Below are 57671 nucleotides of genomic sequence, written 5' to 3'. Positions count from 1 at the left end.
TATCGGTTCTGTAATAGGTCTTATTGCTTTAGGAGGGGTATGGTATTATTTCACAAGTCAGATTGGCTCTGCTTTCGTACAGGACAACAACCAATACTTCTGGTTAGTTATCTTAGTACTTGGAGTTGGAATTTTTATTTCTGTCTTAAGTACAATTTTCGCGACATGGAGATTCTTAAAATCAAACGTTGACGATTTATATTACTCTTAACAATGAGCAAAAAAACAAATAAATTTTCCGCTTCAGACTTTGTACATGAAGCAGAAGTACCACAGGAAAGTGCTTTCTATTTCGGACAGCAGAATTTCAAATGGATGTTGATAGGATTAGCATTTATTGTAGTTGGGTTTCTACTGATGATGGGTCCCGATGCCAATACGGTAGATGGAAAGTTTGATCCGAACTCATGGAATGACGGTATCTTTTCTATCAGAAGAATCAGAATAGCACCTCTGTTTGTTGTTATAGGATTTGTCATAGAAGTGTACGCGATCTTAAAAAGAAAATAAATAAAATACACTTTATTTAAGGATTAAAAAATTTAAGAATTTAAAGATATGAAGCTAATAGGCCCATCTTTTTAAATTCTTAAATCTTTTAATCTTTTTAATTTTTTAAAAGAATATGGATTTAATCAAAGCAATTATTATTGCCATTATAGAAGGGTTGACAGAATATCTTCCGATTTCTTCTACAGCACATATGGGGTTTACTGCAAATCTTATGGGGCTGGAGGAAACAGAATTTTTAAAAATGTTTCAGGTGTCCATTCAGTTTGGAGCCATTTTATCTGTAGTAGTAGCATATTGGAAAAAGTTTTTTGATTTAAACAATATTCAGTTCTATTTCAAATTGGCTTTTGCGGTGGTTCCGGCTTTGGTGCTGGGATACTTATTCGATGATAAAATTGAAGCCATTCTTGGAAATCAGATTGCTATTTCTTCCGTATTGGTTTTAGGAGGTGTTATTTTGCTGTTTGCAGATAAATGGTTTAAGAATCCTAAGATTGATGATGAAAAAGGAATTACGATAAGAAATGCCGTTACCATCGGTTTTTGGCAATGTCTTGCGATGATGCCGGGAACAAGCCGTAGTGCGGCTTCCATCATTGGAGGAATGGCACAGGGACTTACCAGAAAAGCCGCCGCAGAATTCTCTTTCTTCCTTGCTGTACCTACCATGCTTGCTGTAACAGTATACTCAGTTTTTGTGAAAACCTGGGGAAAAGAAACAGCCCATCCACAGAAAGGATATGAAATGATCATGGCTTCACAGGATCACATTATGATCTTTGTAATCGGCAATATTGTAGCCTTTATTGTAGCACTTATTGCGATCAAAGCCTTTATTGGAGTGCTTAATAAATATGGATTCAAACCATGGGGCTGGTACCGTATTTTCGTTGGAATTGCTCTTTTGATCTATTTTTATTTCTTTAAATAGGAATTACATTATACCCATTCATGACTGCTGAAGAACTGAAATCAGGATACATATTTTTATTGGATAAGCCTTTGGACTGGACTTCCTTCCAGGCTGTCAATAAAATGAAATACAAACTTAAAAGGGAATTTGATCTTCCTAAAAAATTTAAAATCGGACATGCCGGAACTTTAGATCCCAGAGCAACCGGGCTTCTTATTGTCTGCTGTGGAAAATTTACAAAGAAGATTCCTGAAATTCAGGATGCTCCCAAAGAATACTGGACAGAGATTAAAATTGGAGTACAGACAGAATCTTATGATACCGAAAAACCTGAAATCCTTCATCATGACATCTCACATATTACTGAAGAACAGGTAAAAAACATCCTGGAAAAATTTGTTGGAGAAATCGAACAGAAACCACCGGTTTATTCGGCCATTAAGATTGATGGGGAAAGAGCCTATAACCTTGCAAGAGCTGGCGAAGAAGTGGAAATGAAGGCGAGGAAGACAACCATTCATTACATTCAGGATATTAAAATAGATTTCCCTTTGGTGAGCTTTATGGTAGGTTGTTCAAAAGGAACATATATCAGAAGTCTTGCTCATGATATCGGGCAGGAATTGGGGGTTGGAGCTTATCTGACACAATTAAGACGTACTAAAATCGGAGATTATGCCATTGAAGATGCTACCGATCAGTTTCTGAACAATGAATACAGGTTTGAGGGCCTATGAAAATAAAATTATCCCTTTTATTATTCATATTTGCTCTTGTTAAAGCATTTTCTCAGGATACGGAAACCGGAAAATCCAAAATGGACTTCTATTTCAATCCTTCTCTGAATATAGGGTTTAATATTAATAAGAAAAATCAACCTAACAATTCGCAGTATATCGACAACAGGTCTTCATTAGGAAATCTAACGTATGGTATTACTGCTGTAGGAGGTTACAATTTTCTTCCTAACTTTGCATTGGGAACAGGATTTAAATATAGCTTTATACAGGATAATGATCACCTGATTTATTGGGTTATCCAGCCAAAGATTATTTTTTCTCCTGGAGAAAGACTTTTTTATATAGATATTAATTACGGAAAACAGCTTAATCACTCTGCTATTTCAGATACCGAATTCTGGGGTGGAAGACTGGGAATGCAGGTTTCCTATTCAAAAAGATTGAGTCAGGAAGGAGGAATCGTTTTTGAATCACACAAACTTAAAGATGGAGCTGATGGTTTTTTTATAGGCCTAAGCTATGGAATTACCATTTTTAGTAATAAAAATTATACCGGCTACGGAAAAGACTAATGGAAAAAACGCGTATCAATAAATATTTATCAGAAGTTGGATACTGTTCGAGAAGAGCAGCAGATAAGCTTTTGGAAGAGGGAAGGATTACAATAAACGGGAAAATTCCTGAGTTGGGAACAAAAGTTTCTGACGAAGATCTGGTAGAGGTAGACGGAAAACCTATCAGAGAACCTCAGGAAAAACCTATATATATTGTTTTTAATAAACCGGTAGGGATTGTTTGTACCACAGATACAAAACGCGAAAAAAATAATATCGTAGACTATATCAACCATCCAAAAAGAATCTTTCCTATCGGAAGATTGGATAAACCAAGTGAAGGACTTATTCTCCTGACAAGTGACGGTGATATTGTCAATAAAATTCTGAGAGCGAGAAATAACCACGAGAAAGAATATATTGTTCGGGTGGATAAACCGCTCACTCCAAAGTTCCTGGAAAAAATGAGAAACGGAGTTCCCATCCTTGATACAGTGACCAAAAAATGTGAGGTAGAGAAGATTGATGATATGAATTTCAGAATTGTCCTTACTCAGGGACTGAACAGACAGATCCGAAGAATGTGCGAATACCTTGGATACGAAGTGAAAAAACTGAAAAGAATCCGTATCATGAATATCAAACTCGATTTACCCATTGGAAAATGGAGAGATATGACGGATGAAGAACTTAATACTCTAAACTCTTTGCTGACAGATTCCAGCAAAACATTTGATTAAAATATCTAATATACTTTAGCAATTTTATTTTTTCTGATATAAAACAATTTGAGGAGCAATTAATTATTTCTCACATATTAGTGTAATATGTTTTATATTTCATTGGAAATATATTATATTTATAATACTAATAACCATAATCAGAAAATCATGAAACTAAGATTAAATTCAGTTCTATTATTTGTTACTTTAGTAATATTTATGAGTTGTCAAAATGATAATCATAATCAGAATTACCCGCATGATTCTTCGTTTTACATTGATTACAGAAGTCTGAAAGGATTGCCAGATGGAATTGCCGTCATTGAACTCGATCCTGAAGCTCCTAATTTTGGAAATATCAGCAACAGACTTGAATTAGGTATAGGTGTATTGCCACACCATATCTATTACAATCAGAATGCAAAAAAAATGTACACAACTGCTTTAGGTGGCAGCTATCTTTATGAGATAAAAACGGGAGAAGATCAAAATGGACAACCCCAATTAATCAGTGCCACTCCTATTGATACCGGTGAGAATACAGTAGGCGAAAATTTATTTTTCACGAATGACGGCAGAAATTTTATGACCTTTATGGGGGGAGCAGGAGGTCCAAAAGATGGTAGTATTGGGGTCTTTAATGCCAGTAATAATCAGCTTATCAAAACGATTAAAGCTCCAATTCAAACTAATCCCAACCAATTTATAATGTATCCGCATGGTATTTCCATTAATGAAGAAAAGGGATTAATGATGGTATCGTCCACCATTCACCCTGATCTTACTACCGGAATGGGCAATACCTGTACTTTATTAGATCTGAATACCTATGAAATAAAGGAGACCTATCAGGTAGCAGACTCACCAACTGATATGTCCGCTCCTGTTGAAGTTTTACTGCTTCGTGGGAAATTTCCACAATATGCCCTTGCTACCACCATGCTTGGAGGGGATATCTGGATGGCTCCATACAATACTACGACCAAAAAATATGATGCTTTTACTAAGGTTTTTGATGGTAGTACAAAAGGATTAGGCTGGGCACTCGAAATGTATATTGATGATTCAAACAAACTCTATGTAAGTTTTGCAGAACCTGGAAAAGTACTCGTATTTGATATCAATAATCTTCCTCAATTAAAGCTTTTGAAGACTTTTGATGCGGATAAAGGAGCGCATCATATGGCTTTCTTTAAAACCAAATCAGGGAAAGAAGTTGTAGCAGTACAAAATAATTTATTGGATCTCCCTAACTTAAATTCAGGAACAATCAGTATCATTGATATTAATTCCGGAAAAAAATTAGGGACAGTAGATTTACGTAACCAATATGGAATGCTACCCGAATCCATTGAAGGAACCAATGGTCCCAGCAATTATATGCATCACTAAAATTTAAAAGAGTATGTAAGAGCGCAAACTCTTCCGGGATCGTATTTTTGGAAGAGTTTATGTCAGTTTTTTATTTGTCCACCTATTATTTTATATATAATTTCATTCTTTCCTCATATTCAGGTTTCAGTTTTAAAAGTTTCCATATTGTTTTATCATCAGGGTTACTGATTCGGTAGAAGAGTATTTTGTCTGCTGAATACTTGAAATAAGGATGATTTTTAAGCCATTCCTCCGGTGCATCTACTAATGAATACCGAGGTACTTTGGTGGTGCTCAATGGTGCTGTTGAAATCAGTTTTTGAACAAGATCCTGATCAATATTGTACGTACTTAAAATCTGTTGCTTATTCATAAAACCTCCCAGTTTTTTTCTGAAACCAATTATTGAACCTGCACTTTTTTCATCCAGTCCGAATTCTATAAGTTGTCTAAAAGTAATGGTATTGAGATCTGTTTTTGAAAAATCTGTTTTTTCCTGCTGCTTTTCCTGAAGTTTGATATAAGGTTTCATTTCCTGAAATTTCTCTGCAGAAATCACAAAACATTTCTGCAGATCATCCAGGTTTTTAAAACTTCCATGTAAATTTCTGTCCCGATAATTGATAATGGTGTTTGCTTGTTTTTCTGAGAATCCAAGAGCTATCCAACCTTCTAAGTCCAGCTGATTGGGATTAAACATATGATATTGAATCTTGGATTTTATAGGATTATTCTTTGCCATATTCCTGAAGTTTTCCGGGGTTTTTGTCGGCAGTAACAGATAAGGCTCAAGTTTGCTGTAATTTTCTGTAGAGATGATAAAGCATTCTTTAAACTTTTCTTTGCTGATAAAACTTCCTCCGAGATAATTTCGATATTTAATAATAGCCTCTGCCTGTCTTTCACTGAAGCCCATCTTAAGCCAGTCATTGGCAGAAAACTGATCAGGGTTGAATTTCCCTGATATCATAATTTCTTTCTTTCCAAAAGTTTTGAATCCTTTTGAATTTTCCTTTTTTGTCATTTCAGGAAGTAAAATGAAAGATGCTAACTCACTGAATTTCTCTTCGGAAATAGCATAACATTTTTTCAATTGTTCTTTTGAAGTAAATTTTCCGCCTACAATATCTTTATACTTAAGAATGGTAATAGTCTGTTTCTCTGAAAATCCAAGTTTCTGCCATTGATCTTTATCAAGCGTATTGGGATCAAAATCGGATAAATTTGCCGCTATTGAAGCATCTGCAATGAATGTAACCTTAGGGAAAGGTTCTTTTTCCCGGCTGGTATAGTTTTGATACGCAAATAAAACAGTCAGCAATGTGACCATAAATGCTAATTTCTGGTAATAGTTTTTTCTCATCATGGAGTAAACTTATACATAAAAATAAAACATGACAATAGCTGATCCTGAAATGGTTAAATATGATATAGAGAAAGTGTTTTATGATGTAAAAGCTAATAGGGATATTGTTTTTTATGCAATATAATTTCGTAATTGATACTGCATGTTCATATTAAATTATTGTTTTTTAATACGACAGGTTTTGTCGCTCCATATAAATAATTTTACATCAGAATAAGGCTGAATTTACTATAAATAAAGAAAAGTAAATAATAAATAGTATGATTTACAGGATACCACATTAAAGTAATTTTTGTGTCTTAAAAAGTATTAAATTCGCGAAGTTTTAAAAAACTAATTACTAACTCAAAAAACGACAACACGGGAATGAGAAAACTTTATCTCGGTGCATTCACTCTATGCACAATCCTGGGCGTATCTGCTCAGGAAGTGGTGTGGCAGAAAGACATCAAATCCTCTACCCAGGATTTCTTAAGCCAGATCACCACCACCATCGATCAGCAATATCTGATCACGGGAAGTTCTATTCAAAGCGATAAGCAGCAAGCTTTAGGCAGTAAGCAAAACAACGGTTACGATTTCCATCTGGTAAAACTCAACCAGCAGGGACAGGAAGTCTGGGAGAAATATTTTTCAGGATCCAATCATGATTATTTATCTGCAACCGTCACCACTCAGGATGGCGGATTTTTACTGGCTGGAACTTCTTATTCCGGTAAAGGATTAGATAAAAAAGAAGATTCCAAAGGAGGCTCCGATATCTGGCTGATCCGAATCAATGAATTTGGCGATGAATTATGGCAGAAAACTTTAGGAAGCACTTCCGATGAAGAAGCCAGAGCAGTCATTCAAACTACAGACCTAGGATTCTTTGTAGCCGGGAATGTACAGAGCTCATCAAAAGGCTACGGCTCCAAAGATGTCTGGATCACAAAATTGGATAAAAACGGAAAAGAATTATCCCAATTAATCTTAGGTGGAAAAGGCTTAGATGAAGTCGAAAAGATGATTCCCACGAAAGACGGCGGCGCATTGCTTGGAATTTATTCAAGAAGCACATCTGTTAAAACAAATAATCAGCAATCAACAACCAACACTAATATTCCGTCTGACAGAACTGCAACCCATAACCTGTTATCTGCAACCTCAAAGCAAAGCGACAACTTCGGTGAAGGCGATTACTGGATTGTCAAGTTAGACAAAAACGGAAAAGTAGAATGGGAAAAGAACTTTGGAGGCAAAGGTGATGACCACATCAGAACCCTGGCCTTAACTTCAACTGGCTTTATCATTGGTGGAGAATCCAGATCAGAAAGATCAGGCAATAAAACGGTAGGTCTGGAAGAAGGAACAGACCTTTGGCTGATTGCTTTAAATGAAAGAGGGGATGAACAGTGGCAGAAATCCTACAATTTCAAGAACCGGGATATTCTGATGGGTATGAGTGTGATTCAGAGCCAAGATACAAGAACCAAGAATCAAGACTTTACAAAAGGAATATTGTTGGGAGGTTATACCCAGGCTGAAGGAAGAATACAGACCGATGATGAAACCTTCTGGATGCTATACCTCGATCAGAACGGAAATGAGCAGTGGAGAAAACACGTGAAAGGAGAATCCAGACAAAAAGAGGAAAGGCTTTCCGACTTAAAACTGAACAGAGATGGCTCTATTATTTTGGCCGGAACCAGTGCAGAAGAATTGGGGAAAGAAAACTGGAAGATCGTAAAACTGGGTGATAGACAGGTGGATCAGCTCATTGAAAAATATGATATCAAAATCTATCCAAACCCTGTATCAGATTATGCCTACGTAGAAATTGGTTTTGATTTCAAGGAAGCTGATATTCTTTTATATGACATGAGTGGCAGACAACTTCAGAGTATAAAAACCAAGAACAGAGTAACGAAAATCAATACCCAGGCTTTAATTCAGGGAGCCTATCTGGTGACGATAAAAACGGATACCAACAAAACGGCGAATGCTAAACTGATTAAAAAATAATAACACGATGAAAAAAATAATTGCAGCTTCTCTGATTATCTGCGGGTGTGCTTTGGGCTATTCCCAATCTGTAGATCCAAAGGAGAGTAAATACAATCTGACTATAAAATCACCTGATGCCAGCCAGCTATCAAAGCATACGGATATTCCGACATCTACGCATACCGGAACTATTGGTATTGATATTCCAATATATACCATACAAGTGGGAGATTTTAGTCTTCCGATTTCTTTGAAATATCACGCCTCAGGAGTCAAGGTAAAAGAAACCGCTTCTAAGGTAGGTCTTGGCTGGTCTTTATCTGTGGGCGGAATGTCGCTTTCTAAACAGGTTTTAGGGCGTGAAGATAAAGGTAAAATTCAGTATATCAACCCGGATAGTTTCAATCCTGTTCAAAGCAATCTTAACGATTATGATCTGGCAAAAAGTATCAAAGAGGAATTCTCAACACTTGATACCCAGCCTGATATTTATTCCTTCTCTTTGGGAAGTGCTTCAGGAGAGTTTTATTATGACAGTTCAGGGAAAATTATTCAGATTCCCTACAGTACTATAAAAATAGAAGATTCCTTCGTTTTCACTGATGATCAGGGCATCAAGTATTATTTCAAAGCAGGAAATCAAACCCAAACTGTGGGGGGAAGTGCTCCTGCCCCTAATGATTTTAGTAATACTGATTTTATTATTACCCGAATCCTTTTGCCAACAGGGAAAGAAATAAAGTTTAATTATCAGGCAAGTAACTATAGTTATTTGAATAACTTTTACAAAGGACTTAAAATTCCAAGAGCATGTGTATACCAGAATGGTACAACCTATGAAGAATTTGTAACCAAAACGAATGTACTTTCTGAAAGTGTATTACAGAGTATTCAATTTGAAGGCAATGAAGTAAAGTTCGTGTATGGTAATCGTGAGGATATCAATAATGGACTTTCTCTAAATAAAATAGAAGTTAGAAATCCCCAGCAGGCACTGGTATCAGAGTATAATCTGGTAAAAGAGTATTTTACAAGTACGGACTCTCCATCAGCTCCTGGATATGATTCTGAAATTCCATATCTGATGAAAAGACTGAAGTTAAAAGAAGTGGTAAATCTGAAAGATAATTCAAAATATAAACTTCAGTATTATGAAAATAATCCACTCCCTAACAGATTATCAGATCAGACGGATTTTGTAGGTTTTTATAATGGTAAATTAACCAATCATGGAATCCCTTTTGTTGCATATGGCGATAAAATTTACGGTTTTGGAGATGATAAAAATCCTGATATTAACTATGCTGTTTCCGGAAGTTTAAAAGAAATACAATATCCTACAGGTGGTAAAATGGGACTGCAATACGAACTGGATGACTTTTATTTTGAAGGGGCTGAAACCCAAATAGGAAAAAAAGACTTTCTTATTTCAAATCTTGAAACGCTGGGCGGAATATTTAATGTTAATACCAATGGAAATACCGTTGACTTCAAAATTACCTTTCAAAGTACAGCCAATCCAAATGAAGGTCCGGAAGGCTCTTTACCTGAGGGACCACATTTTGTAGGAGAACTTCTGGATAATAACAATACCGTTCTAAGAACATTTCTGATCAATAAAGAATATGAATTTATGGAAAACATAAAACCTTCCTATAAAATCAGAATCAGAAAGGTAGGAAATGTCAGCAGCAGCCACTATGCCACCCTGAATGCCCAATGGTACGAAAAAGTTTCAGAAACCAAGCAGTACAATAAATCTGTTGGGGGAATACGAATTCAGAAAATAACGAAAAATGAGGCAGGGATGCTGACGAATGAAACAGAATTTATTTACAGGGATGAAAACAATAGATCTACAGGAAGATATATGGCAGATGATATTGAATATTCTTATATCCAGGAGATCGCAGAGGATCAGGATATGGGATATACCTGTGAACAAATGGTCATCAGTAATTCGGGAAACTTTAATATTAGTACGATCAACGGGAAGCCTACGATTTATGATAAGGTCATTACCCGGAATAAAAATGTAAACAACAATGCGGAAAGCTATGAGATAATAGATGAATATATGAATCTGTCCCATACCAATCCTAAAAATGCAAGAAATCCAATCTTTACCTATGCCAATAATCAGTTTGCGCGTGGGGTATTAACTGATAGAAAATATTATGACTCTCAACATAGACTCGTTAAGAGGGATTCATACACCTACGAATTTGACAATCATTTCAATAATCTTTCGAATGATTATAGTACAGGATTCCCTAGTCTTACCATAAGACCTTATTATATCGGTGTGAAATCTGTTGCCTGTGCAATTCATAATGCCAACGGGGTTTGTATAGGACGTAATTATACTTTTACGGTTGACCGTTTTGAAATATCATCTGCCTGGGTAAAAAAGAAAACGATGACAACTACTGATTATTTTGATAATAATAACACTAGTCAAATTACCAGTTATACTTATGACAGTAGTTATAGGCATACCAATCCGGCAATTGTAAATGTGGATTTTTCTGATCATTCAACACAAAAAACGGCTTACCGCTATGCCCATGAAAAAAACAACCAAAAGCTGATCAATGCTAATATGATAGGAATTCCTTTAGAAACGGAAACCACTCAAACTATTGGAGCTGCCACCCAAACCCTTTCCAAAACGGAAACGAAATATGAAAATCCATCGAACTTACTTCCTAGCTCAGTATTGTCATATGATTTTCAGAATAATCCCTCTACAGAGGTTACTTACGATCAATATGATTCCAAAGGAAATTTACAACAATATACTGCAAAAAATGGGATCTCAACAGTAATTGTCTGGGGTTACAATCAAACTAAGCTTATTGCGAAAATAGAAGGCGCGAAATTAACAGATATCCAGCAGTCCTTAATTGATGCTATTGTTGCGGCTTCCAACACAGATGCTGCGGCGGGAGCCAATAATGATGAAGCCGCATTTTTATCTGCATTGAATACCTTCAGAATGAACGCTTCATTATCTGCTTATCAGGTGACCACCTATACCTACGATTCCTTGATTGGCGTAAGAAGCATTACGCCTTCTTCAGGAATCAGAGAAAACTATATCTATGATTTAGCAGGCCGACTTGAAAAAGTGATGAATGCAGACGGAAAAGTGTTGAAGGAGATGAAATACAACTATAAAAACTAAAACCGATGAAAAAGATATTAATTCCCATAGGAATACTCATTATGGGAACTGTCCATGCGCAGCTTACCAATACAGAAAACTATGTGTACTCAAAGACGTATTTGTCAGATCCTACGCTTGCGAATGTTAAAAGCTCAGAAACTGTTCAGTATTTTGACGGGTTGGGAAGACCCAAACAAATTGTCAATGTCAAAGCCTCTCCATTAGGAAAAGATGTTGTAACCCCTATTGTATATGATGGTTTCGGGAGACAGGTTCTTGATTATCTGCCCGTGCCTCAGGGAGGAACGCTCAGTGGCGGCATTGTTGCCAATCCCTTAGCGAATGTAAGCAGTACCCCATATAGTACGGAGAAAATCTATTCAGAGAAAATTCTGGAAAGCTCTCCGTTAAACCGTGTTTTAGGACAAAAACAGGTGGGAAATGCGTGGGTTAACAAACCTGTACAATTTGGATATCAGGTTAATGTCACTGGAGACGTTAAAAAATATACAGCTACTTTTAACTATACCAATTTTGAATCCAAATTACTCGCACCAGGCTCCTATGGAACAGGAGAGTTGTATAAAAATACAGTTACCGATGAAGACGGCAACCTAACTATTGAATTTAAAAATGCTCAGGGACAGGTTTTGCTGGTCAGAAAAGTCATCAATGCCACAGAAAATGCCGATACCTATTATGTTTATAATGACTATAACCAACTGGCTTTTGTCATCCCTCCCAAAGCGGCTTTAGAATCAGATCCCAATACGGTGCTTAACGATTTATGTTACCAGTATAAATATGACAGCAGAAACCGTCTGGTAGAAAAGAAACTACCCGGCAAAGGCTGGGAGTATATGGTGTACAATAAAGCAGATCAGCTTATTCTGACCCAGGATACAGTTCTTAAAGGAAAAGGACAGTGGCTCTTTACCAAATATGATCAGTTGGGAAGGACCTTGTACACCGGAATCACAAATAATACTGCCAACAGGGCTTCAATACAAAACAGTGCCAATGTCAATACCGTTTTATATGAAACCAGAACGGCTGCGGTGGGATTTACCTTAAACGGTATGGCGGTATACTATACGAAGCTTTCCACCCCTTCCAATGTTAGCCAGATATTAAGTGTTAATTATTATGACAGCTATCCTGCCTATAGTTTCAATCCTGCATTTCCTTCAACTATTCAGGGAGCACCCGTACTGACTGCAAGTGCTACGACTGATGGAAGGAGCACCAAAGGATTTCCTGTAATGAGTTTTGTAAAGAATATTGAAGATGATAACTGGACAAAAAACTACACTTATTATGATCAAAAGGGAAGAGCTATTGGAAACCATTCTATCAATCATTTAGGAGGATATACCAGAACAGAATCTGAGCTGGATTTTACGGGAACACCTAAGAAAACAATTACGCTTCATAAGAGGTTAGCCAATGAGCCGGGAGTTACTATAACGGAACGCTTTGAATACGATAATCAGAACAGATTACTGGTTCATAAGCATCAGGTAGATGATAAACCAGAACAGATTCTTACAGAAAACAGTTATAATGAACTCGCCCAGCTTACCAACAAAAAAGTAGGGAATAATCTGCAAAGTATTGATTATACCTATAATATAAGAGGTTGGATGACGGATATTAATAAAGCACAGATGTCAGTTCCTGATTTAGGTGGAAAATTATTTTCCTATAAAATCAAATACAATGAAATGACGGGAATAGAAAATCCCGATTCGGCTTTATTTTCTGGTAAAAACGTAAAGCCAAAGTACAACGGGAATATTGCAGAAGTTGACTGGAGAGCTGTAGAATCTATAGGAGCCAATCCTCCTATAGAACCGAAAAGATATGGTTATGCCTATGATGCCTTGAACAGATTGACAGCAGGATATTATCAAAACCCTGTGAATCGTTATAGTAAAGAGCATACAGAATCCTTGGCCTATGATCTGAATGGAAATATTACAAACCTTTACAGAACCTCTGCGGTAGAAGGAAATAATACAGCTGCTACCGTTATCGATGAGCTGGAATATATTTATGGATCCAATAACAAAACCAATCAGGTATCTGTGATTAAAGACCACAAGAATAACCCTTCAGGATATGAAGGTGGAGGAGGAACGATTCAGTATGACAGCAATGGAAATATGTGGCAGATGCCGGATAAAAATATCACTAAAATTACATACAACCATCTGAATCTTCCCAATAAAATAGAGTATGGGACTTTGGGGCTTTCTGGACTACATAATTACCTGTACAGAGCAGATGGAGTTAAGATTCAGAAAAAACTTCCCAAAAGTGAATGTGGTATCATCAACTGTTATACGGTAACTGATATTACAGACTATCTGGATGGTTTTCAATATTATCATAATGAATCCGATAATAATGGAGGTGGCAGTGGTGGCCTTGAAGAACTCAGCATGAACTCCGAAAAATTAAAATATGCCTATGAACAGCAGGCTTATAGCAGTGAAAGTGGAATTGCGATAGCACAGGCCGCTCCATTGGGAATAACTACTGTTAAGACTCCCCAACTCATGTTCTTTCCTACAGCAGAAGGATTTTATGATTACGGGAAAGATCAGTATATTTACCAGTATAAAGATCATCTTGGAAATGCAAGGATAAGTTTTGCAAGAAACAGCGCAGGTGCTCTTGAAATCACAGATGCTAATGATTATTACCCTTTTGGGATGAATCATCTGAAAACCGGAAATGCATTCTTTGGATCGGGAAGTTATAAGAATTACAAGTACAACGGAAAGGAACTTCAAGAGTCTGGAATGTATGATTATGGAGCGAGATTTTATATGCCGGATTTGGGAAGATGGGGTGTGGTGGATCCGATGGCGGAAAAATATTTTAGTGAATCACCATTTAATTATACCCTTAATAGCCCTGTTAATTATATTGATCCATTTGGAATGGATGTATATAGATTGGATAGTGATGGTTCTATAAAATGGGTTTCTAGTTCTAAAGAAGATCAAATATATGCTGCTAATCAATTTAACAAGGATAATTCATTGATAAAGAATGCAAAAGGATTTATTGTTGGGGAACAGGGATATATTTCTAGCAATACTGCATCAGGCAGTTATAAAGATTCAAAAGGTAAGGAGCAACAATATAGTATGATAACTTTTCAAAATGAGGATACTGCACTTGGTTTGCATGAATATATTTCAAATAATGTAGATACTGAATTTGTTGTAGGTTCGGGAATTAAAGATGGGCAGCAACAATCTATTGTAGGAAAAAATGGAGCTTTAAATGAATCTGCTAATGACGGTAGTGTCTCAATTACTCCATATATTAATTATTTTGACCAAAATTCAATCTCTTTATTTGGACATAATCATCCAGACATGGAATATCAAATTTCGCCGAGTGGATATGAAGTAGAATTAACAGGCTGGAAAAATCATGATTATACTGATTTTAAAAATATAAATGTAGGAAAGCAATTAAAGAATGGTGATTACAACACAAGCAAACTATTTCCTAATTCAGCAACTTTGTTTATGTATAATCCAAAATTTTTTACGGGATCTAAAACAGTTTATTACAACCAAGAAAGAGTAACTTCAATTAAAAATGGTTACCACAAAAGTTCAAAAAAATGAAAAAATTAATTATTATTTTATTATGCTTGTTTTGTTCTATTCTATATTCGCAAAAATTAGATAGATTAAGCAAAGTAACAAGTAATATTGTAAAGCTTTACCTAAAGGATACTTTAAAAACATCATTTAAAGATGGAGATTATATTGGAATTTATGTTTATTCAGATTCTATTTCTAATGGATTAGGAATGTCTATAGAAACATTGGATAAAGATTATAAACTTAACAAAAAAACATCGAACTACAGATGGTTTAAATCTCATGGAATAAAGATTATTATATTTTGTGATTTAAATTCCTCATATATTTGTGATAGATATTTTGAAAAGTTGAGTTTTGATGAATCAAACGATGATAATACAATTTTGTTTGATGAAAGTACTATTTCCAATGAATTGGATGGAGAAATAAGACCTTGGACATTTTTTTTTAATGAAGATTATAAAATTGTAAAAGTAGGCGGGAAATTAATTAATGCTGAAATTGCTAATCCCAAGGATTTTAAATGTTTTTTAAAGAAATTTTCTAATTTAAAACTTTATCAAATAACAGAAAATGGAGTAATTGTCTATACTCAACCGCAAAAATAGTTTCGATATAATTATGTAGGTCACTTAAAAATGTGCGATTAAGTTATTTCAATAATGTAAGTGACCCCGGCTACCGCACAAATCCTTTCGTGTGGTAGATAAAAATAAACCCACTGCAATTGCGTTGGTTTTTGTTCTTTTATCCTGCAAAACCGGCTATATTTACCAGTACAGAGATCACCTTGACAATGCCAGAGTAAGCTTTGCAAAAAACAGCGAAGGCGCTCTTGAAATCACAGATGCTAATGATTATTACCCTTTTGGGATGAATCATCTGAAGACAGGAAATGCATTCTTTGGATCGGGAAGTTATAAGAATTATAAGTACCAAGGACAAGAGTTACAAGAGACAGGTTTTTACTCATTTAAGTGGAGAAATTATATGCCAGATGTAGGAAGATTCTTTAATATAGATCCACTTTCTGAAAAGTATGTTTACCAGTCACATTATAATTTTTCTGAAAATCGTGTAATCGATGCTAGAGAGTTGGAAGGTCTTGAAGCTGAATTAATAAATAAATCTACTATGACCAAATCTATATCTAATGATATTTCTGGACTTCCTATAAGTACCCCTGCAACAATTCAATTAAATGCTAATATTGTGCAAGGATCTTTTACCAATAAACAAATAGAACAAAAGCTTTCAACTGTAGAAAATAATTTTAAAAAATATGGAATGAATCTTACGATTATTCAAGACAATAATGCTACGTATAAAATTGATATGACTTTTCCGGGGAAATCTGTAGTGATACAAAACAATGATGGTACGATTACTGCTGGGACAGTTCTTGGAGATGCACCACTTGGAAATCCAATTACTGCAACTGTTAATGCAAAGAATGGAGATACAGATACGATTACGCATGAAATTGGTCATACTTTTGGTCTAGAACATATATGGGAGCCAAATTCAGGAGTTGAAGCTACTCCTGCCAATGTTAACAATAGGATGAATTCATATGAAAACCCAACTTCTTCAATGAAAGGATTAGGTACGGAATTTAATAAAAATCAGATACAGAAGATGGAAGAAACTGTTAAAGCCAACTCATTTAGATTACCTAAAAATAAAAAAGAATGAAAATAATATTTTTTTTAATAATAGTTTTACTGACCAACAATAGTTGCTTTGCGCAAAATAATATTGATTTTTATTATCAGGATAAAACGAAAGCAACAGCAACAGATAGTGCTGCATACAAATCTTATTTGGAAAATATCCCAAAAGAATTTCTTAAAAAAGATAATGAAGTCTTATTATTTTTTAATAATGCTGCTTTTATTGATGATGTTGTTAATATAAATGGTAAAAGCTATAATTTTGAAAACTATACCTGTGGATATAGACAAATTAGACTTCCTAGAGGAAACGGACAGATTAAGATTACATCTAAGAAAAAAGAAAGCATCGCTTTTAGTTTAAGAAAAAAAATTGATTTTATAATAATTAATGGTGACTTTGATAATAAATGGAGTGTCACATTTTCAGAATTTTTTCCAGCAATGAATTGTTTATAAGTAATCTTTGATAGTATAGATTGTAATCCCCGCTGGTCCGAGAGTTTCGCTCGTGTTCACGAATAAAACAAAAACCACTGTTTATACAGTGGTTTTTGTTTTAAAAAGTCCTCGTACATCCTTATCAAAATACCATGAACCATTTATAAACACCCTCCAGCCCGTTAGATAAGTCCCTCTCACCACTTTAACAAGCCTCTCCACCCACTTCATCAAGGGTCTCTAGCCAGTTCAGAAGTCGCTCCAGCCTCTTAGTCAACTGTCTCTAGCCCGTTCCATAAGCCCCTATACCCTTTATCAAAGGGGTTAGAGACCGTTATGTAACTCCCTTCAGCCCCTTGTGCAACTGGGTATACCCCCTTACCTAAGGGGGTAGAGGGGGTTAGGTAAGGGGGTATAGTATGTTGTGAAAATAGCTGGTGATCGTATTTCCTGATAGATGTAAATAAAACCTCCGCTGCAATGAATTGCAGCGGAGGTTATTGTATGTTCAAAAAAATTTATTCACCATCCCTTTCTCCCAAAGATTCTTTCAGCTTAATCAATTCGGCTTTTACGAATTCCAGGCGGTCAATCAGGGTGATGGTTTCGGAAATTTTGCTGTTTGTGGTTAAGGCGATACGGGCTCCGTCCAGGGTATATCCTTTTTCTTTTACCAGATGGTAGATCATCTGAAGGTTTTTGATGTCTTCAGGAGTGAAATAACGGTTTCCTTTTCTGTTTTTTTTAGGCTTGATAATAGGGAATTCCTGTTCCCAGTAACGTATTAATGAAGTGTTTACATCAAATGCTTTCGCAACTTCTCCTATAGAATAATACAGTTTATCAGGTAAATTTATTTTCATTTTACGACTCCTAAACCTCAAAGATAAAAATTTTTTAAAGTTTCATCCAAAATATATTGTAAAAAGTACAGTCAGACTTTGTTTCAAAGAAAATTTATAAGAGTGAAATTGCTATAAAATAGCAGGTATTTGTGTTAACAGATAGGAAGAATCACCATATACCAGTTCTTTTTTATCTAAATTTGTGAATTATTACGATACCTATATAATAATGAATCCGATCTCCGTTCTTCATATCGATCTTTTCCAGGTGGGTAAAAATACTTCAGATTTTTATTTTAACACGATGAAGAATCATTTGGTGGTGGGACATCGCCATATTGAAAAACCACACAGACATGATTTTTATGCTGCGGTTCTTTTTACCAAAGGATCAGGAGTACATGAAATTGATTTTCAGAAATATGAAGTTTCTGAGGGCAGTCTTTTCTTTCTTTCACCGGGGCAGATTCACAGCTGGGAACTTTCGGAGGATATTGATGGCTATATTTTCTTTTGTTCTCAGGAGTTTTACGAAATGCATTATGTAAATCAGAAGCTCAGAAATTTTCCCTTTTTCGGATCTGTATCTTTTCCAAGAAAACTTCAGTTGGATGCTTTGGAATTGAAGAAAAACAGCAGCTTATTTCAGGAACTGGGAAAAGAACATCGGGCTAAAAATATAATGAAAGAAGGCCTTATTTTGTCATTGATGTCCCAGATTTTTATTAATGCCACCCGAATATTTTCAAGAGACTTTGATACCATGGATTCCGCTGCCGGGCTTTCCTATTTTAAACACTATCAGGATTTTGAAAATTTGATTGAACAGCATTTTGCAGAGCATAAATCAATTACTTATTATTCTTCCTTAATGGGTATTTCATCTAAACATTTAAACAGGATTGTACAGACTGTTGTTCAGAAAACAGCCACGGATGTGATTACAGAAAGGGTAGTGCTGGAGGCTAAAAGAATGTTGATGTACCTGGACGAAAGTCTTGTGGAGATAGCTTTTCGATTAGGATACGAAGAATATTCCTACTTTGTAAGAGTATTCCGGAAAAGCTCCGGAATGACTCCTACTCAGTTCATGAGGAAATATAAGGCTTAATGAGTTTAAAGTTCAAGGTTTAAAGTTCAAGGTTCAAGGTTTAAAGTTTAATGTTGCTGGTTGTTTTTGTTGCGAGTTGGGGGGTACTCGTTTTGTTTAGACTATTATTATCTTGTTTATGACTTCCCATCCAAATTCACGATTCACTTGTGAAGCAAAACTCACCATTGATATCTGTTGAGTAGTATCTCTAATCCCTAATCCCTGCAACCTAACACCTATCACCTGCCACCTATAAAGCTAATTTAAATGGTCCTTCAAACGTTGTTTCAAACGAATCTATCAGTTTCCCTTTTTCATCAAAAACTCCGATGACCATATTTTGTTTTGAGAACTTAATTTCTTCTTCAGGGAAGGAAATGTTGATGTTTCCTTTCAGGATCTGATCTCCTTTCAAAATGATTTTTTCAGAACCGAAGTAAGTGATTTCTGCATGGTTTGGAGTGATAACTTTGATGGTAAGCGTCTTTTTCTCATTTGATTTATTCAGAAGGGTATAAATAAAAGTATTGGTGATTTTACCATTTTTAATGAAAAACGTAGAACCTGCCGGCTTAATGAATTTGGCTTCCATAGAACCACGGTCGTACATCAAAAATCCAAGGAATCCGATAAGCAGCGCTAAAATAACGGTGGTGGCTTTCATTCTTGGAGTGAATCGGAATTTATCCTGATTTTCAATCTCAGCTTCTGTGGCATAGCGTACCAATCCTTTAGGCAGACCTACCTTTTCCATCACTTCATCACAGGCATCGATACATGCTGTACAGTTCACACATTCCAATTGTTGTCCGTTTCTGATATCAATTCCTGTAGGACATACCACAACACATTGGTTACAGTCGATACAGTCTCCTTTTCCTGCTGCTTTTCTGTCCTCGTTATTTCTCCATTTTGCGCGGCCTTCACCTCTTTTAAAGTCATAATAGACATTGATGGTTTGTTTATCAATCAATACCCCTTGCAGTCTTCCGTAAGGACAAACCAGTGTACAAACCTGCTCACGAAGCCATGCAAAAACAAAATAGAATGTCATCGTGAAAAAGATCATCGTAATAAACTTTAATGGATGTTCTGAAGGTCCATCCAGCATAATCTGGAAAACCTGTTCATAGCCTACAATATACATGAACATGAAAGTAGAGCAGAGTAGGGAAATAAAAATAAATATGGACCATTTCGTCACTCTTTTTCGGATTTTTTCAGCATCCCATTCCTGTCTGTCGAGCTTCATCTGTTTATTTCGGTCACCTTCAATCCAGTATTCGATTTTACGGAAAACCATTTCCATAAAAAGAGTCTGGGGACACAGCCACCCACAAAATATTCTTCCGAAAACAACAGTAAACAACATCACAAAAATCACTGAAGTTACCGCTCCCAAAGCAAGAATAAAAAAGTCCTGCAGGTAGAAAGGCTGTCCAAGGATAAAAAACTTTCTGTCGATGACGTTAATGAGAAGAAAAGGATTATTGTTAATCTTTACAAATGGCAACCCGAAAAATAAAGCAAGAAGAAGATAGCTGGTGTAATTCCTGTAATTGGTATATTTTCCTTTTGGCTTTCTGGGAAAAATCCACTTTCTTTTTCCGGATTCATCCATAGTTCCCACTGAATTTCTGAAATCTTCATTTTCAATTTCCAAAGACTTGATATTGTTGGACTCTGCGCTCATTGTTGTATGCTATAAAGTATTTTGGTACAATTTTCATCCTGATCGACCCTATTTTCCATTGATTATTTCCCTGAAAAAAGTGATCAATTCTCTTACTGCAAAGCTCTGGAATATATCTTTTTATTACTAATATGATCTACTTCAAAAATAGGACAATTGAGACATTTTATATTTGTGATTTTTATTGTATCAAAGTGAGAAAATATTTTGAAACCTTTTGCTCATATCGTAAATTGCAGTCTTAAAAATGAAGTATGAAGAATATCTTTAAAATAAGTATGATTGGTTTGGTTTTCGCATTGGTAAACTGCCAATCAGTAAATTATAGTAAAATGTTTTATGAAGGAGTACAGCCGGAAATGATTTCCGATAAGTTCAGTTTCACTGAAGGACCATCAGCAGATAAAGAGGGAAATGTTTACTTTACCGATCAGCCTAATGATAAGATCTATTATTGGGACTGGAAAAGCAATCAGGTGATAGAATTCTTAGATAAAACAGGAAGAGCAAACGGAACCCACTTTGACAAAGACGGGTATTTGATTACCTGTTCTGACGATCAGGGGGAAATCTGGAAAATTTCAAAAGATAAAAAAGTAGAAGTGCTGCTTAAAGGGTTTGAAGGAAAAAGACTGAACGGCCCTAATGATGTCTGGAATGATGAATTGGGAGGAATGTACTTTACCGATCCTTTGTACGAAAGAGACTATTGGATTGGGTTTAAACAGGAAATTCAGCATAAGAGCCTTTATTACAGAGATAAAACAGGAAAGGTTACTAAGCTGGATACTTTCACACAACCCAACGGAATTGTAGGAAGTGAAAAATTAAAGAAATTGTATATTTCTGATATTGATGCCGGTAAAACGTATGTGTATGATATACTTGGTGAAGGGAAATTGTCTGAGAAAAAACTGTTCTGCGAAATGGGATCAGACGGAATGGAGCTGGATAAACACGGGAATCTTTATCTGACAGGAGATGGTGTTCATGTTTTCAGCCGTTTAGGAAAGAAGATTTATCATATTTCTATCCCTGAAAAATGGACTTCCAATGTCACTTTCGGTGGGAAAAATAATAACATACTCTTCATTACTGCTTCAAAATCTGTATATACTTTTCCGACAAGGGTGAGAGGAATAAAATAAGATTGTGATATCTTTATAATAAAAGAGCTCTGAAATTTCAGAGCTCTTTTTATGTTTGTTGAAACCACCCCGGCAAAAATTCAGAGAATTTTTGCCACCCCTCCGGAGGAGGGGAATTCTCACACGGGTAATTACTTTATCTTTGAAAATTGAAAATCTTCACAAACTTATGTGAACTTTATATGCACAAAGTATCAACTTAAAAAAACTTTTGTGACTTTTGTGGTTTAATAAGCAACTTCCATTTTCACTTTCTTTCCTTTCAGTTTTTCATTCTGAAGTTTTCTTAAAAGAGCATTTACTTTATTTCTGGAAACAGCAACATAAGAAGTAGTATCTTTTACTTCAATAATTCCCACATCTTCTTTCTGCAGTTCTCCTTTCTTGAGTAAATACCCTACAATATCCACTTTATTCACCTTATCCTTTTTCCCTGCACTGATGTAAACGGTCTGGAAAGGTGTTTTTTGTGGAACTTTAGTAAATCCGGCAACACTTTCTTCGGGAGTATTACTTTTAATGAATGGGAAATTTTCCTCCTCAGTCATAATCAGATATACAAAACCTTTGGCGTTCATTCTTGCTGTACGTCCGTTTCTGTGGATGAAGGCATCTTCTTTTGGCGGAAGTTGATAATGAACGATAGATTCTACTTCAGGAATATCAAGTCCGCGGGCAGCCAGATCTGTGGTAATAAGAATCCTTGCAGAATCATTTCTGAATTTTAGCAAAGCACGTTCTCTTTCATCCTGTTCCATACCACCATGAAAGGTCTCCCTGTCAATTCCCATCTGGTGAAGAAGCTCAGAGATACGGTCTACAGCATCACGGTGATTACAGAAAATTAAAGTTCTCTTATTTCCGATTTTACAAACCAGATTAAAAAGGGTATCCAGTTTTTCCTCAGAAATAGTCATTACCTTTCTCAGCTGAAGATCTGGTTTTATATCATTTTCTTTAAGGAAACTGATTACTTTTTCATCTTTTAATCCCGTAAAGGCCGGAATTTCATCCATGGCGGTGGCGGAAGTTAAAATTCTTTGAGAAAGTCCTTGTAAAGAATGGGAAATAAATTCCATATCATCATGGAAACCCAGTTCCAGAGCTTTGTCGAATTCATCAAGAACTAAGGTTTTAATTGTTTTCGGATCAAAGTTATTATTCCTTAAGTGGTAAACAACTCTTCCGGGAGTTCCAATCAATACAGCAGGAGCTTCAATTAAATTATTAACCTCGATTTTTTTATCATGCCCTCCATAGCAGACAGAAACTTTAAAATCTGTTCCCATCGATTTAAAAACCTGTTCAATCTGCAAAGCAAGTTCTCTGGCAGGAACCAATATCAATGCCTGAACTCCCTGAACATTTTTTTTCAGATTCCTCAAAACAGGAAATAAAAAGGCAAGCGTTTTCCCGGATCCTGTAGGAGAGAGTAAAACAATGTCTGTATTGTTTTCGGACGCTTTATAAGTAGATTTCTGCATCTGATTCATATCCTGAATCTGCAGTTTTTGATAGATCGGCTGTAATTCCATGCTGCAAAGGTAATGAATTTAAGCGGGGGATATGTGGGAGAGTTTGAGGATTTGAGAGTTCTGGAGTAGTAACATTTTATTGTAGAAGAGTTTGAGAGGAATAGAAAAACGTTGCTCTTTAATTCGGTGTTACTGTCATCCTGAATGAAGCGTAGCGAAATGAAGAATCTCATTTTATCTTCTATCTATTGTAGATGATTCGTGAACTGCGTTCGTAAACTTTCAGTGTATGCTCACAAGACAACATATATTGCTTCATTCTAAATTTAGGACCGTTAATATTAGAATGTCATGCTGAGCGCAGTTGAAGCATTCTTTTAATGAAGGTGTTGATTTTTAAATACATAAGTTAAATATTAGCGTGCTGAAATCTATTGCTTATTTTAAATAAAATTCATATCTTTGCACCCACTTTTGTGGCGAAAAGGTTTGATAGGTAAATTACTTACAATTAATTACTTCCGTATTTTTTAATCCGCATTTATTCAAACCATTAAAAAAGAAGGAATACAAATTTTATTAGAAAATGTCAAAAGAGACAAATTCAGCAGAGGTTTTATTAAACCAAAACGTAGCACCAGAACAATTTGATTGGGATTCATTCGAATCAGGTCTTGATGCAGATGCGAGAAAAGAAAAAAGCGATTTAGAAGAAATCTACAACGGATCTTTAAACAACCTAGACGATAACGACGTTTTAGTTGGTAAAGTTGTAAGATTAACTGATAAAGAAGCTATCGTAGACATCAACTTCAAATCTGAAGGTGTTATCTCTCTAAACGAATTCCGTTACAACCAAGGCCTTAAAGTAGGTGACGAGGTAGAAGTAATGGTTGACAAGAGAGAAGACAAAACTGGGCAATTACAGTTATCTCACAGAAAAGCTAGAACGCTTAAAGCTTGGGATAAAGTAAACGAACTTCACGAAACTGGGGAAATCGTTAACGGTTTTGTTAAATCTAGAACTAAAGGTGGTATGATCGTTGACGTTCACGGAATCGAAGCATTCTTACCTGGTTCTCAAATTGACGTTAAGCCAATTAAAGATTACGATCAGTTCGTAGGAAAAACTATGGAGTTCAAAGTTGTGAAAATCAACCCTGAGTTCAAAAACGTAGTTGTATCTCACAAAGCATTGATCGAAGCAGATATCGAAGGTCAGAAAAAAGAAATCATCGCTCAGCTTGAAAAAGGTCAGGTTCTTGAAGGTACTGTTAAGAATATCACTTCTTACGGTGTATTCATTGACTTAGGAGGTGTTGATGGATTGATCCACATTACAGACCTTTCTTGGTCTAGAGTGAACCACCCATCTGAAATCCTGGAAGACGGACAAACTGTGAAAGTTGTAATCCTTGATTTCGATGATGAGAAAACAAGAATCCAATTAGGTATGAAGCAATTAGAAGCTCATCCTTGGGATGCTCTTTCTGCTGACTTGAAAGTAGGTGACAAAGTAAAAGGAAAAGTAGTAGTTCTTGCTGACTATGGTGCATTCGTAGAAATCGCTCCAGGTGTTGAAGGATTAATCCACGTTTCTGAAATGTCTTGGTCTACTCACTTAAGATCTGCTGGAGATTTCGTAAAAGTAGGTGATGAAGTAGAAGCTGAAGTATTAACTTTAGATAGAGAAGAAAGAAAAATTTCTCTTGGTATCAAGCAATTGTCTAAAGATCCATGGGAAAACATCGAAGCTAAGTATCCTGTAGGATCTCAGCATGTAGGAACGGTAAGAAACTTCACTAACTTTGGTGTATTCGTAGAGTTAGAAGAAGGTATCGACGGATTAATCTACATCTCTGATCTTTCTTGGACTAAGAAAATCAAGCACCCATCTGAGTTCTGCGCAGTAGGTGATAAATTAGACGTTGTAGTTCTTGAATTAGATATCCAAGCTAGAAGATTATCTCTAGGTCACAAGCAATTGACTGAAAACCCATGGGATAAATTCGAAACTAAATATGCTGAAGGAACTATCCACGCTGGTAAAGCTGTAGAAGTTCACGATAAAGGAGCTTCTGTTCAATTCGAAGATGCTGAGGTTGAAGCTTTCTGTCCTTCAAGATTATTAGAGAAAGAAGATGGATCTAAAATCAAAAAAGGTGAAGATGCTCAATTCAAAGTAATCGAATTCAACAAAGAATTCAAGAGAGTAGTAGTATCTCACACAGGTATCTTCAGAGACGAAGAAAAGAAAAACGTTAAAGAATCTTCTTCTAGAAACGTATCTTCTTCTTCTAACAACGAAGAAAGATCTACTCTTGGAGACATCGATGCATTAGCAGAGTTGAAAAGAAAAATGGAAGAAGGTAAATAATCTTTGAACCATTTATAGATAAGGAGCCGCTCATTTGAGCGGCTTTTTTTATGGGTCTATATTGTATGATTATCATATATCTTTTAATGCATTGAAAGTAAAGAAGTTTTTTTTATGAAATATTAAAAAAACATTAAAATTGGATGAGTTGTAGATCGGGAGTTTATATAAATTACCTGATAGGTTTAACGAAATATTTAAACTTTAAAAAGCAAAAAACGAGGTAAACATAATCAGACAAACACAAATATAATATAGGGTTCTCTTGATTGAGAAATATGTAAAACAGTTTTGAATTTATCCTTTCTATTGGTATTTATTTATATTTTTATTTTTGTCAAAAAAAGTAATGAAGTTATGTGAATTATTTGTAGATTAGCGCCTTTAATAATGGATATGAAAAACAAAGCTTTACCACTTTTATTTGCAGTATTTTCTGCGTTTCCGACAATATTGTTCGGACAGGATAATGAAAAACTGATTAAGGATTATATTTCTCAAAATAAAATAAGGGAATATAAAAAGTCTGATCTGAATAATATCATTGTTGATAATGTAGATCCTTCAAAATCATTGAATGGTAATGTTGTTAAATTTTTACAGACGTATAAAGGTTTACCTGTATACAGTTCTGTAGGAACAGCATTGATTCAGGACAATAAAATTGTTTACTACACAGATAATTTTGTAAAAGATTATACTACCTCTACATCTGGTACAGCTGCAATTAATAAAAATACAGCGCTTCAAAAAATTGCTGAAGATCTTAAAAACCCTGATATTGCAAACTTCACCATTCTTGAATATCTTGAAAAGACGCAAAAGAAAGCTACATCAGCCAATCAAAGACTGGTGTATATGAATGATGAGAGCGGAAACCTTCGTCTGGCATATGAATATACTTTAAATGAGCCTAAATCTCCGAATTTCTGGAATATTTTGGTAGATGCCAACAATGGAAATATCCTTTTGAAAAGTAACCTGACATTGTCTTGTAATTTCCATCATGATGCTTATGGTTCCGATACTGAATACAGCCATGCTGATCATTTTGAAAATACATTAGTTGGTCCTCAAAATAACCTAGCACAGAATAATATTCCATTGCTTTTACCGGATAATGCATCATATAATGTATTTCCATTGCCTATTGAAGCACCTACTTTTGGTTCAAGATCGGTCATTACGAATCCTTGGATTCTGAGTGCTTCCCCTGAAGGATGGCATTCTGACGGAACTAATCATTATACTGTTACCAGAGGAAATAATGTTTTTGCCTATGAAGATGCTGCAGGAACAGCTTTAACAGCACCTGATTATCTTACAGGAGCTCCGGCAGATGGTGGAGCAACAAGAAATTTTGATTTCCCTTTTAATATCAATGAAACTCCATTAAACAACAGGAATGCTGCTATTACGAATTTATTTTATCTGAATAATAGAATTCATGATGTTTTCTATAAATTCGGATTTACAGAATCTGCAAGAAATTTCCAGCAGAACAACTTTGGTAATGGGCCTGTAGGAGGAGATGATGACTCTGTATATGCTGAAGCGCAGGATGGAAGCGGATTAAATAACGCGAATTTCTCGTCAGGACAGGATGGTTATAATGGCAAAATGCAGATGTATCTTTGGTCTCCGGTGGGAAGAGTATTTTATTATAATGCACCTACTGCGGCTGTTTCCCGTACACCGGGAGCCGGAACTGCACAGTTTGGAGCTCCATTACCTATGAACGGAATAACAGGAGATGTAGCACTTTCATCAGTTTTGGATGGTTGTACAGCATTGCCTGCAAGTTCATTGACTAATAAAATAGGACTGGTTGAAAGAGGAACATGTTCCTTTGCTGTTAAAGTGAAAAACCTTCAGGATGCAGGTGCTAAAGCGGCTATTGTATATAATAACGTTGCAAATGGTGCTACGATAGGAAATATGGCGGGTAATGATCCTACAATTACGATTTCTTCAGTACTTATTAACAATGCAGAAGGGGAATATATCAAAACTCAGCTTGCAGCAAGTACTACAGTAAACGTTACCTTAAAAGGAAATATGACTCCTGACGGAAGTTTTGATAACGGAATCGTAACTCACGAATATGGTCACGGAATATCCAACAGAATGACAGGTACAGGATACAACTGTCTGAATTCAGGAGTGAGCAAAGAACAAATGGGAGAAGGCTGGTCTGATTTCTTCGCGTTAATGTTAACTAATAAAGCAGGCGATAATGCTACGGTAGCAAGAGGTACAGGTACTTATGCATTAGGCCAGGCAATAACAGGAGCTGGTATCAGACCTGCAAAATATTCTACAAGCCTTGCTGTTAACGGATTTACCTACGGAGATACTAACGGAATGGAATACAATAACGGATCAGCAGTGGTTCCGGATGTACACTCTATCGGTTTTGTCTGGGCAACGATGCTATGGGATCTTCACTGGAAATATGTTGAAAAATATGGTTATTCTTCAGATGTATTATCTACAACTCCAAACGGAAGTACAAAAGTATTACAGTTGGTAACAGACGCTCTGAAACTTCAGGGTTGTAATCCTAGCTTTATTGAAGGAAGAAATGCAATATTGGCTGCAGAGTTGGCAACAACTGCGGGGGTTGATAAATGTATGATCTGGGGCGTTTTCGCAAGAAGAGGTTTAGGAGTGAATGCTTCAGCAGGAGTGAAGAATAATATTAATGATCAGGTTCAGGACTTTAATGTACCGGAAGCATGTTTATTGGCTACCAATGATGTAAATGCAAATAAGAACAAGGATATTTCTATCTATCCAAACCCTGCTAAGGACGAGTTTTATATTAAATTCCCAAGCAATACCCTTGGAAAAGTAAGTGTAGAACTTTATGATATGTCTGGTAAACTGGTTTCTACAGAAGATAAAATCTCACCAGATGCTAAAAAAGCAATTTCAACAAGCAATCTTGTTAACGGAACTTATATGGTTAAAATCAAAGGACTAGGTTTCGAAGCTGCTTCGAAAGTAATGGTTAAAAAATAATTTACTTTTATAATCAATTTAAAAAATCGCCACAAGCTTGCTTGTGGCGATTTTATTTATCTATCAGTAGTACACTTCAGAATGGTTTAATTTATATGTCGTACCTTTGCAGGCTGTTAAAAAAATTATGAAGAAGAAAAATATACTAAAAGGTGTTTTATTTGTAGGGATTGGAGCTAGTATATACGGTATGTTGGCCACTTTTGTGAAAATGGCTTACCATGATGGTTTTACAACCTCAGAAGTAACTACTTCCCAATTCGTATTAGGTTTGACAGGGCTTTTGATCCTTAATCTTATTCAAACCCTAACCTCAAAACAGAAATTATCGATGCCCAATTCTAAAGAAGTAAGAATGCTCTTGCTTGCAGGAACTTCTTTGGGAGGAACAAGTTTGTTCTATTATATTGCGGTACAATATATCAATGTATCGATTGCTATTGTATTATTGATGCAGTCGGTATGGTTCAGTGTAGTGGTGGAAAGTATGATCACAAGAAAACTGCCCAACGCGAAGAAAGTTGTTTCTGTAGTTATTGTATTGCTGGGAACCGTTCTGGCAACGAATCTTATCAATATGGAAATAGAACTGGACTGGCATGGAGTTTTCTGGGGACTGATGGCAGCTGCTTCATACACCCTGACAATGTTTACATCCAATACGCTGGCAACCCATCTTCCGGTTTTCAGGAAGAGTATTATTATGCTGGCAGGAGGTTCAGTAGTGGTATTTGCATTTTTATTCTTTGCCCAGATAGGACCCATGTATTTTGATGGTTTAAAATCATTATACCTGAATTTTACTGATAATACAGAACATATCCACTCATTTAATTATTCAATATTTCCCACGTATGGATTGGTACTGGCTCTTTTTGGAACAATTATCCCGCCAATTCTGTTCAATGTTGGATTTCCAAATGCAGGATTAGGGTTGGGAAGTATCGTTTCATCACTGGAGCTTCCGGTTTCCGTAACCATGGCTTTTGTGTTACTGGGAGAGAAAGTATTTTTCATCCAATGGGTAGGAATTGTCCTGATTCTTTTTGCGATTGTTTTGATGAATTTGCCTTCAAAAAAAGGAAAAAATATCTCAATGGCATAATTATCTAAAAAATATTTAACTAAAAATAACAGTTGAAACCGTTCCTTTTGGAGCGGTTTTTTTAATTTTAATCTTTAAATAAAAGTTTCATGAAATATTTCAGAAATATAATGACTGTTTTTACTTTTACGGTCTCCGGTTTTATGTTTTCGCAGGTAAAACCTCTGGATGCAATGCTTTCCGATTATCAATATCCTTATGAAGTTCATTTTCTTACGCTCAAATCTCAGGGGCAAGATTTGAAAATGGCATATATGGATGTACAGCCACAGAAATCCAATGGAAAAGTAATCATGCTTCTTCATGGGAAAAATTTTAACGGGGCTTATTGGGAAAGAACAGCTAAAGACCTTTCTGCTAAAGGATTCAGAGTGGTAATTCCTGATCAGATAGGATTTGGAAAGTCTTCGAAACCTCATGATTACCAGTTTTCCTTTTCACAGCTGGCGGAAAATACAAAAGGAATTCTCGATGAATTGAAAATAGATAAAGCTATCGTTTTGGGGCATTCCATGGGAGGAATGGTGGCGACCCGATTTACATTACTGTATCCTGAGAAAGTACAAAAACTGATTCTTGAGAATCCGATTGGACTGGAAGATTATAAGACTTTTGCAGCCTATCAGACCATTGATCAGGCATATCAGGCTGAACTGAAAAATACAGCTGACACTTATAAAAACTATCAGCTGAAATTCTATTATGACAACAAATGGAAAGAAGAATATCAACCCTGGCTTGATTTAATTGCCGGATGGACACTTCATAAAGAGTATCCTCAGGTAGCCTGGGATGCAGCACTTACTTCAGATATGATTTACAACCAGCCGGTATGTTATGAATTTAAAAATATCAGCGTTCCTACATTGCTTATCATTGGAACAAGAGACAGAACAGCTATAGGAAAAGACAGAGCACCAAAGGAGCTTCAACCGAAAATGGGGCAATATCAGGAATTGGGAAAGAAAACCCAGCGTGAAATTACAGATTCAAAGTTGGTAGAGATTGATCATGTAGGTCATCTTCCTCATATAGAAGTATATCCGAAATTTTTTGAAGCATTGTACAGTTTTATACAGTAGAAGAATAAAAATAGTTGAAACATTAAGTTTAATAAAAAATAGTTAAACTTAATGTTTCTTATTTTCAAAGAACAATAAGGTACAAACTCCTATACCTGAAAACAGTATACATGAAATTCCAAGATTCTGTATAAAGCCAATACTTACGAGCCCGGAGCCTATCAGAACATAATAAATCAGTCCTAATAAAGCACCTGCACTTCCTGTTTCATTTTTATAATTCATTAAGGCTGTACTCAGGATGTTTGGAATCGCAATGCTAAAGGCCATTACAATGAAAAAATAAGGAATTAAAAAATAAATTCCTGTGCTTGACAGAATCCATACGAAAATAGAAGCGACAAATGCTGAAAATGTACTTGCTTTAACTAAATATTTAGGTTGTATATTCTTTAATATCAGAGATCTGTTGAGTTTTGCTCCGGCGAATGTTCCACATGCCAGTATAACACTGCTATATCCAAAAACATAAGAGGAATAATGGTATTTCTTAAAGATAAAAGGAGCCAGTGAATAGTATGAAAACAACAGGACATTAAAACTCATGATTAATAAGCAACATCTGATAATGGCTTTATCATGAAGCATTCTTCTTAATAAATTGATTAAAGTACCTGCATTAATTTCTTTTACCGAATGATGGGTTTCGGAAATTTTTTGTTTTGAAAGAGCGAAGAATAATATTCCCAGCAAACATAATGTTATAAATACTCCCTGATGTCCCACAGAAGAAGCCAATACAGAACCGGTAATCATTCCCACTACAGGGCTTATGGATAAACCAATTCCAATCCAGGAAAATACTTTGCTGATATTATCTTTGTTGTAGCTGTCTCTTAAAATAGTTTGTGTCACAATAGACCCTACGGAAATTCCAAATGCTGAAATAATTCTGGCACCAAGAAGAATCATAAAGTTAGGAGCAAAAACTGCAGCCAAGGTGCCGATTCCATAGGTGATGAGACCATATTCCAATGACCTTTTTCTTCCAATTCTGTCACACTGTACACCCCAAAATGCCACGCCCAGGGCAAATGCTATAAAATACAGGCTGATCGTCAGAGTAGCAGCTTCTTCTTTTACTCCGAACTGTTGCTGTACCATCGGTAAAACAGGGCTGTAAATGGTTTCTACAAATTGTGGAAGCATTACAAGCAATGTCAATAGCCAGATAGGATTTGTCTTTTTCATTTTTTTCTGCAAAGTTTCCAAAAAAACAAGGTATATTTATAATGATATAAAAACAAAAAGTATCAAAAATAGGACATGGCTATACTGAAGCAAAATGAAGAATTTAATGCTGATTCTATTCAGGAGAAAGTAATAGGAATAGCCTCTGATATGGTGATGCATGATTCTGGCTTTCATTATCATAAAACGAAGGCTCAGCTGTTGTATGCTCCCTCTGGCTGTATGACGGTTACTACTTCTGATAAACAGTTGGTTCTTCCTCCGTTCCGTATGCTATGGATTCCTTCCAATGAGGTTCATCGGGTCAATTTTCGGAATGTTGTAGCCTATAGATCAATTTATTTTGATGAAAATTATTCAAAAAAATATATGACATCTGATCTGAAGGTTCTTCATGTAAACGCTTTGCTAAAAGAGATTATAGAAAGAATTTGTTTTTGGGAGTGGTCGGATTTGGGTAATAATCAAATGAATCTTTTAAAAGTATTCTGGGACGAAATGAGTATGGCTCCGGAAGAAAAACTGGAACTTAAAATGCCTCAGGACAGACGCTTTAAAAAAACAGTTGAAGAATGGACACTGCGCAAGTCTATACCACCCATGTTGAAAGATCTTGCAGAAAAAACAGGAGCAGTAGAGAAAACAATCAGCCGTATCTTTAAAAAGGAAACCGGACTGTCTTATCAGAAATGGAGGCAGCAATGGCGGCTGCAGCGATCGATTGAGCTTTTGGTGGAAGGTAATTCAATAGGAGAGGTGTCGCATATTTTAGACTTTTCATCTGACAGCGCTTTTATTGAATTTTTCAAAAAACATACAGGCTCAACCCCTTTGCAGTATCTTATGAAGAATGAGTAGTTTTTTTGCAGCTGATAAAAAGTACGATTGTGAACCCTGTCAAGATTTTAAACCTTGTCTTGATGTGATACTCTATTTCTTGTCCTATGAAAAGCCTGATTTACAGTAAATGTCATAAAATTGTACTACCTAATACAATATTTTATGAAAACAATTAATACCAATAATGTTGAGGATTATATACATGAAATTGAGGTCAACAGTACTGCAGATAGAATTTATCATGCGCTGACCCAGGAAATTCCTCTGTGGTGGACTGAATTGTTTGAAGGTTCATCTTCGGAGGCTGGAAATCTTTTCACCATAAGATTTGGAGACCAAATTCACAAAACAATGCGGGTAAAGGAATTGATTCACAATACAAAAATTGTGTGGTGGGTTGAAGATTCACTGATTGCTCTTCCTGAATTAAAAAATCAGACAGAATGGATTGGTACAACGATCGTCTGGGAAATGGAACAAAAGGAAAACAGTAGTGTACTGATGCTTACCCATATCGGACTGAATCCGAATATTGAATGTTATGAGATCTGCTCAAATGGCTGGCGGCAGTTTCTCGGCAGTTTGACAAAGTTTCTGGAAACCGGAGAAGGAACTCCATACAGAAAGTAAAAAAATATTTAAACAAAAAAAGAGACTGTCTATAAGTAAACAGCCTCTTTTTGTATGTATTGTTGTCTGAATTATTTCTTCTTGTAAGCAGCGTCTTTGATTCTTGCTTTTTTACCTCTAAGGTCTCTGAAGTAGTAAATTCTAGCTCTTCTAACTCTACCTCTTCTATCAACTTCGATTTTTTGAAGTGCAGGCATGTTAATAGGGAATACTCTTTCTACACCTACATCACCACTCATTTTTCTGATAGTGAAAGTTTTTGTAGAACCAGTACCTCTTAATTGGATAACTGTTCCTTTGAAGAACTGAGTTCTTGTCTTTTGTCCTTCTTTAATTTCGTAATACACAGTAATTGTATCACCTGCTTTGAATTCAGGGAATTCTTTTTTCGCAATGTACTTGTCTTGTACGTACTTTAATAAATCCATTATTAATAAAATAAAATGTTAAAGCTAAGCAACTTACACGTTCTTCGTCAGAGGTTGAATAACAGGTTGCAAATGTACAAAATAGTTTTTGAATACGCCAAATATTTGATGTGCTAAAAACTATAATTTTTTCGTTCCGGTTTTGCTAAAAAGTTAACGGTTTCTTTAAAGTACCATCAGACAGAGTTTATATGGGAATTCTACTTTTGCCCGAAGTAAAAAATCCGAACAGTGATTTTTTAAATTCCTGATTCACAACTTAAAACTATATGTTAATTTTAAAACTAAAGCTATTATGAAACATTATTTCTTCTTTTTTTGTTTCGCGGTCCAGATGGCTTTCGGGCAGGTTTTGTTTCCTTATTTACAAAACCCGACTCCGAATTCTATGATCGTCAATTGGAAAACAGCCTCCAATAATGAAACAACAGTGATCTACGGAGATTCTCCGGCAAATCTGAATGTAACGGTAACAGGAACTACCAATATCTTTTCAGATACGGGATACAACAACAATTACTATTACCACACGGCAAAGATCACCAATCTTCAGCCGAATACTAAATACTATTATAAGATAAAAACGGGAACCAGTGAGTCTGCTGTTTACAATTTCAGAACACTTCCTTTGCCAGGGCAGGCGGTAACGACCAATGGAAAGATACGCTTCCTTATCATGGGAGATAACCAGATTAAAGCAGAACCCAGGTACGACACGCTTACTTTGAATGCTTATAAGAAATTAAAAGAAAAGTTTGGAGCTAGTTCAGATCCTTCTGATAATATTGCGCTTACTTTTATGGTGGGTGATCAGGTAGACGTAGGGACATTGGATCACTATGAAAATGTTCACTTTAAAAAGAATATCAAATTATCACCTTACCTTCCTATTCAGACCACGGTAGGAAACCATGAGACGTACGGTTCTTTAGGAATGAACTCTTATTATGCTCACTTTTATATCGATGAAATTAGTTATAAAGGGATAAGCTCAGGAAATGAAAATTATTATGCCCAGCAGGCTGGTAACGTTTTGTTTGTGAGTTTAAGTTCTGAGCATACAGGATCAGCTCAGCAGACATGGCTTCAGCAAATCTTAACGGCAGCAAACAATGATTCTACAGTAGACTGGATTATTTCTTTGAGCCACAGACCTTACCAGGCTGAGCAATATGTGGGAGATATTTCTACATGGGTAAGAGATAATGCAGTACCACTTCTGGTAACTTCTGATAAATATTTAATGCATGTAGGAGCTCACCATCATTTATATCACAGAGGTCAGCTTAAAAATACACCAAATTATCAGATTATTTCAGGGGGAACAGCCTGGGATCAATATTGGGGAATGTCTAATGAGCAGGATTTTGATGATGTTCAGAAAACATTAACAGACTGGACATACCAGATCGTGGAAGTAGATATTCCGACAGGAAAGGTAGATATAGAATGTTATTCTATCGGTGGAGTATACAATAAGAAGAACAATGTACTGGTAGATTCTTTCCATAGATATAAAAACCAGCCTAAACCGGCAAAACCATCCATTACAAACAATTTCACGGGTACTACTACTTTACCATTGACATTGAATGGAAGTGCATTCTCATCTTCAAACGGAGAACTGTTAAACACCACACAGTTCCTGATCAGTAAAACCTCGAATTTTTCTGTGATTGAAAAAGAGTTCTACCGTGATTTTGAAAACTGGTTCGGAAAAGACGGAAACGGAACTCCGGATAAAACCAAAAACCTGAATGACGGAGTAGATATCACAAAAGCAACATTAGCTGCGAACTCTATTCCAAACGGTATCTATTATGTGAAAACCCGTTACAGAGACAGAAACCTTGAGTGGAGCGACTGGAGTGATGTGAAGCAGTTCGAAATTACAGGAAGTGTAGTTTCAAATCCTACTTTTACGTTAAACAAAACAGAATATGCTCAAAATGAATCTATTACGGCTACTTATACCGGTGGCCTTGGTAACCAACAGGATTGGGTAGGAATTTATAAAAAAGGGCAAACTCCGGCTTCTACCACTTCACAAGGATATATTTATACGAATGGACAGACTGCAGGAACCGTTACTTTCAACAATGGTTTAGCTAATAAAGGTCAGTATTTTGCAGGATTCTTCGCCAATGGAGGGTATACAGAAATCACTGCAAGAAAAAATTTCTATGTAGGACCGAAAGTACAGCTTCAGGCTACTGCTGATACTTATCCTGTAGGAGGAACAGTTGTCATCAATTTTACAAATGGACCTAATTTACAGAAAGACTGGATCGGAATTTATAAAATGGGGCAGACTCCGGGAACTACAGCTGCCATTAAATGGAGCTATGTAACCACTGCAGCAGGAACTTTGAATTTTACAGGACTTCCGAAAGGATATTATTATGCACAATATTTACTGGAAGACGGATATAACGGAATCGGGGAGAAGGTATTTTTTAAAGTAGGAGATATTGTTACTGATCTATGGATCAATAAACCAGTGTATACTTTAGGAGAAAATATCACTGCTTCATGGACAGATTCTCCGGGAATCATCAAAGACTGGTTAGGAATTTATCCGCAAAGTGTTCAGACACCGGATGACAACTTTGTTTCTTATACTTATTTTGATGGAGTAACACAGGGAACAAAAACAATCCAGGGAACAGCTGTGCCTGCAACACCAGGAAACTATTATATGGTAATGTTTACCAATGATTCCTATACAGAGGTTTCCAACAGAGTACAGTTCCAGGTGGCTTCACCCACTTTAGGAACTGAAGAAACCAGAAGTACAGAGAAAAATGTAGTGCTGTATCCAAACCCAACCAAACCGGGACAGCCTACTTTCATAAAGAGTGATTACCCGATTGAAAAAATTGAATTGGTCTCAGCTTCAGGAGAGCTGCTGTATGTATCGAAAAATATCAATAACCAACGCTTTTCTTTGGTGAATGAAAATCTTCCTGCTGGCGTTTATTTTGTAAAAGTACACGGAAGAAAACTATTTACTTTAAAACTGATTATTCAGTAATAAGTAAACGAAACACAATTATAATTGTAGAGACTGCTAGAAATAGTAGTCTCTTTTTTTTATTATTTATAAATCCGGCAGTTAAAAATAAATCTGCTTATTCAAGTAGAGGGTCAGAAATAAAAAAGCGGTTCCAAAAGATTGAAACCGCCTTTGATATTTTGATATAGAGATGTGGTAATTAGTCAAACAGATAGTGCAGATCATCTTCACTAATCAGTGTCTGGTTTTCAGCAGAAGCATTTTCATCCTGAGCATCGGCCAGTGTTTTAGTTTCCTGAATGAGTTTCCCATCCATATTATAAAGTTTTAACAAGATCCATTTCCCGCTGCGTTCAAGTTCTTTAGCTCCATCCCATGTTTTTATTCTGATTTTTCCACTTTGAATAACACCTGCTTTTACAGAAGACTTATTCGCAGGCTTCCCTTTTACATACTGTGTGATTTGTGCTGTGAAGGAATAATCTTCCCCATCTTCACTGATCGGTTGTGCGAATGTATATAAAAGAGTACCTTTGGTATCATAAACAGTTGCATCATAGCCTGTTTGTTTAGCGTTCAGCTTTTTTTCAAAACTCAGCTTCGTAGTATCACCTTCAAAAAAGTTTTTGATATTTACGATGATACCTTCCTTATAAACTGTTTTACTAAAACCTTCATAAGTAGTACCATTATAAGGGATACCATCTTTGTATGTTAATGTAGATTTCAGCTTTCCATCCGGTGAATAATATTTAATTTCCTGTGCGATGTCATCTTTTAAAAACTTTTCAGAAGATAATTTTCCGTTTTCATCAAAGGATTTACTTGTTACTATTGAACCCTTTTCATATGTATCAACAGAGGAAATCTGTGAATATTCATAAGCCAGCTGATAGTCATCCCCATCCATTGGAGTATAAATATCATTTTCCTTATCATATTGGTATACCAGATGGCCTATTTTTTTACCCGACTCATCGTAAGTGGTTTTATAGCCATCTTTTTTATTCATTTTCTGCTCCTGTAAGATCTTTCCTGTTTTGCTATAGATAACACTTTCCTTTACACTGCCGTCCTTTCTGTATTTTTCTATCTTAGAAATCCTCATTGGACTGGAATAATAATCGACCATCATATTTTCACCCGAACCGGAAGTAGTACTGCTGCCAAGATATTTTCCTTTTTCACCGTAATATTTTGTTTCAGTGTTGCTGTCCTTATCAATGATGGTTTCATTTCTGATCCCTTTAATATCATCATCATAAACGGTTGTTTTTACAGGCGTTGAGTTTTCGTAATCAACCAGAATATTAAAATCCATTCCATCTTCGGCATCTTTATAGCTGAACATCTTTCCTGAGAAATTTCCGTCTGCTTTATATACCACATCTTCTGTCAGTCTGCCTTTTATATCATAAGTCTGAGCTGGACCCACCTGCAGGCCATTAGAATACGTGGCAAAATTCAATACTTTTCCTTCAGGGGTATACCAGGTTACTTTTCCATCAAAAATTTCACTGTTGGGAGTGGTGTCAGAAGCCAATCCTTCCATTTGAAGTTTTCCGTCCTTGTAAAAGTCTTTGATAAGGGTTAATTTTCCTTTAGGAGTTGTTTCACGGTAATATTCCATGTTCTCCTGGGTGGTTTTTTCCCAGTTTTCATCGAAGTAAGTTTTTTCCTGTGCATATACATTGACACTGAGTACCAATGCCAGTAATGCTGAGGTAAATAATTTTTTCATGTTTTTGTTTAAGGTTTGATTTTATATATGATTAATGTGATGGTATCTGTAGAAAATTAAATACCGGAAAGAAGTAGTAAGTATTTACTATAGAATAATTTTTACATTGAAATTGTGTTTAATTTAAATCCAAAAGCAATAAAATATACTGTATTTCCGGCTTTTGAGACTTCAAATATAAATCAATTTGATGAAAAATAAGGCAAAAACCGAACAGACTTGTTCGGTTTTGAGGGTAATATTTTGGTTATAAGTGTTTTAAATGTTGAAAAAAAAGATATTTCTAAAAGCACGAAATTCAGGAGGGTTTCCGTTCATCGGATATACAAGAAAATTTATTAAATTTAGCCAACAGAAAAATCTAATATTTCATGATAGATAAAAGAGTAAAAAATGCAAAGGAGGCCATCGAAGGAATTCAGGATGGAATGACACTGATGCTTGGCGGATTCGGACTTTGCGGGATCCCTGAAAACTCAATCAATGCTTTGGTAGAAAGTGATGTGAAAGATCTGACTTGTATTTCAAACAATGCGGGAGTAGATGATTTCGGATTAGGATTACTGCTTCACAAAAGACAGATTAAGAAAATGATCTCTTCTTACGTAGGTGAAAATGCTGAATTTGAAAGACAGATGCTTTCAGGTGAATTGGATGTAGAGCTTACTCCACAAGGAACTTTGGCTGAAAAATGCAGAGCTGCTCAGGCAGGAATTCCAGCTTTTTATACCCCTGCAGGGTATGGAACTGAAGTAGCAGAAGGAAAAGAAGTGAAGGAATTCAAAGGAAAACCTCATATCCTGGAGCACGCTTACGAGGCAGACTTTTCTATCGTAAAAGCATGGAAAGGAGACCATGCCGGAAACCTTATTTTCAAAGGTTCGGCAAGAAACTTCAACCATCCGATGGCAGGAGCTGCAAAAATTACCATTGCTGAAGTAGAAGAACTGGTAGAACCAGGACAATTAGATCCAAATGAAATTCATATTCCGGGAATCATGATTCAGAGAATTTTCCAGGGAGAAAAATTTGAAAAAAGAATTGAGCAACGAACAGTGAGAACTAAAGAATAAGCTCGAATCATAAAAACAAAAAAGCGCTGAAAATATTTTCAGCGCTTTTTTTTATGCTTGAGGAGTCAGTGTTTTTCTTTCTCCGATCTGTTGTCTCCACATGGCGTAGTAAAGTCCTTTTTCAGCAATGAGATTGGCGTGGGAGCCTGTTTCTACAACTTGTCCGCGTTCAAGAACATAAATTTTATCCGCATGCATGATCGTACTTAAACGGTGGGCGATCAGTACAGTAATCTGTTCTCTTTCTTTTGAAATATCCTTGATCGTAGTGGTAATTTCTTCTTCAGTAATGCTGTCCAGTGCAGAAGTAGCTTCATCAAAAATCAGCAAATGAGGTTTTCTTAAAAGAGCTCTGGCAATAGCAATCCTTTGTTTTTCACCGCCACTCAGCTTCAGACCGCCTTCACCAATCACCGTTTCAATTCCTTTTTCTGCTCTTTCCAGCAATGCCGTACAGCTTGATTTCTGTAAAGCCATCGCCAGTTCCTCTTCAGTAGCCGAAGGATTAACGAAAAGAAGGTTTTCCTTGATTGTTCCTGCAAATAATTGAGTATCCTGTGTTACAAAACCAATCTGATTTCTCAGCTCATCAAAATCAAATTCCTTTCCATTGATTCCGTTATACAAAATATTCCCTTCCTGAGGTCTGTACAATCCCACCAGTAATTTCACCAATGTACTTTTTCCGGAGCCGCTTGGTCCTACAAAAGCAATGGTCTCCCCATTTTTGAGATCAAAAGAAATATTATTTAAAGCTTTATATTGGGCAGACTGATGTTTGAAAGAAACATGCTTAAATTCAAGTTCCTCAATAGCACCAATTTGCTTTGGATGAAGAGGCTTTTCTTCCACCTCTTTTTTCATCAAACGGTCAAAATTCTGAAGAGACGCTTCTGCCTCACGATAAGAAATTATAATATTTCCGATCTCCTGCATGGGGCCGAAAATAAAGAAACCATAAAACATCAGTGACAGATACTGACCTGGTGTAACAATATTTTTAAAAATCAGATACAATAACGTCAGAGTAATCATCTGCTGAAGAAAATTGACCATCGTTCCCTGAATAAAACTTAAAGAACGGATGCTTTTCACTTTTCTCAGTTCAAGACCCAGAATCTTGTAAGTATTGTTGTTTAAACGGATTACTTCCTGATTAGTCAATCCTAAACTTTTAACAATTTCAATATTTCTTAAACTTTCCGTAGTACTTCCGGCAAGAGCTGTGGTTTCTGTAACAATATTTTTCTGAATAACCTTTATCCTTTTACTCAGTAAATTGGTAACAATGGCAATAAAGAAAATTCCACAGATATAAACCGGCATAATTGACCAGTGCAAACGGATGGCATACACGGAAACGAAAATAATACTTACCAGAATTCCGAAGAAAATATTGATGAAATTAGTGATGAATTTTACCGTATCTTCTCTTACTTTTGTTAAAATTGACAGGGTTTCACCACTTCTCTGATCCTCAAATTCCTGATAAGGAAGCGCCATAGAATGCTTCAAACCATCGGTAAATATTTTTGCGCCAAACTTTTGGGTAATCACACTTACCACATAATCCTGGAAAGCTTTGGCAATTCTACTCACCATTGCCGTTCCGATAAGTAATCCTAAAAAGTAAAAAGCTCCATGATATACAGAACTTCCGTACAAATACTCATTCAGGTTTCTGGGCAATAGCTTTTCTTTATCAAAAAAGTTAGGATGGGTAACCAGCTGGTCAAGGATATTTCCTGTGATAGCCGGGGCAAACAAAGAGAAAACCTGGTTAACAGTAGCTAAGAATAAAGAGATAATGATCAGCCACTGATAAGGTTTAAGATATCTAAAAAGTATTTTCATTCTATTAAAAAATAATGGAACAAAATTACAGATATTATTTTAACTAACAGTGTTAATTATTGAACACAACAAAGCTCTTTTGTATTCAAGTGAAAATAATTAAATTGCAGTCTAAGTTTTTATTATGCTTACAAAAGAACAAATTGCCAAAAGAATTTCAAAAGAACTGAAAGATCGTTATTATGTAAACCTGGGAATTGGGATTCCTACTTTGGTTGCCAACTATGTTCCGGAAGGTATTTCCGTAGAATTCCAGAGTGAAAATGGAGTTTTGGGGATGGGACCTTTCCCTTTCGAAGGAGAAGAAGATGCGGATATCATCAATGCCGGAAAACAGACCATTACTATTCTGGAAGGAGGTTCATTCTTTGATTCAGCCTTTAGTTTCGGGATGATTCGTGGTCAGAAAGTAGATCTTACCATCCTTGGAGCTATGGAAGTTTCAGAAAACGGAGATATTGCCAACTGGAAAATTCCTGGAAAAATGGTGAAAGGAATGGGAGGAGCAATGGATCTTGTAGCTTCTGCAGAAAATATTATCGTTGCAATGATGCACGTAAACAAAGCAGGAGAAAGTAAAATCCTTAAAAAATGTACACTTCCTTTAACAGGCGTAAACTGTGTGAAAAAAGTGGTTACTGAATTAGCTGTTCTGGATGTAACTCCGACAGGATTTAAACTGGTGGAAAGAGCACCGGGAGTTTCAGTAGAAGATATTATCAAAGCTACAGAGGCAGATCTGATTATTGAAGGAGAAATTCCTGAAATGCAATTCTAATCTGATAATAAATAAAAAGTTTCGGCCTCACAAAGTGAGGCCGAAACTTTTTACAATATAGGGAACTATCATTTAAAATCTGACAAATCTTTCTATAGCTGCCTTTAGCTGCCTCTAAAAGCAACATAGGAGATCGCAGCGTTAAAAAAATAAATTCTGTGAACGTTAAGAAAATTCTCCTGTGCGAAGCGCGAGACCAATTCAGAACTGATTAAGAAATAATGATTTCGCGCAAGTTTAGAATTTTTAGAGAACAGGATTTATTTTTAGCGGAGACCTCTCAGTCTTGAATTTTTGTTTCTTTTGTTTGACTACGTCGAATCTTCGATTTCAAGACAAAAGAAATTACAATCAAAAAAAAGCTGTTTCATCATGAAACAGCTTTTATATCTTAACGGTTAGCATGTCAAACTAACTTCTAACCTCTAATATCTAACTTCTTATTTATTTCCCATCCTGAGCTCCAAATACCTTCTGCAGAATACTTGTTGTTCTCATTGCAGGGGTATTTCTGATTCCGCTCTCTTTATCTGCTACCATTTTAAATACTCCGTTGATGGTTTCTGTGGTAACATATTCGTTAAGATCCGTTGTTACAGCCTGCCCTGTAAAAGTATTGTATTTTGAAATCAGATTTTTCCAAAGCGTATCAGCTCCTACTTTTCCTAAAGAAGCTTTTACCTTAGGCTGAAAAGCATCGAAAAGCTGAGTTTGAGTCTTTCCCTGAAGGTAGCTTGTTGCAGCATTATTACTGCCTAATAAAATATTTTTGGCATCCGTAATCGTCATGGAAGTAATAGCATTTGTAAAAATAGGTGCAGCTTCAGTTACGGCATCTTCAGCAGCTCTGTTAAGTAATTTTACTCCTTCGTCAGCAAGACTTCCCATTCCTATAGAACGTAAAGTGGTGTCGATCTTTCTTAATTTTTCAGGCATTAAAATCTTTACAGCTTCATTTTTGAAAAAACCATCCGTTACGGCCAGTTTTTTTACTCCATCTGTTACTCCCATACTTAAAGCCTCTTTTAATCCTGAGGAAATCTGGGTAGAAGTAAGGTTTCCAAGGCCTGCAGATGAATTGTTGGAACCGGATACCGTAGTGGATGTCTTAGGAGAAGTTGCAGTACCCGTATTTTTTACCGGAACATTAAGATCTACTCCTGTTTTATCTTTAACGGCAGATTTTATGATATCAAAAATTTGTGCCTGTGTTGACATTGAGAATAATAATGCTGCTGCCAGAAAAATGTTTTTTTTCATCGTATTTTTTTACAAATTTAACCCTTTTAATTTTTTTAAGTGGTGTAGGTTTATCAAAAAACAAACCATGATGCACTAGATATAATAGAATAATTTCTATAATTGTGTTTTAATAACGGTAAATTATCCGTTTCGTAATCCTCTAAACAATGAGGGGTAAATTTTGTTTTTAAAAAGACTCAAAGAGTTTTGAAAAATAATTATCTTAGCTCAAACCTTAACCACATTCAATGATACGGACTTTTTTAGTGTTTTTTGTATTGATTTCTAACGTGATTTTAGCCCAGAATAAATTAAATCTAATCCCTTATCCTCAAAAAGTTCAACTTTTACAGGGAGAATTTATACTTCCAGAAACATTGGTATTAAGTGGTGATCTGCCAAAAGAGGAAACAGAATATTTCAAAAAACGGATAGAACCTCAGTTAAAATTTCAATATGCTCAAAAGAGTGGTGGTATTCATTTAACAAGTTCTATAATTCCTGCGTCTTCTCCAGCTGATGCTGAACAGAAAAAAGAATATTATTCTATAGAAATTTCTCCCAACCAAATTCATGTAAAATCTTATACGAAACAGGGATATTTCCTGGCGCTACAGACACTGGTTCAGATTTTCGAACAATATAAAGAGAGTAAGAAAATTCCGGCAATGAAGATTGAAGACCAGCCAAAATTTGCCTGGCGTGGAATGCACCTGGATGTTTGCCGCCACTTTTTCACCGTAAATGAAGTGAAACAGTACATTGATTATCTGGCGATGTATAAATTAAACACATTCCACTGGCATTTGACAGATGATCAGGGATGGAGAATTGAAATCAAAAAATATCCAAAGCTTACTCAGATTGGCTCAAAACGTAAAGAATCAATGATTGGGGCTTATGTTGACAATACGTTTGACGGAAAATCTTACGGACCTTATTTTTATACTCAGGAACAAATAAAAGAAGTGGTAAAATACGCTCAGGACAGACATATTACAGTGGTCCCGGAAATTGAAATGCCAGGACATGCATTGGCAGCTTTATCAGCATATCCTGAACTGGCATGTACCAAAGGTCCTTTTGAATCTGCTACAAAATGGGGTGTTTTTGATGATGTTTTCTGTCCGAAAGATGAGACCTTTACTTTTCTGGAAAACGTTTTGGATGAGGTAATCAAATTATTCCCATCCCAATACATTCACATTGGTGGTGACGAATGCCCGAAAACACGATGGAAAGAATGCACACACTGCCAGGAATTGATTAAGAAAAATAATTTAAAAGATGAACATGGTTTACAAAGCTACTTTATTCATCGAATTGAAAAATATGTCAACAGCAAAGGACGAAAAATTATTGGCTGGGATGAAATTTTAGAAGGTGGATTAGCTCCTAATGCTGCGGTAATGAGCTGGACAGGGGTGAACGGAGGTATTGAAGCTGCAAAATCAAAACATTTTGCCGTAATGACACCCGGAGCCTATTGCTATTTTGATCACTATCAGGGAGATCCACAATCTGAACCTAATGCTTTTGGTGGTTTTACTCCTTTAGAAAAAGTATATTCTTATAATCCTATTCCTTCCGAACTGAATGCTGAACAGGCTAAATACATTATGGGAGTTCAGGCTAACCTGTGGACAGAATATATTTTAGATTTCAAACAGGTACAGTACATGATTTTTCCAAGATTAATGGCACTTTCTGAAGTGGGATGGGGAACATCAGATCCTAAAAATTATAAAGAGTTTGAAAACAGAGTGATCAACCAGTTTAAAGTTCTGGATGATATGAAGGTAAATTATGCCAGAAGTATTTATAATATCACCGGAAAAGTAATTCCTTCCAATACTGGAATTGCCTACGAATTGTCAACCTCGCAAAACACAAACGGAATCAGATATACACTGGACGGAACAAATCCTTCCATCAATTCTAAAACCTATCAGAATGCTGTTCAGATTCCTAATTCTTTAACCATTAAATCAGCTTATTTTGAAGAGGGTCAGCTGAAAAGTGCTGTGTCTGTACAACCATTTACCATTTCAAAGACAACAGGAAAAAAAATAACTCTTGAACAACAGCCAAGCGAAAATTATTCTTTTGGAGGAGCTTTCACCTTAGTAGATGGTATTATCGGAAATGTAAAACAACTGGGTAAAACATGGCTGGGGTTTCAGGGAAAAGATGTAGTGGCAACAATTGATTTTGGCCAGAAAACACCTTTTTCAGAACTTTATTTCAATACCCTTGAAAATAAAGGAAGCTGGATTCATCTTGCTAAATCGGCAAAGATTTTTGTTTCTGATGATAACAGGAATTTTAAACTGATCAAAGAAATAGGGGCAGCAGAAATTCAGAATGCCAGCGGAAAAATCAAAGTGAATGTAGGAGCACAGAATGCAAAATACCTGAAAGTAAATATTGAAAATGCAGGTATTATTCCGGCCGGAAATCCCGGAGCAGATTCCAAAGCATGGTTGTTTGTTGATGAAATTGGTGTAAATTAGAATAAAAAATGCAGGACGAGACCATACTTTCTTCAGAATTCTCCTCATCACCGGAACTGGTAGAAAAACTGTATCAATATGGTACAACGAAAAATTATCATGAAGGAGATATTATTTTAGATGAAAATGCTTCCATCCGTTCTATTCCTATCGTGATGAAAGGAATGCTGAAAGTGATCAGAACAGAAGAAGACGGACGTGAAATTTTACTGTATTATATCAAAGCCGGAGAAAGTTGTATCATGTCTTTTCTGGGCGGGATGCACAATGAAAAAAGCATCGTAAAAGCTGAAATTGAAGAAGACGCAGAAATCCTTTTTCTCCCCGTAGACAAAGTCTCTTTATTCATCAAAGAACATCCGGAATGGCTGGATTATATTTTCAGATTATATCATAAAAGATTTGAAGAACTCCTGGATATCATCAATGCCATCGCTTTCAAAAAAGTAGACGAAAGACTTCTTAATCTGTTGCAGAAAAAATCTGAGCTTACAGGCTCTGAAACCATTCATACCACTCATGAGCAACTTGCCAATGAGTTGGGAACAGCAAGGGTAGTGGTATCAAGACTTTTAAAACAGCTGGAGGAAGAAGGAAAACTCAAGCTGGGAAGAAACAAAATCGTTCTCCTGAAAACCCTGAACTCATAACATTCACTTCAATCAAAGGTACTCATATTCCCCTCCCTCGGAGGGGTGGCGAAAATTCAAAGAATTTTTGACGGGGTGGTCAACGATCATTGCGAACCGAAGGTGAAGCAATCTCAAAGAAGAGGAATTACTCTAACTTCTTTGTGTCCTTTGTGAACCTATTTGTGTTAAAAAATCCGCTTATGTAACAAAAGTAGCTGTAGATTTTCTTTCACATTCCCATTTTTGCCTTAGAATTATTTGAATAGCAAAATGGAAATTATAGGATATGCAGCAGCCGTTTTAATAGGGGTTTCTCTAGGCTTAATCGGAGGAGGAGGAAGTATTCTCACCGTCCCCGTTCTCGTTTATCTCTTTGGTATCGAAGTTTTTCTGGCAACTGAGTATTCACTTTTTATTGTGGGAATAAGCAGTCTGGCAGGATCTTTTTCATATTTAAAAAAAGGATTAATCAATGTTAAGATGGCATTGATATTCGGAATTCCGTCTGTTATTTCTATTTTTCTGACCAGAATATATTTACTTCCCCTAATTCCTGATGAGGTATTCAAAATACAGAATTTCACCGTTACCAAAAATATCTTTTTACTCTTGATTTTTGCAGGGTTAATGATTCTTGCTTCTTATAAAATGATAAGAAAAAGTACTTCCAAAGAATCTTTACATCATACGACGCATAAGAATAATGCTTTGCTTGCAGCAGGACAAGGTTCGATAGTGGGTATTTTAACCGGATTGGTGGGAGCCGGAGGCGGCTTTATGATTATTCCTGCATTGGTAAATCTTCTGAAAATTCCAATAAAAACGGCTATAGGAACTTCTTTAGTTATCATCTCCGTCAATTCTCTGATCGGTTTTTTTTCTTCAGTAAACCATGTGAAAATAGAATGGAAACTATTGGTTTCTATCACTGCTATTGCCATTATCGGAATTGTAATCGGCTCACAATTATCAAAAAAAATAGAGGGTAAAAAACTGAAACCAGCATTTGGATGGTTTATCCTGGTGATGGGGATTTATATTATTACGAAAGAAATCTTCCTTTAATTTTCTTATGTAACAAAAGTAGCTGTAGAGGAAAAAAGAAAGCTGGAGATTTGTATCAGTTAACACAATCAAAAATAAATACAATGAAAATAGAACAGATTTATACAGGATGCCTTGCACAAGGTGCTTACTATATCACTTCAGCCGGAGAAGCCGCCATTATTGATCCGTTAAGAGAAACACAGCCTTATATCAACAGATTGAAAGAGGATGGAGTACAACTGAAATACATCTTTGAAACTCATTTCCATGCTGATTTTGTCAGTGGACATCTGGATTTAAGCCATAAAACAGGCGCTCCAATTGTATATGGACCGACAGCGAATCCTGAATTTGATGCTGTAATAGCAGCACATCAACAAATCTTTGAAATAGGGAATATTACAATCAAAGTTCTTCATACCCCGGGACACACGTTGGAAAGCTCATGTTACCTGTTGATTGATGAAAATGGAATTGAAAAAGCCCTTTTTAGTGGCGATACCTTATTCCTTGGAGATGTGGGACGCCCAGATCTCGCACAGAAAAGTGCTCATATGACTCAGGAAGAACTGGCAGGGCTTTTATATGATAGTTTATACACTAAAATTTTGCCTTTACAGGATGAGATTACTGTCTATCCAGCGCATGGAGCAGGTTCAGCATGCGGTAAAAATATGCAGAAGGAAACCGTAGATACATTGGGAAATCAAAAAAGAACCAACTATGCTTTGAACCAAAAGGACAGACAGAGTTTTATAAAAGAAGTGACTGACGGACTTTTACCTCCGCCAGCGTATTTCGGGATGAATGTGATGATGAATAAAAAAGGATACAGCAGTTTTGATGAAGTTCTTTCAAAAGGTTTGCATGCTCTTACTCCGGAACAATTTGAAGAAACTGCAGAGGCTTCCGGAGCTTTGATTTTAGATGTAAGACCCAACGGTGAATTTGCCAAAAGTTTTATTCCACAGTCTGTCAATATAGGATTGAACGGAGATTTTGCCCCATGGGTGGGCGCTTTGATTGCCAATGTAAATCAACCCATCCTTCTGATTGCTGAAAAAGGAACAGAGGAAGAAGCTGTAACCCGCTTGAGCAGAGTAGGATTTGATCATATTTTAGGATTTTTGGAAGGAGGTTTTGAAGCATGGGAAAAGAGTGGAAAAGAAACAGATGTTGTAAACCGTATTTCTGCAGAGCAGTTTGAAGCCGAAATAAAAGGTCAAAAAGCAAAAATAATTGATATAAGAAAAGAAAGTGAGTACAATGCAGAACATATTCATGAAGCTTACAGCAAACCTTTGGCATTGATCAACGAGTGGATTCATAAGATAGAGCCGTCGGAACATTTCTACATGCACTGTGGAAGCGGCTACAGAAGTACGATGGCCGCGAGCATTCTTCAGGCAAGAGGATACAGAAATTTTTCAGAAATTGAAGGTGGCTTTAAAGCGATTGTATCTACCGCTATACCTAAAAGCGATTTTGTGTGTCAGACTAAAATTTTAAATACATTAGATTAAAAAATAAACAATGCTAGAGATTATAAAAGAACCCTGGCCGTGGTATATTGCCGGCCCTTTGATTGGACTTACCGTTCCTGCCTTATTGATTATGGGAAATAAATCCTTTGGAATCAGTTCCTCACTGAGGCATATCTGTGCAGCCTGTATACCTGCCAATGTGAATTTTTTCAAATACGACTGGAAAAAAGAAGCCTGGAATTTATTTTTTGTGCTGGGAATCTTCTTCGGAGGGATGATTGCTGCCAACTTTTTACTCAATCCCGCAGAAATAACCGTTAATCCAGACCTGAAAACAGAATTGGCAGGCTATGGAATTACAGATTACAGCCATCTGGTTCCGGTACAGCTCATGAGTTTTGAAAACCTACTGACCCTGAAAGGATTTCTCATAATGGTTGCAGGTGGATTTTTGGTAGGCTTTGGAACAAGGTATGCGGGAGGATGTACCAGCGGACATGCCATCATGGGACTTTCCAACTTACAATGGCCTTCTTTGGTAGCTACAATCTGTTTTATGATCGGTGGTTTTTTAATGGCTAATATTATTCTGCCAGTCATACTTTCCCTATAACTGTAATTTTAAAAGAGAAGTTTATATCATGATAAAAGAAAAAGATAGACACAATCGGGATATGGTATGTGTGAACGAAAGCACCCTTACTCATCAATGGTATCATAACCTGAAGTACCTTGCTGCTGGGATTATTTTTGGGATTATTTTTGTGAAAGCAGAAGTCATCAGCTGGTTCAGGATACAGGAAATGTTCCGCCTGCAGTCTTTCCATATGTACGGAATTATCGGAAGTGCTGTTTTGGTAGGAATGATTTCAGTAATGCTGATTAAAAAATTCAAGATAAAAACAATCTATGGTGAACCCATTACGCTTACTCCAAAAAAGTTTAATAAAGGCCAGATCTACGGCGGATTGATATTTGGTTTTGGCTGGGCAATTACAGGAGCCTGTCCCGGACCTCTTTTTGCTCAGATCGGAACAGGAGCTTTAGCCGTATCCGTTACTTTGTTGAGTGCCGTTGCCGGAACATGGGTGTATGGATATTTCAGGGATCAGTTGCCTCATTAATCCTTTACAAAAAAAGACTGCAGAAAATAATCTGCAGTCCTTTCGAGTATAAAACTATGAATAAATGAAGTTCTCCGCACCTAAAGCCATATAAAGATTTATACGCTCTATTCTGTACTGAAGTTCCAGATTGATGAGGTTCATTTCATTTTTCAAAAGGTCTCTTTGTTTACGGATCAGTACAAAACTGTTGTTGGTACCTACCTTTATCTGTTTCTCAGTGAGATTAATGTTGTTTTTCAGTTCATTGACAGCATTAGTAGTATAATTCATCTGTTTTTCAATAGAACGGAGGTTGGCTAAAGAAGATTCCACTTCGTTCAATGCATTCAGAACCGCTTTTGAATATTCTTCAACAACCTGTTTCTGCTGAGAGTTTTTTATTTCCACATTCTTTTTAAGCTTTCCACCATTGAATAACGGAGAAACTAATCCTCCACCCACTTTTAACAAAGGATTGGAAAATAAAGAATTAATAGCCTCCACATTACTTCCCGCACTCCCAAGTGAGGAACTTATACTTATGGAAGGAAGCCTTGCTGCTTTAGCCTCCTGTACTTCGTAGAAAACTTTTTCGATCTGAAAATGACTGGCTTGTATGTCTGATCTGTTCTCCAGAAGTTCGAGAGGAAAAGATTCAGGAATACTACTTTTTATAGGGTTAAAAGAGTTTTGGGTAGCCAGTTTTCCCTCTGGATATTTCCCGGTGAGAAGTTCCAGGGATCTTCTGGACTGCATATTGGCATTTTTAATCTTTTCAAGATAGCCTTGCAGAGAAATAATTTCTGCAGAGATATTGGAAATATCCAGCGCATTTGCCGTTCCTATTTTCTTTTGAATAATATAAAGCTTTTCCAGGTCTTTGGTCTTCTTAATGTAGCTTTCAATCTTATCTTCCTGGATGTTTCCTGCAATATTCAGAAAATAAGCCTTGGCGATCATCCCTGCAATAGACTGATGCAGTAAGGTGTTCTGATGTTTTGCAGAAAAGTAACTGCTGGTACTTGCCATCTGTGAAGATTTATTTTTGCCCCAAAGATCAATTTCCCAATTGGCTTTTAAGGCAAGACGCTGAACCTGGCTGCCACTAACAAGATTATTGGAAGTATTGGCAACAGCACTTACGCTAGGATACAAATCACTTCCTGCAATTTCCATCGCCAATTCAACCTGATTCAGCTTTTCCCGGGCAATAATCAGGTCAGCATTATACAACATTCCTTCATTAATCAAGGCTTCAAGTTGAGAAGTTTTAAGATCATTGATCCAGTCATAGGAAATTGATTTTGAATTCGCTTTTCTGTCAAAGATCCAGTCATCCGGAATTTGTATATGAGAAGCAATTTCACTCTTTTCTTTCAGCTCATCTATGTTTTCCTTTGTAGCTTCTTTATAACCGATACACGAACTTAAACTTACAGCAAGTGTGCTTAATAAAATTAACTTTTTATACATGTTAATGAAGTTTAGGGATCAGGAAGTTGATTTTACTGTTGATACGTACCATTACTTTTCGGATAAGATGAAGAGGTTTAACATGATCAGAATAGATCACTGCTGCTCCTCTTGCTCCCACTGTAAGGTGTTTCTGGTTGTCTTCCAGCACAAACTTGGCAATAAGTTTTCCATCAGTCTCGGGTAGTTGCCTTGCCGTATCAGGAAGTCCGGCTGTAGAACCGTTTCCGCCCAGCATTCCTCCAGCGTTATTCATGATCCCCTGACTCGTAGCATCAATTACATATTCAAGTCTGGCTTTCACCACTTTTCCCGGTTCTGTTTTAAGTGCCAGTTCTACTTCATTTCCGTTTTTTACCGATTCCAGCTCGTTCTGGGCAAAAAATCCAATGACTGACTGCTGCTTTTGAATCAGAACAAATGCAGATTTGAAAGGCGCCATAATTGCTCCTTCATTCAGCTGAACATTGGGAATTATGCCATCGGTAGGAGCCAGAACAACGGTTTGGGAAAGATTCCATTTTGCCTGGTCCAGCTTGGCATGAATCTCAGAAACAGATGAGTTTTCACCATCATAAGAGGCATTGGATTTTGTTTCCAAAGACTGCTGCTGCGACTGTGCTGCACTGATTCTGGATTGCAGATCACGTGCATTGGTTACAGCCTGTTCAAAATCAAATTTGTTGGCGGCTCCTGCCTGTACAAGCTCCTGATATTGGGCTACTCTTTTGTTGGCAAGATCAAGCTGTGACTGTAAGGCAGAAATATTTTTTCTGGAAGCCGAAATGTCTGCATCATAAGAATGTACCGTAGCTTTCATACTGCTCAGTTTAGCTTCCAGTGATTTAATTTCCTGTAGATAAGGCTCTCTGTCAATTACAAATAAAGTATCTCCCTTTTTTACTTCCTGGTTGGTCTTCACATATACTTTCTTTACCTTTCCTAAAACCTGAGTGGTAATATCCACACTTCGGTTTACAACCTTTACATCTGAAGTAATAGGACAGAAGTAGTTCAGACTTAATATTAAAGCTATAGATCCGAAGATAGGCAATGAATACACGATTACCTGTGTAGTAAATGTCCACGGGATCAGTTTTAATTTTTTAATAAGGAGCCAGCATATTCCGGCATATATTGCAACTAGTAATTCCAGCATGTTTTTTAATTTTCAATGGGTTTAACTTCTTCTTCGGTAAAATCTGTGTTTTCCGTTTCTTTTTTAGGAGGATCCTGATTTCCGTATTCATAGTTGGCCCAGATTAAGGCTACCGGCCATAAAAGGCCTCCAAAAACAAGGGAAAGGAGGCACATACTTTTTATGGCTTTCAGCTGAGGATGATTTTTTTCCTCCGCTACTTTTTCCGGATAAATGTGAACTTTCCAGAAAAGGTAAATTCCGGCAATAGGTAATACCAGTAAGATTAACCAGGATGCCCCGTCTGCTATTTTGTCTTCAATATTGCCTGTAGATGCCTGAACAAAATTGCATGTCAGTAACAGGCAGAGAATGGTGATTATTCTTTGCATAAATATAAAATGGTAATAAAATGTTGACTTAAGAAAATACAGATTCAATCCGTGATGAATATCCGGAAGATCATATATTAATCCTGTTAAGAGGTAAAGACTATTCTATAAGATGAAATGCTTTGAAGATGATTGTGTTTTTTTTCATTTGGTTTTTTTATTGATGAAGAACAAGTTTTTTGACCGGACAAAATTATACTGAACAAAACACTTAAAAATATTCTTAAGTTATTTTTTTCCTTGATTCTTTTTTTTATTGTCTCGGGCAGTAATACGGGAAAGAGAATTGGGAGTGATCCCTAAAAAATTAGCAATATACTTTCTGTTTGCATTTTGACAGACGAACGGGTGGCTGTTTAGAAAATCTTCATAGCGGGAAAGCGGCGAACTCTTACAAAATTGCTCTGTTCGTGCAGATAAAATGCTGATAATCTGTTTTAAAGATTTTAAATACAGCTTGTAAATTCCTTTGTGCTGAAATGCAATCTGTTCAAATTCACTTTTATTAAAAAGAATAATTTGAGAATCAATCACAGCTTGTATGGTATACTTTTTTGTGCCTTCATGGGAATATGATTCCGGGCTCTCCATAAAGGCAACCTCTTTTTCTGAGGGCAGGAAAGTATTGATTTCAACTCCGTTTTCATCGTCAAAGAAAAATCTCAGAAGACCATTGGTCATTATAAATAAATGGTTAAATGGCTGACCGGGTTCTAAAAGTTTTTCTTTTTTTCTAAGAAGTTTTGGAGTACTTATGCTTGTAAGGATCTGGATCTCTTCATCCGATAATTCCTTAAAGCAATCCATTTTTCTAAAGGTTTTAAACATACATATTAATTAAAATAACCATTATAAAAATAATAAAAAATAACAAAGAAAAAATAGTGAAAAAGGCATAAGACTTTCAATGAATTTTTTTTAGATATTTGCTTTGTATTAAATAATTCTTACATACAATGAACAATAACCGAAGAAGTTTTATTAAAAAACTGGGAATTGCCACCGCAGCACTTACCATTAATCCTTTAGATCTTATGGCCGGGGAGCTGCCTGAAAATAAAAAAATCATCAACAAACCTATTGTACTCTCTACATGGAATTTTGGATTAAAGGCAAATGAAGAAGCATGGACAATCCTTGGAAAAGGAGGAAAAGCTTTGGATGCCGTAGAGAAAGGAGTTCGTCTCGTAGAATTAGATCCTAAGGAAAGAAGTGTAGGCTATGGAGGCCGTCCGGACAGAGATGGAAGAGTCACGCTGGATGCCTGTATCATGGATGAAAATTACAATATCGGCTCTGTTGCCTGTCTGGAACATGTTAAGAATCCAATTTCTGTTGCCAGAGCGGTAATGGAAAAAACACCACATGTTATGCTCGTAGGAGATGGAGCACTGCAGTTTGCCCTTTCCCAGGGTTTTAAAAAAGAAAATCTTCTGACTCCGGAATCTGAAAAAGAATGGAAAGAATGGTTAAAAACCAGTCAGTATAAGCCTATCGCCAATATTGAAAACCATGATACTATAGGAATGATTGCTTTGGATGCGCAAGGAAACCTTTCCGGAGCCTGTACAACGAGTGGAATGGCTTTCAAAATGCATGGCAGAGTAGGAGATTCTCCAATTATCGGAGCGGGTTTATTTGTAGATAACGAAGTAGGAGCAGCTACAGCAACCGGGCATGGAGAAGAAGTGATAAGAACGGTGGGAACGCATCTTGTAGTGGAGTTGATGAGACAGGGCAGAAATCCGCAGGAAGCCTGTAAAGAAGCCGTGGAAAGGATTGTAAAAATCAATCAGCGAAGAAACAAAAATCTAAAAGATATCCAGGTGGGTTTTATCGCTATCAATAAAAAAGGAGAATATGGATCTTACTGTATTCAGGACGGATTCAACTTTGCGGTATATGACCAGAAAGGTAACCGCCTTGAAACACCGGAATTTGCTTTGAAATAATTGTATAATAAAGGCAATAAATAACCAGAGTTATAAATAAATTTTATCGGAGATAAAATCCTTGCGCCCAAAAAGAATGCTACAGGAAAAATCTTTGTGCCTTTGCGTTATTCCAACAAAAAACAGCAAATTAATAGGAATTTAGCTCATTTAAACAAATCAACGACACCTATTGGCTTTAGCCCAAACATACAACAAAATATGAAAAGAACAATTATCGCTTCCTTCTTTCTGATGATCGCATGCAAAGAAGAGAAGAAGGAGATGAAAACAACTGCCGAACCGAAACCGATAAAGGAAAAAGTAGTTTTGAATTATGAATCCAATAAATCTGAAGAAGCGCAGGCTTGGCTGAAGAAGAGTATTGTAGATTATTTCAAAGCTGATATCGGAAGTGAAGAAAAGAATATGCAGAAGATCACAACCAAAGACTATTTCGATTATAAAACGGATGCCACAAATGTAGAGATGGATGTAGACGGAAGCCTTACCGAAAAAGAATTTCAGGATAAATGGAAGTCTAAGTTTGATACCAATAAAGCAGGAATTGGTGTTGGTTTTTTAATCTCAGCACAGGATTGGAATACTATTGAAGTCGAAAGTTGTGAGTTAAAATCTTCTTCAAAAGATGAATATATTTTCCATATAGTATTGAAAGATGATGGTTTTAAGGCGAAATATTCATCAATAATAAAAGTAGTTAAAGAAAACGGTTCCTTTCTGATTGCAGATGTTTTGCAGGATGAGCCAAAGTAAAATTAAATAGATACCATATAATGTCAAAAATAGAAATAGCGTGTTTTAATCCTGAGTCAGCAATAATCGCTTTTGAAAACGGAGCAGACAGAATAGAGTTATGTGATGGTCTCAGTGAAGGCGGAACAACTCCGGATTTTGAGACCATGAAACAGCTTCGTGAAAAAATTACGATCCCGATTTTTGTGATGATCCGCCCCAGAGGAGGAGATTTTACCTATTCGGATTCAGAATTTGAACAGATGAAAAATGATCTGGTTCATTTAAAATCTTTACATGCAGATGGTTTTGTATTTGGTATTCTGAATGAAAATGATGAGGTGAATGTGGAGCAGAATAAAGCTTTGGTAGCATTGGCATCCCCGCTTCCATGTACTTTTCACCGTGCTTTTGACCGTGCTGCAAGTCTTGAAGACTCTTTAGAAAAAGTAATTGAATGTGGTTTTTCTACCATTCTTACTTCCGGCCAGAAACCTAATGTATCTGAAGGAAAAGAAAATCTTAAGAAACTGGTTGAGCTCTCCGATGGAAGAATAGAAATACTTGTTGGAGGCGGACTTCGTTCATCCAATATTGAAGGAATTAGAGCATCTACAAAAGCCGGTTACTTCCATTCTTCAGCCATTACTGATGGAGGAGCTTTTGCTAATCCGGATGAAGTAGTTGCTTTGAAGAGTAAATAATAAATGATATACGCTCAGCTTGTCATTCCAGGCGTAGCGGGAATCTAAATTAATAAGATAGAGATTCCTTCGTTCCTCGGAATGACAAAATCACTGGTATTGTAATGATACAAAACAAATTTATTGATGAATAGAACGATCCTTTTTGCTTTCCTTTTCACGCAGAATATCCTTTCTGCACAGTTTTCCCAAAGAAATTTGTCTTCTGAAAACTGGCAGTTCAGAAATTCAAAAGATCAAAACTGGCTTCCCGCAAAAGTTCCGGGAACAGTGCATCTGGATTTAATCAGTAACAAGATTATTCCGGATCCTTTTAAAGATGAAAATGAAAAGAAAGTACAATGGGTGGAAAATGAAGATTGGGATTATCAGACTCAATTTATGATTTCATCTCAGGAACTGAAAAATGATAATATTGATTTGGTGTTTAATGGACTGGATACATTTTCTGAAATTTATCTTAACGGTAAGCTCTTAAAGAAAACAGATAATATGTTCAGGAAGTGGAATATTCCTGTGAAAAAATATCTGAAAGCAGGTAATAATATCGTACAGGTAAAGTTTCAATCTGCCGTAAATACCGGAAAAGAACTGGCTAAAAAAGTTCCGTTTACCATGCCGGAATCACCAAGAAGCTTTGTGAGAAAAGCACAATATCAGTTTGGATGGGATTGGGGACCAAGGCTCGTTACTGCAGGAATATGGAAAGATGTTCAATTGGAATTCTGGAATAATGCCAAAATTATTACCGTTAAAGACATTCAGAACACAACTTCT

47 protein-coding genes (2 of these 47 only partly in view) are annotated in these 57671 nt (G+C 36.2%); 34 read left to right on the top strand and 13 right to left on the bottom strand.

Translation table 11 applies throughout. From position 1 onward, the window contains the following. From JOE44_RS09180 to JOE44_RS09150, 7 genes are all read left to right on the top strand, one after another. A protein-coding gene (locus JOE44_RS09180; RefSeq protein WP_034695324.1) for a permease-like cell division protein FtsX crosses the window boundary here: on the top strand, positions 1-211 show its end. The gene continues 689 nt to the left of window position 1, outside the view; 211 of the gene's 900 nt are visible here — the last part of the coding sequence; the start codon falls outside the window, past its left edge; it ends in the stop codon at positions 209-211. A gap of 2 nt (positions 212-213) precedes the next feature. Further along, positions 214-510, top strand: coding sequence for a DUF3098 domain-containing protein (locus JOE44_RS09175; RefSeq protein ID WP_209785320.1), 297 nt, complete (start codon positions 214-216; stop codon positions 508-510). Between the two features lie 115 nt (positions 511-625). Further along, a complete protein-coding gene (locus JOE44_RS09170) occupies positions 626-1444 on the top strand; it encodes an undecaprenyl-diphosphate phosphatase (RefSeq protein ID WP_209785319.1) in 819 nt (272 codons plus the stop codon). Between the two features lie 20 nt (positions 1445-1464). After that, positions 1465-2163 carry a tRNA pseudouridine(55) synthase TruB gene (truB, locus tag JOE44_RS09165; protein WP_209785318.1) on the top strand — a complete coding sequence of 233 codons (699 nt, stop codon included), beginning with the start codon at positions 1465-1467 and terminating at the stop codon, positions 2161-2163. Then, complete coding sequence (locus tag JOE44_RS09160; protein WP_209785317.1) at positions 2160-2738, top strand: hypothetical protein; 579 nt, start codon at positions 2160-2162, stop codon at positions 2736-2738. Before truB ends, JOE44_RS09160 begins: the two co-directional genes overlap by 4 nt. Then, the gene (gene rluF / locus JOE44_RS09155; RefSeq protein ID WP_209785316.1) at positions 2738-3460 is read left to right on the top strand and encodes a 23S rRNA pseudouridine(2604) synthase RluF; all 723 of its coding nucleotides are present in this window, start codon (positions 2738-2740) and stop codon (positions 3458-3460) included. The genes JOE44_RS09160 and rluF overlap by 1 nt, the downstream gene beginning before the upstream one ends. Positions 3461-3661: 201 nt before the next feature. Further along, entirely contained in the window at positions 3662-4834 is a 1173-nt protein-coding gene (locus JOE44_RS09150) for a hypothetical protein (RefSeq protein WP_209785315.1), read from the top strand. 85 nt (positions 4835-4919) lie between these two features. Here JOE44_RS09150 and JOE44_RS09145 read toward each other — a convergent pair whose 3' ends face one another. Beyond that, positions 4920-6182: a helix-hairpin-helix domain-containing protein gene (locus JOE44_RS09145; protein ID WP_209785313.1), complete on the bottom strand. Its 1263-nt coding sequence runs from the start codon at positions 6180-6182 to the stop codon at positions 4920-4922. Positions 6183-6548: 366 nt separating this feature from the next. Between JOE44_RS09145 and JOE44_RS09140 the strand changes: the two genes are divergently transcribed. The 6 genes from JOE44_RS09140 (at position 6549) to JOE44_RS09115 (ending at position 17101) form a co-directional block, all read left to right on the top strand. After that, positions 6549-8186 (top strand): T9SS type A sorting domain-containing protein, encoded by a 1638-nt coding sequence (locus tag JOE44_RS09140; RefSeq protein WP_209785312.1) that lies wholly within the window; start codon positions 6549-6551, stop codon positions 8184-8186. 7 nt (positions 8187-8193) lie between these two features. Beyond that, a complete protein-coding gene (locus tag JOE44_RS09135) occupies positions 8194-11355 on the top strand; it encodes a hypothetical protein (RefSeq protein ID WP_209785311.1) in 3162 nt (1053 codons plus the stop codon). A 5-nt stretch (positions 11356-11360) separates the two neighbouring features. Beyond that, entirely contained in the window at positions 11361-14987 is a 3627-nt protein-coding gene (locus JOE44_RS09130) for a DUF6443 domain-containing protein (RefSeq protein WP_209785310.1), read from the top strand. Further along, positions 14984-15577, top strand: coding sequence for a hypothetical protein (locus JOE44_RS09125; protein ID WP_209785309.1), 594 nt, complete (start codon positions 14984-14986; stop codon positions 15575-15577). Before JOE44_RS09130 ends, JOE44_RS09125 begins: the two co-directional genes overlap by 4 nt. A gap of 91 nt (positions 15578-15668) precedes the next feature. Continuing rightward, entirely contained in the window at positions 15669-16664 is a 996-nt protein-coding gene (locus JOE44_RS09120; protein ID WP_209785308.1) for an RHS repeat-associated core domain-containing protein, read from the top strand. Next, positions 16661-17101: a hypothetical protein gene (locus JOE44_RS09115; protein ID WP_209785307.1), complete on the top strand. Its 441-nt coding sequence runs from the start codon at positions 16661-16663 to the stop codon at positions 17099-17101. The genes JOE44_RS09120 and JOE44_RS09115 overlap by 4 nt, the downstream gene beginning before the upstream one ends. A gap of 500 nt (positions 17102-17601) precedes the next feature. Here JOE44_RS09115 and JOE44_RS09110 read toward each other — a convergent pair whose 3' ends face one another. Then, positions 17602-17946 (bottom strand): MerR family transcriptional regulator, encoded by a 345-nt coding sequence (locus tag JOE44_RS09110; RefSeq protein WP_105683719.1) that lies wholly within the window; start codon positions 17944-17946, stop codon positions 17602-17604. Positions 17947-18157: 211 nt separating this feature from the next. Between JOE44_RS09110 and JOE44_RS09105 the strand changes: the two genes are divergently transcribed. Further along, the gene (locus JOE44_RS09105; protein ID WP_209785306.1) at positions 18158-19039 is read left to right on the top strand and encodes a helix-turn-helix transcriptional regulator; all 882 of its coding nucleotides are present in this window, start codon (positions 18158-18160) and stop codon (positions 19037-19039) included. 232 nt (positions 19040-19271) lie between these two features. On the opposite strand, the gene ccoG is transcribed toward JOE44_RS09105, so the two are convergent. Beyond that, positions 19272-20714, bottom strand: a complete 1443-nt coding sequence (ccoG, locus tag JOE44_RS09100; protein ID WP_209785305.1) for a cytochrome c oxidase accessory protein CcoG — start codon at positions 20712-20714, stop codon at positions 19272-19274. A gap of 254 nt (positions 20715-20968) precedes the next feature. Between ccoG and JOE44_RS09095 the strand changes: the two genes are divergently transcribed. Next, a complete protein-coding gene (locus JOE44_RS09095) occupies positions 20969-21862 on the top strand; it encodes an SMP-30/gluconolactonase/LRE family protein (RefSeq protein WP_209785304.1) in 894 nt (297 codons plus the stop codon). 227 nt (positions 21863-22089) lie between these two features. Here the strand turns inward: JOE44_RS09095 and JOE44_RS09090 are convergent, their stop codons facing one another. Beyond that, a complete protein-coding gene (locus JOE44_RS09090) occupies positions 22090-23397 on the bottom strand; it encodes a DEAD/DEAH box helicase (RefSeq protein WP_209785303.1) in 1308 nt (435 codons plus the stop codon). Positions 23398-23923: 526 nt separating this feature from the next. Here JOE44_RS09090 and rpsA point away from each other — a divergent pair. The 4 genes from rpsA (at position 23924) to JOE44_RS09070 (ending at position 30925) form a co-directional block, all read left to right on the top strand. Then, positions 23924-25714, top strand: a complete 1791-nt coding sequence (gene rpsA, locus JOE44_RS09085) for a 30S ribosomal protein S1 (RefSeq protein WP_149834761.1) — start codon at positions 23924-23926, stop codon at positions 25712-25714. A gap of 396 nt (positions 25715-26110) precedes the next feature. After that, on the top strand, positions 26111-28738 hold the full coding sequence (locus tag JOE44_RS09080) for a T9SS-dependent M36 family metallopeptidase (RefSeq protein ID WP_245169746.1): 2628 nt from the start codon (positions 26111-26113) through the stop codon (positions 28736-28738). A gap of 127 nt (positions 28739-28865) precedes the next feature. Continuing rightward, positions 28866-29843 (top strand): EamA family transporter, encoded by a 978-nt coding sequence (locus JOE44_RS09075; RefSeq protein ID WP_209785301.1) that lies wholly within the window; start codon positions 28866-28868, stop codon positions 29841-29843. 89 nt (positions 29844-29932) lie between these two features. Next, positions 29933-30925, top strand: a complete 993-nt coding sequence (locus JOE44_RS09070) for an alpha/beta hydrolase (protein WP_209785300.1) — start codon at positions 29933-29935, stop codon at positions 30923-30925. Positions 30926-30973: 48 nt separating this feature from the next. On the opposite strand, the gene JOE44_RS09065 is transcribed toward JOE44_RS09070, so the two are convergent. Beyond that, complete coding sequence (locus JOE44_RS09065; protein WP_209785299.1) at positions 30974-32116, bottom strand: MFS transporter; 1143 nt, start codon at positions 32114-32116, stop codon at positions 30974-30976. Between the two features lie 75 nt (positions 32117-32191). Here JOE44_RS09065 and JOE44_RS09060 point away from each other — a divergent pair, with 75 nt between their 5' ends. Continuing rightward, positions 32192-32974: a helix-turn-helix transcriptional regulator gene (locus JOE44_RS09060; RefSeq protein ID WP_209785298.1), complete on the top strand. Its 783-nt coding sequence runs from the start codon at positions 32192-32194 to the stop codon at positions 32972-32974. Between the two features lie 144 nt (positions 32975-33118). Beyond that, a complete protein-coding gene (locus JOE44_RS09055; RefSeq protein ID WP_209785297.1) occupies positions 33119-33586 on the top strand; it encodes an SRPBCC domain-containing protein in 468 nt (155 codons plus the stop codon). Positions 33587-33657: 71 nt separating this feature from the next. On the opposite strand, the gene rplS is transcribed toward JOE44_RS09055, so the two are convergent. Then, complete coding sequence (rplS, locus tag JOE44_RS09050) at positions 33658-34014, bottom strand: 50S ribosomal protein L19 (RefSeq protein ID WP_002980648.1); 357 nt, start codon at positions 34012-34014, stop codon at positions 33658-33660. Between the two features lie 295 nt (positions 34015-34309). On the opposite strand from rplS, the gene JOE44_RS09045 reads away from it, so the two are divergent. Further along, positions 34310-37048 (top strand): fibronectin type III domain-containing protein, encoded by a 2739-nt coding sequence (locus JOE44_RS09045; protein WP_209785296.1) that lies wholly within the window; start codon positions 34310-34312, stop codon positions 37046-37048. Positions 37049-37229: 181 nt separating this feature from the next. Here the strand turns inward: JOE44_RS09045 and JOE44_RS09040 are convergent, their stop codons facing one another. Further along, positions 37230-38771, bottom strand: coding sequence for a membrane-binding protein (locus JOE44_RS09040; RefSeq protein ID WP_209785295.1), 1542 nt, complete (start codon positions 38769-38771; stop codon positions 37230-37232). Positions 38772-39142: 371 nt separating this feature from the next. Between JOE44_RS09040 and JOE44_RS09035 the strand changes: the two genes are divergently transcribed. Further along, a complete protein-coding gene (locus JOE44_RS09035) occupies positions 39143-39844 on the top strand; it encodes a CoA transferase subunit A (RefSeq protein WP_105683707.1) in 702 nt (233 codons plus the stop codon). 51 nt (positions 39845-39895) lie between these two features. Here the strand turns inward: JOE44_RS09035 and JOE44_RS09030 are convergent, their stop codons facing one another. Beyond that, positions 39896-41698: an ABC transporter ATP-binding protein gene (locus JOE44_RS09030; protein ID WP_209785294.1), complete on the bottom strand. Its 1803-nt coding sequence runs from the start codon at positions 41696-41698 to the stop codon at positions 39896-39898. 124 nt (positions 41699-41822) lie between these two features. Here JOE44_RS09030 and JOE44_RS09025 point away from each other — a divergent pair, with 124 nt between their 5' ends. Next, positions 41823-42476, top strand: a complete 654-nt coding sequence (locus tag JOE44_RS09025) for a CoA transferase subunit B (protein ID WP_209785293.1) — start codon at positions 41823-41825, stop codon at positions 42474-42476. A gap of 444 nt (positions 42477-42920) precedes the next feature. On the opposite strand, the gene JOE44_RS09020 is transcribed toward JOE44_RS09025, so the two are convergent. Continuing rightward, on the bottom strand, positions 42921-43736 hold the full coding sequence (locus tag JOE44_RS09020; RefSeq protein ID WP_209785292.1) for a DUF4197 domain-containing protein: 816 nt from the start codon (positions 43734-43736) through the stop codon (positions 42921-42923). 230 nt (positions 43737-43966) lie between these two features. Here JOE44_RS09020 and JOE44_RS09015 point away from each other — a divergent pair, with 230 nt between their 5' ends. The 6 genes from JOE44_RS09015 to JOE44_RS08990 all read left to right on the top strand — a co-directional run bounded on the left by JOE44_RS09015 (position 43967) and on the right by JOE44_RS08990 (position 50518). Next, positions 43967-46231 (top strand): family 20 glycosylhydrolase, encoded by a 2265-nt coding sequence (locus JOE44_RS09015; RefSeq protein WP_209785291.1) that lies wholly within the window; start codon positions 43967-43969, stop codon positions 46229-46231. Between the two features lie 8 nt (positions 46232-46239). Then, entirely contained in the window at positions 46240-46881 is a 642-nt protein-coding gene (locus tag JOE44_RS09010; RefSeq protein WP_209785290.1) for a Crp/Fnr family transcriptional regulator, read from the top strand. Positions 46882-47133: 252 nt separating this feature from the next. Next, complete coding sequence (locus tag JOE44_RS09005; protein WP_209785289.1) at positions 47134-47928, top strand: sulfite exporter TauE/SafE family protein; 795 nt, start codon at positions 47134-47136, stop codon at positions 47926-47928. An 83-nt stretch (positions 47929-48011) separates the two neighbouring features. Beyond that, positions 48012-49433 carry an MBL fold metallo-hydrolase gene (locus JOE44_RS09000; protein WP_209785288.1) on the top strand — a complete coding sequence of 474 codons (1422 nt, stop codon included), beginning with the start codon at positions 48012-48014 and terminating at the stop codon, positions 49431-49433. Between the two features lie 10 nt (positions 49434-49443). After that, positions 49444-50007: a YeeE/YedE thiosulfate transporter family protein gene (locus JOE44_RS08995; protein ID WP_209785287.1), complete on the top strand. Its 564-nt coding sequence runs from the start codon at positions 49444-49446 to the stop codon at positions 50005-50007. Between the two features lie 61 nt (positions 50008-50068). Further along, complete coding sequence (locus tag JOE44_RS08990; protein WP_245169883.1) at positions 50069-50518, top strand: DUF6691 family protein; 450 nt, start codon at positions 50069-50071, stop codon at positions 50516-50518. A 54-nt stretch (positions 50519-50572) separates the two neighbouring features. On the opposite strand, the gene JOE44_RS08985 is transcribed toward JOE44_RS08990, so the two are convergent. The 4 genes from JOE44_RS08985 to JOE44_RS08970 all read right to left on the bottom strand — a co-directional run bounded on the left by JOE44_RS08985 (position 50573) and on the right by JOE44_RS08970 (position 54310). After that, positions 50573-51973, bottom strand: a complete 1401-nt coding sequence (locus JOE44_RS08985) for a TolC family protein (protein WP_209785285.1) — start codon at positions 51971-51973, stop codon at positions 50573-50575. A 1-nt stretch (position 51974) separates the two neighbouring features. Continuing rightward, the gene (locus JOE44_RS08980; RefSeq protein ID WP_209785284.1) at positions 51975-53132 is read right to left on the bottom strand and encodes a biotin/lipoyl-binding protein; all 1158 of its coding nucleotides are present in this window, start codon (positions 53130-53132) and stop codon (positions 51975-51977) included. A gap of 5 nt (positions 53133-53137) precedes the next feature. Next, entirely contained in the window at positions 53138-53503 is a 366-nt protein-coding gene (locus JOE44_RS08975) for a DUF3302 domain-containing protein (RefSeq protein WP_209785283.1), read from the bottom strand. A 228-nt stretch (positions 53504-53731) separates the two neighbouring features. Beyond that, the gene (locus tag JOE44_RS08970) at positions 53732-54310 is read right to left on the bottom strand and encodes a cyclic nucleotide-binding domain-containing protein (RefSeq protein ID WP_245169745.1); all 579 of its coding nucleotides are present in this window, start codon (positions 54308-54310) and stop codon (positions 53732-53734) included. 149 nt (positions 54311-54459) lie between these two features. Between JOE44_RS08970 and JOE44_RS08965 the strand changes: the two genes are divergently transcribed. The 4 genes from JOE44_RS08965 to JOE44_RS08950 form a co-directional block, all read left to right on the top strand. Further along, complete coding sequence (locus JOE44_RS08965; RefSeq protein ID WP_209785281.1) at positions 54460-55455, top strand: N(4)-(beta-N-acetylglucosaminyl)-L-asparaginase; 996 nt, start codon at positions 54460-54462, stop codon at positions 55453-55455. Positions 55456-55656: 201 nt separating this feature from the next. Beyond that, complete coding sequence (locus JOE44_RS08960) at positions 55657-56211, top strand: hypothetical protein (RefSeq protein WP_245169744.1); 555 nt, start codon at positions 55657-55659, stop codon at positions 56209-56211. 20 nt (positions 56212-56231) lie between these two features. Beyond that, a complete protein-coding gene (locus JOE44_RS08955) occupies positions 56232-56894 on the top strand; it encodes a copper homeostasis protein CutC (RefSeq protein ID WP_209785280.1) in 663 nt (220 codons plus the stop codon). A 126-nt stretch (positions 56895-57020) separates the two neighbouring features. After that, a protein-coding gene (locus tag JOE44_RS08950) for a glycoside hydrolase family 2 protein (RefSeq protein WP_209785279.1) crosses the window boundary here: on the top strand, positions 57021-57671 show its start. 1818 nt of this gene lie beyond the right edge of the window; 651 of the gene's 2469 nt are visible here — the first part of the coding sequence; the start codon lies at positions 57021-57023; its stop codon lies off the right edge, out of view.

The organism is Chryseobacterium sp. PvR013 (assembly GCF_017833095.1).
GTDB classification, from domain to species: domain Bacteria; phylum Bacteroidota; class Bacteroidia; order Flavobacteriales; family Weeksellaceae; genus Chryseobacterium; species Chryseobacterium culicis_A.
This window is presented reverse-complemented; position numbering and strand designations above follow the sequence as displayed.

Bases quoted from the DNA above. Each gene is read 5' to 3' on its own strand.
- JOE44_RS09030 (WP_209785294.1), bottom strand. From the start codon at position 41,698: ATGAAAATACTTTTTAGATATCTTAAACCTTATCAGTGGCTGATCATT.
- JOE44_RS09105 (WP_209785306.1), top strand. From the start codon at position 18,158: ATGAATCCGATCTCCGTTCTTCATATCGATCTTTTCCAGGTGGGTAAA.
- rluF (WP_209785316.1), top strand. From the start codon at position 2,738: ATGGAAAAAACGCGTATCAATAAATATTTATCAGAAGTTGGATACTGT.
- JOE44_RS09060 (WP_209785298.1), top strand. From the start codon at position 32,192: ATGGCTATACTGAAGCAAAATGAAGAATTTAATGCTGATTCTATTCAG.
- JOE44_RS09150 (WP_209785315.1), top strand. From the start codon at position 3,662: ATGAGTTGTCAAAATGATAATCATAATCAGAATTACCCGCATGATTCT.
- JOE44_RS09055 (WP_209785297.1), top strand. From the start codon at position 33,119: ATGAAAACAATTAATACCAATAATGTTGAGGATTATATACATGAAATT.
- JOE44_RS09140 (WP_209785312.1), top strand. From the start codon at position 6,549: ATGAGAAAACTTTATCTCGGTGCATTCACTCTATGCACAATCCTGGGC.
- JOE44_RS09125 (WP_209785309.1), top strand. From the start codon at position 14,984: ATGAAAAAATTAATTATTATTTTATTATGCTTGTTTTGTTCTATTCTA.
- JOE44_RS09040 (WP_209785295.1), bottom strand. From the start codon at position 38,771: ATGAAAAAATTATTTACCTCAGCATTACTGGCATTGGTACTCAGTGTC.
- JOE44_RS09170 (WP_209785319.1), top strand. From the start codon at position 626: ATGGATTTAATCAAAGCAATTATTATTGCCATTATAGAAGGGTTGACA.
- JOE44_RS08985 (WP_209785285.1), bottom strand. From the start codon at position 51,973: ATGTATAAAAAGTTAATTTTATTAAGCACACTTGCTGTAAGTTTAAGT.
- JOE44_RS08955 (WP_209785280.1), top strand. From the start codon at position 56,232: ATGTCAAAAATAGAAATAGCGTGTTTTAATCCTGAGTCAGCAATAATC.
- JOE44_RS09080 (WP_245169746.1), top strand. From the start codon at position 26,111: ATGAAAAACAAAGCTTTACCACTTTTATTTGCAGTATTTTCTGCGTTT.
- JOE44_RS09000 (WP_209785288.1), top strand. From the start codon at position 48,012: ATGAAAATAGAACAGATTTATACAGGATGCCTTGCACAAGGTGCTTAC.
- JOE44_RS09135 (WP_209785311.1), top strand. From the start codon at position 8,194: ATGAAAAAAATAATTGCAGCTTCTCTGATTATCTGCGGGTGTGCTTTG.
- JOE44_RS09160 (WP_209785317.1), top strand. From the start codon at position 2,160: ATGAAAATAAAATTATCCCTTTTATTATTCATATTTGCTCTTGTTAAA.
- JOE44_RS09010 (WP_209785290.1), top strand. From the start codon at position 46,240: ATGCAGGACGAGACCATACTTTCTTCAGAATTCTCCTCATCACCGGAA.
- JOE44_RS09115 (WP_209785307.1), top strand. From the start codon at position 16,661: ATGAAAATAATATTTTTTTTAATAATAGTTTTACTGACCAACAATAGT.
- truB (WP_209785318.1), top strand. From the start codon at position 1,465: ATGACTGCTGAAGAACTGAAATCAGGATACATATTTTTATTGGATAAG.
- JOE44_RS08995 (WP_209785287.1), top strand. From the start codon at position 49,444: ATGCTAGAGATTATAAAAGAACCCTGGCCGTGGTATATTGCCGGCCCT.
- JOE44_RS09095 (WP_209785304.1), top strand. From the start codon at position 20,969: ATGAAGAATATCTTTAAAATAAGTATGATTGGTTTGGTTTTCGCATTG.
- JOE44_RS08975 (WP_209785283.1), bottom strand. From the start codon at position 53,503: ATGCAAAGAATAATCACCATTCTCTGCCTGTTACTGACATGCAATTTT.
- JOE44_RS09035 (WP_105683707.1), top strand. From the start codon at position 39,143: ATGATAGATAAAAGAGTAAAAAATGCAAAGGAGGCCATCGAAGGAATT.
- JOE44_RS09130 (WP_209785310.1), top strand. From the start codon at position 11,361: ATGAAAAAGATATTAATTCCCATAGGAATACTCATTATGGGAACTGTC.
- JOE44_RS09075 (WP_209785301.1), top strand. From the start codon at position 28,866: ATGAAGAAGAAAAATATACTAAAAGGTGTTTTATTTGTAGGGATTGGA.
- JOE44_RS09175 (WP_209785320.1), top strand. From the start codon at position 214: ATGAGCAAAAAAACAAATAAATTTTCCGCTTCAGACTTTGTACATGAA.
- JOE44_RS09070 (WP_209785300.1), top strand. From the start codon at position 29,933: ATGAAATATTTCAGAAATATAATGACTGTTTTTACTTTTACGGTCTCC.
- JOE44_RS08970 (WP_245169745.1), bottom strand. From the start codon at position 54,310: ATGGATTGCTTTAAGGAATTATCGGATGAAGAGATCCAGATCCTTACA.
- JOE44_RS09045 (WP_209785296.1), top strand. From the start codon at position 34,310: ATGAAACATTATTTCTTCTTTTTTTGTTTCGCGGTCCAGATGGCTTTC.
- rpsA (WP_149834761.1), top strand. From the start codon at position 23,924: ATGTCAAAAGAGACAAATTCAGCAGAGGTTTTATTAAACCAAAACGTA.
- JOE44_RS08980 (WP_209785284.1), bottom strand. From the start codon at position 53,132: ATGCTGGAATTACTAGTTGCAATATATGCCGGAATATGCTGGCTCCTT.
- JOE44_RS09110 (WP_105683719.1), bottom strand. From the start codon at position 17,946: ATGAAAATAAATTTACCTGATAAACTGTATTATTCTATAGGAGAAGTT.
- JOE44_RS09020 (WP_209785292.1), bottom strand. From the start codon at position 43,736: ATGAAAAAAAACATTTTTCTGGCAGCAGCATTATTATTCTCAATGTCA.
- JOE44_RS09090 (WP_209785303.1), bottom strand. From the start codon at position 23,397: ATGGAATTACAGCCGATCTATCAAAAACTGCAGATTCAGGATATGAAT.
- JOE44_RS09005 (WP_209785289.1), top strand. From the start codon at position 47,134: ATGGAAATTATAGGATATGCAGCAGCCGTTTTAATAGGGGTTTCTCTA.
- JOE44_RS08965 (WP_209785281.1), top strand. From the start codon at position 54,460: ATGAACAATAACCGAAGAAGTTTTATTAAAAAACTGGGAATTGCCACC.
- ccoG (WP_209785305.1), bottom strand. From the start codon at position 20,714: ATGAGCGCAGAGTCCAACAATATCAAGTCTTTGGAAATTGAAAATGAA.
- JOE44_RS09025 (WP_209785293.1), top strand. From the start codon at position 41,823: ATGCTTACAAAAGAACAAATTGCCAAAAGAATTTCAAAAGAACTGAAA.
- JOE44_RS09065 (WP_209785299.1), bottom strand. From the start codon at position 32,116: ATGAAAAAGACAAATCCTATCTGGCTATTGACATTGCTTGTAATGCTT.
- JOE44_RS09145 (WP_209785313.1), bottom strand. From the start codon at position 6,182: ATGATGAGAAAAAACTATTACCAGAAATTAGCATTTATGGTCACATTG.
- JOE44_RS08960 (WP_245169744.1), top strand. From the start codon at position 55,657: ATGAAAAGAACAATTATCGCTTCCTTCTTTCTGATGATCGCATGCAAA.
- JOE44_RS08990 (WP_245169883.1), top strand. From the start codon at position 50,069: ATGGTATGTGTGAACGAAAGCACCCTTACTCATCAATGGTATCATAAC.
- rplS (WP_002980648.1), bottom strand. From the start codon at position 34,014: ATGGATTTATTAAAGTACGTACAAGACAAGTACATTGCGAAAAAAGAA.
- JOE44_RS09015 (WP_209785291.1), top strand. From the start codon at position 43,967: ATGATACGGACTTTTTTAGTGTTTTTTGTATTGATTTCTAACGTGATT.